The following is a 57,671-nucleotide window of genomic DNA, read 5'->3' on the forward strand; positions in this document are numbered from 1 at the left end:
GTGCTGGCCGTCAACGACGCTCGCTCGAAGTACCTGTTCGACAACGTTCACGGGACCGGGCAGTCCTGCGTGATGGCCGCACTCGACCTCACCGGCCTCCGGCTCGCCGGAGAGGTCTGCGTGGTCGCGGGCTACGGGTACGTGGGTCAGGGAGTGGCCCGTTACGCCAGGGCGCTCGGCGCCCGGGTCGTCGTGACCGAGGTGGAGCCGTTCGCCGCGCTCCGCGCCCACCACGAGGGGTACGAGGTCCTGCCGCTCCTCGACGCCTGCCCGGAGGCCGCCCTGGTGTTCTCCGCGACCGGCGTCGCGCACACGATCACCGGAGAGCACCTGCGGGCCATGAGGCCCGGCGCCGTGGTGGCCGTCGCCGGAGGCGTGCCGGAGGAGGTCGAGAGCGGCGACGTGCCGCCGGGCGTCACGGTGCTGGCCGGCGGGGAGTGCGTGAACTGCGCCGCGGCCGAGGGCAACCCGATCGAGATCATGGATCTCTCGCTGGCCGTACAGGCGCTCGCGGTGGAACACCTCGTCGGGCACGGCCACGCGCTGGCGCCCGCGGTCCACCTCATGCCCGCCGAGCTGGACGAGAGGGTCGCCCGGCTCAAGCTGCGCGCGCTGGGGATCGGCCTCGACACACCAACCGCACGGCAGCGAGAGTTTCTGGGAAGTGGACTGTGACCATCAAGCTCCGGGGCGCCTCGGTCCGTTACCACTCCACCGGCAGGCAGGTGCTGGGCGAGGTGGACCTCGCCGTGGGTCCGGGGGACCTCGCGCTGGTCAGCGGGCCCTCCGGCGGCGGCAAGAGCACCCTGCTCCGGTTGCTCAACGGGCTCATCCCGCACGCCTACCGGGCGGAGGTGACCGGTGAGGTCATGGTCGGCGGGCGGCCGGTGGCCGGGCAGAGCGTCAGGGAGCTGTCCACCGTCGTCGGCACCCTGCTCCAGGATCCCGGCAAGCAGATCGTCGGCACCACCGTCGACACCGAGCTGGCCTTCGGCCCGGAGAACCTGGGGCTGAGCCGCGCGGAGATCCGCCGCCGGATCGGCGAGGTGGTCGAGCGGGTCGGCATCCGGCACCTGCTCGGCCGGGCCACCGCCGAGCTGAGCGGCGGGGAGCTGCAGATGGTCGCGTTCGCCGGGGTGCTGGTGATGCGGCCCCAGGTCGTCGTCGTGGACGAACCGCTGGCGAACCTCGACCTGGAGGCGAGCCTGCGTCTCATGGGGGAGCTGCGCCGGTTCGTCGACGACGGCGGGGCCGCCGTGGTCGTCGAGCACCGGGTCGAGGAGATCCTGGAGTTCGCCCCCTCGCAGGTCCTCTACCTGGAGGGCGGGCGGCCCCGTTACGCGGGGGACGTGGACGGCTTCCTCGCGGCCGCGCCCGTGGCCCACGTGAAGCTGCCGTTCGAGACGCTCGTCGCCAGGGCCGCCGAGCTGCCCTCCGTTCCCGGTCTGTCCCGCGAGGAGATCCCGCCCGTCCCGGCCGATCGGCCCGGTGCGGCGCCGGATCCCACCCCGCGGGCCCCCGCGGATCCTTCGCGCACGGGACCCGCCTCCGCGGCACCGGACCCGAGGCTGGACTACCGGCGGGTCACGCTGGGGTACGGCGAGCGGAGCGTGCTGGCCGAGGTGGACCTGGCGCTCGGCGCCCACCAGCGGGTCGCGATCCTCGGAAGGAACGGGGCGGGGAAGTCCACCCTGCTGCGCGCGGCCGTACGGCTCCTCGAACCGCTGAGCGGCACGGTCCACGTGGACGGCGCGCCCGTCGTCGAGCGCTCGACCCGGGATCTGGCCACCACCTTCGGATACGTCTTCCAGAACCCCGGCCAGGCGCTGTTCTGCGCGACGGTCGCCGACGAGCTGGCCTTCGGCCCCCGCAACCTCGGCTGGTCCGCCGACGAGATCGAGCGCGTGTCGGGGGAGGTGCTGCGCGCGATGCTCCTCGACGGCGAGGACGACATCATGAACCGCACGCCGCGCACGCTCTCCCACGGCCAGCAGCGCCGGCTCACCGTCGCCCTGGCCCTGGCCATGCGGCCCCGCACGCTCATCCTCGACGAGCCCACCGCGGGTCAGGACCTGCACACCACGACCCTGTTCATGCGGCAGGTCCTGGCCGCCGCAGAGAGCGTCTACTTCATCACCCACGACGTCGATCTGGCGCTGACCTGCGCCGACCGGATCGTCGTCGTCGACGGAGGCCGCGTCGTCGCCGACATGTCGCCCGCCGGGCTCGCCGGCGACGCGGACGTGTGGACGCGCGCCGGACTCCGTCAGACCAGCCTGGTCCGGGCCATCCGCGACCACCTGCACGGCCGTCACGGCCTTCACGGCGCGGGAGGGGTCATCCACCCGTTCGACCTCGCGCGCTTCGTCTCCCATCGATCCCCCCAGGAAGGAACCTCCCCCTCATGAGCACCGGGGCCTTATCGCAGCGTCACTCCCCATGGTCGATCAACTCCAGGACGGTCGTGTTCGGCGCCGTCGGCGCGGCGCTCTACGCCGTGCTCGGCCTGTTCAGCTTCCTCATCCCGGGCACCCAGAGCGTCACCGTCCGTCCCGCGTTCGCGATCGTGCCGTTCTTCGGCAAGCGCTTCGGTGTCATCGCGGGCTTCTTCGTCGGCTTCGTCGGCAACGTCATCATCGACCTCCTCCAGGGCTCCGGCCTGCAGTACTGGAACTGGAGCGTGGCCAACGGACTGGTCGGCGCCGTGGCCGCACTGATCTTCGCCGCGATCCCGCCCATCGCCAACGAGGCCGTCCGCCACATCGTCACCGCGCTCGGCGCCCTCGCCGCGACCGCGATCGGGCTCCTCTTCGTCATCACCGACATCTGGTTCCAGGAGGGGGTCGACTTCAACGTCTTCCTGACCCTGAACTACCTCCCGGCGCTGCTGGCCAACGGCATCGCGGTCGTCATCCTGGTGCCGGTGCTGGACGCGGCCTGGGAGCCTCTCTCCAAGCGGGCGGGCCTGTAACCGATGGACATCACGCCACGTTATCTGGGTTCGGGGTCCTTTCTCGGGCGCCGTGACCCACGGCTGCTCCTGCTGGTCCCGGTGCTCTATCTCGTGGCGGTGGCGAACGTGGCCGACGTGCGCGGCATGCTGTTCTGCACCGCGATCGCCTGGCTGTACTACCGCGCCGCGGGCATCCCGTGGCGCGCGGTCAGGGCGAACTGGGCACTGCTGCTCACCTTCACCCTGATCCTGGTCGTGGTGAACAGCGTCGTCACCGGAGCGGACACCCGCGCGGGAACCGGTCCGGCGCTGTTCACCATCCCGATCACCGGCACCGAGATGACCTGGACCACGCTGTCGTACGCGGTGACCACGCTGCTCCGCTACATCTCGCTCAGCATGGTCAGCTTCCCCGTGGCCTTCAACGTCGCGCCCAGCGACCTCGGCACCGCCCTCGCCCGCCTGCGCCTGTCGCAGCGCCTCGCCTACGGAGTGGACCTGACCTTCCGATTCCTGCCGTCCACCGCCGCCGCGCTGCGCGAGACCATCGACGCCCAGCGGGTCCGCGGTTACGAGCACAGCCGCAGCCGTAACCCGTTCAGGAAGCTCCTGTCGCTGAAACCCGTCGTGGTCCCGGTGACGGTGAACGCGCTGATCGACGCCGAGGACACCGTCAACGCCATGGACCTGCGCGGGTTCGGAGCCAGGCACCGCACCTGGATGCGCGAGCTCTCCTTCGGCCGTACGGACTACCTGGTCCTGGCCGGGTTCGCGATGCTCGCGGGGGCGATGACCATGACCAAGATCCTCGGGCCGTTCGGCGAGGTGTGGACGCCGTGATCCACTCCGCACCGCTGATCCTTCCGGTCAGCGCGCCCTTCCTCCACGACGGAGCCCTGGTCGTACGGCACGGCCGGATCGTCGCGACCGGCCCGCGCAGGGAGATCCTGGCCGAGTGGCAGGGGGAGGAGGAGACCCGCTGGGACGGGATGATCGTCGCCGGTCTGGTCAACGCCCACACGCACCTGCAGTACACGTCCATGGACAAGGTGGGCCGGCAGCGCTACGCCTCCCTGGAGGAGTGGTCCACGGCCTTCGACGAGGTCTACTTCGGCGCCCCGGTCGACTGGGCGGCCAGTGCCCGGGAGGGGGCCCGGCAGGCGGTGCGGTACGGAACCACCTCGGCCGCCGACGTCGTCACCGACCTTGAGGCCCTGGGCGCGCTGCGGGAGGCGGGTCTCGGCGGCCTGCCGTACCTGGAGGTGCTCGGCGACACCGACGAGAGCTGGGCCGCGTCGGGGCGGGAGCGGTTCGTCGCCCTGCTGGAGGCCGCCGGGCAGCCGGTGGGAATCTCCCCGCACGCGCCGTACACCCTGGACACCGGGGTGCTCGGGGACGTCACGAGGCTCGCCCACGATCGGGGCCTGCGCCTGCACATCCATCTCGCGGAGGGTGAGCACGAGCGGGAGTACACGGTCTCGGGCACCGGGCCGCTGGCCCGGATGGTCAGGGGGCTGGAGTTCGACTTCGCCGTCCTGCGCGAGGGGGGCACCGGGCTCGGCCCGGCCGCGCTTCTCGGCGAGCTGGGCATGCTGGGGCCCGGCTGCCACATCGCGCACGGCGTGTATCTCGACGCCGACGACCGGGCGCTGCTCCGCGCGCGCGGCACCGCCGTCGCGCTCTGCCCCCGCTCCAACCGGACGCTCGGACTGGAGGGCCCGGACGTGGCCGCGCTGCTCACCGAGGGCAACCTCGTCGCGGTCGGCACGGACTCGCTCGCCTCCTCGCCGTCACTGGACGTGCTGGCGGACGTGGCGGCGCTGCGCGACCTCGCGGTGCGGCAGGGCTACCGGGCGGCGGACCTGGACCGCAGGCTCATCGAGGCCGCGACGCTGGGCGGGGCCCACGCGATGGGGATCGAGGGGGGTCTCGCCCCCGGCGGACCTGCCGATTTCGCGGTCTTCGACATCGAGGCGGGGACGGAGCCGTATCGCGCTCTGATCGAGGAGGGACCGGGACGATGCCTCGCGACGATCATCGGCGGCAAAATGATCTGGGATTCCCGGACGTCGGCCGCTACTGACTGTTACTCTGCAGGCTTTCGCGATATTTACTGATATTGCAGGCATGGAGACATGGCATCCCGGACCATTCGCTTCAAGCTCTACGCGTTGCTCAGCCTGCCGATCGTGGCGCTCGTCGCGCTGTGGGCGTTCGTCACCGGCTACGTCGTCGGAGACTTCTTCGAGTTGCGCCAGGCCGGCACCCTGTACGACCAGGTGTCGGCGCCCGCCACCGCGCTGGCCACCGAGGTGCAGCACGAACGCAGGGTCTCCGCCATCCAGCTCAGCACCGCCTCCGGGCGTGCCGACGGACTGCCCGAGGCGCGCGGGCAGACGGACCGGGCGATCGATGACTTCCTGCGGCGCGCCACCGCGCTGGAGACCACGTCGGTGCTCAGCCCGAAGCTGGGCGACGCGCTCGCGGAGGTCACCGCACAGGTGCAGAAGCTGCGCACGATCCGAGGGGACATCGACGGGGGCATCGTCAACCGCCTCCAGGCGGTCCAGGCGTTCAGCACCATCACCGACGCGATCTACCGGCTCCAGGACCAGGTCGTCACCGTCTCGGAGATCGATCTCTACCAGCAGGCCGTCGGGCTCCAGCGGATCTCCCACGCGCACGACCTGCTGTCCAGGGAGGACGCGCTGATCTCCGGCGCGATCCTGGCGGGCGAGCTGACCCACGACGAGTACGAGGCGATGGAGGTGCTCGCCCCGAACCGGCGGCTGCTGCTCTCCGAGGGGGTCGCGGCGCTGGACGACGAGCTCAGCGCTCCCTTCAACGCGCTCCTCGTCTCCCCCACCTACCGGGGGCTGGTCGCCCTGGAGCTGGAGATCGCCGATGCGTCGACGCTTCCCCGCGACCGGAACGCCTGGCAGCCCCTCGCCGGAGCCTTCAGCGCGACCGTGGACCGGTTCCTGGTCAGCCGGGCCTCGCTGCTGAACGATCGCGCCGACGCCGCGGCGGGCGGCATCATCGCGCAGATCATCATCGCGGGTGGCCTCGGTCTCGCCGCGATCCTGGGTGCGGTGATCCTGTCGGCCAAGCTCGGCAGGAGGCTCGCCGAGGAGCTGGGTCACCTGCGGATGACGGCCCTGGAGCTGGCCGAGGTGCGGCTGCCCCAGGTCGTCGAGCGGCTCAGGCGAGGGGAGACGGTGGACGTGAAGGCCGACGCGCCGCCCATCCCCACGACCGGCACCACGTTGGAGATCACCGACGTCGCCCGGGCCTTCTCCACCGTGCAGAGCACGGCGGTCGAGGCCGCCGTGGGGGAGGCCAGACTTCGCCACGGCTTCAACCGGGTCTTCCGCAACCTGGCCCGGCGCAACCAGTCACTGGTCCACCGCCAGCTCACCCAGCTCGACTCCATGCAGCGCAAGACCTCCGAGCCCGAGGTCCTGGAGGACCTCTACCGGCTGGACCACCTCACCACCCGCATGCGGCGGCAGTCGGAAGGTCTGATCATCCTTTCCGGCGCCACGGCGGGCCGTACCTGGCGCAACCCCGTGCCCATCCTGGACATGGTCCGCGCGGCCGTGGCCGAGGTCGAGGACTACAAGCGGATCACCGTGCTTCCCATGCCGGACGCCAAGCTGACCGGCACCGCCACCGCCGACGTCACCCACCTGCTGGCCGAGCTGCTGGAGAACGCGACGGTCTTCTCGCCGCCCACCACCATGGTGAGCGTCCGAGGGGGAGTCGCCGGGCGGGGCTTCGTGGTGGAGGTGGAGGACCGGGGGCTCGGCCTGCAGGCCAGGGAGTGCGAGGCGATCAACGAACGGCTCGCCAGCCCGCCCGAGTTCGACGTGGCCGACAGCGAGCAGCTCGGGCTGTTCGTGGTGAGCCAGCTGGCGGCCCGGCACGGCATCAAGGTCACCCTGAACCGTTCCCCCTACGGGGGCACCACGGCGGTGGTGTTCATCCCGCAGACGGTGCTCACGGGCGCCGAGGGCGTGCCGGCAGGGGTGATGGCCGGAGAATAGCCGTCACGGCCAGCGCGGCGGCGAGGCAGGCGACCGGGATCACCGGCAGGACGTAGCGGTGGTCGAAGTCGAGGACCGCCACCGGTCCCACCAGCAGCGCCACCGCGACCCCCCAGGGCAGCAGCGCCACCCGCCGCCGCAGTGCCGCGCCCAGCCCGCCGACCGCCAGGATCACGCCGAGCAGCGGGCCGCGCAGGTAGGCGGGGTACTGGTAGGCCACGAGGAAGCCCGCGTACGGCTCGACCGAGGACAGGCCGCGAATGTCCGGGTCGTACTGCTCGCGCACCTTGTCGATCAGCGGGAAGTCGGGCAGCGGCCAGTTTCCCTGCCCGAAGCCGAAGGCCGGAGTCGTCCGCTTGGGGTGGGCTATCGGGGTCCAGGCGAAGGCGATCGAGGTGTCCTTCACCACCTCGCGGAGATAGTCGAACGGCTGGGCCGCGATGGCGCGCAGGGCGAAGGAGCGGGCCAGGTCGTTGTGGGAGAACCTGTCGCCGGGGAGCCGGTTGAGCGAGGAGCCGGGGGCCCACACGTATTCCGACGCCGCGTCCACGACCGTGCCGTTCGGGCACAGCCTCGCCTCCTCCGGCGGTGGCTTGACCGCCGCGCAGTCGGCGAAGGTCATCGTGCGCGCCCACAGCGCGACCCCGTCGGCTCCGCTGAGGGCGAACCTGCCGTAGTGGTGGTCGTACCAGCCCGCGTAGGCGGCGAGCGGGAGGGTTCCGGCGAGCGCCAGGGCCGCCAGAGGCCGCCACCCCACGCGCTGTACGGCCAGCAGGACCAGGACCACGACCAGCAGGGGCAGCGCGATCGTCCTGGTCAGCGCGGCCGTCGCGAACAGCAGGCCCGCCCCCGTGGCGGCCCGTGCCGACAGCTCCGGCGACCACATCAGGGTGGTGAGCCCGGCGACGACGAGGAAGATGAACTGCGTGTCCGACAGGACGGCGTGTTCGAGCCGCAGGAAGGAGGCGTCGAACAGGACGGGAACGGTGGCCAGGGTCGCTCCCCAGGCGGGCAACGACCTGCGGCGGAGCAGAGCGTAGATCATCAGCCCGATCCCGAGGCCCATGGCGTGCTGGACGGCCGCGATCACCTCCACGCTGTGGAGGGGCCACAGGGCCCTCAGCAGGAGCGGGTAGCCGATCGGGTGGAAGGCGGCCGACGGTCTGAGATGGACGGCGGTGTCCAGGTAGGAGAAGGAGTCGTACCAGTAGAGCTGGGCGGGCCGGTAGCCGAGCATCGTGACCGCGCGCAGGGCCGCGGCCAGCGCGAGGACCGCGGCGAAGAGGCGGTGGGTCGCGAGCGCGCGGCGGGCCTGGGGAGTCGCCACCGGGCGGAGGTCTGTGAGCACGCCGAATCCGATCGTCGTCGTGGGGGAGCCGGCGCATGCGAAAGAGAGCGCACGGCGGAAGGAGAACGTGAATGAGCCGGGGCGGCCGGGAGCGGCGGTCAGCCGGCCGCGGTCAGGGGCTCTCCGCGAGAGAGAGGTTCGACTCGCACATCAGAGAGACGCCGGGCAGGGCGTTTCTGCTGCTTCACCCGGCGCACGATTTTTGTCCGTACCCGGCCCCGTCCCGCCGCCCGGTCGTGACCCGCCTCGGTGAAGGACCTCTCTCCGCGATCCGCGATCCGGAGATGTCACAGCCCCCGACCGCGAACGCGCCGCCGGGCAGGGGAGTGCGCGCTCGCGATTTTCTCGTGGGAGGTCTAGTCCGAGACCATGACTCCCCCCGGGATGTCCCCGGCTTCCTCCGGGACGTTCTCGGCGGCCGTGTCCGAGGTGAGGCCGGGCTTCGCGCACCGGTTCTCCGGAGCGAAGGGGGCGGATTCGGGCGAGGTGAGCCTCTTCTTGGTGGGTGAGACCAGCACGATCGCCGAGGTCGAGGATTCCAGTACGGCGTCATGGACGTACCACGATCCGGGCGCCGAGTCGCGCGTTCCCTCCCGGTCGTAGGAGGCGAGCTTCAGCGTGATGCCGCGTCCCTCCAGCATCGGCCGCACCTCGTCGAGGGTCTTGTTGACGAAGTCGACGCAGTGGAGCGGCTCGCCGGGCGCCGCGAGACTGATCCGCCAGTTGTACTTCTCACCCGGGCGGCCCTTACGCGCGAGGGAGACGAAGGCCCGTCCCGTGAAGGTGATGGGGACCTTGAGCCCGATCGGGCAGCCCGCTTCGAAGCGGCAGGCTCCTGGACGGTCGATCGTCGAGATGAGGTCCTTCCTGCTCTTCCGTTCCGCGTCGGACAGGCCGTCGGCCTGCCAGTCCATCACCATGATCCGGCCGTCGAGGCTCGGCGGCGCCGATGCGACGTTGAGTGTGATCTTGAGGCCGCGGGCCCGGAGCTCGGACTCGTACATCTTCGGACTGGCGTAGAGATCCTTGACCGTGATGACGTAGTAGCCGCCCTCCGGCTTGATGTCGAGGGCGGCCGAGGCCGGGGTCGCGCCGAAGCCGGTGGGAAGCACCCAGCTCAGCACCATGGTCGCGGCGACGAGTCCGGCGACGATCGGCACCGAGAACCGCCAGGGCCGCCGGGCGGGCGCGAGGACCGGGGCCGTGGTGATCTCGTCGAACAGCTCCCTGGCGCCGGGGGTCATCCCGGGCCCCGGGTCGGGCGCGATTCCCGCGACGAGGCGGTCGATGTCGTTCATCACAGCTGTCCTTTCGCCAGTGCGATCGCGCGTGAGCCGTACCTGGCCATGTCGAGTCCCGCGGCGTCCAGCTCCCTGGCGAGCCGTTTCCTGGCCCGATGCAGCCGCAGGCGCACCGCGCCGTGGGAGCAGCCCAGAACCTTCGCGACCTCCTCGCCGCTCAGCCCTTCCCAGCTGATCAGGGAGAGCAGCTCCCGGTCGTCGGGGCGCAGGCGCATGAAGGCCCGGCGAATCCCGTGGGGATCCTCCTCGACGACGTTCTCGGACCAGACGGCCAGTTCGGCGCGGAGCCGTACGGCCAGCGCGGTCCGCCGGGTCTCGTCCCTGCGTTTGTTGGCCAGGGTCCGGCGGGCCACGCCGTACAGCCAGAGCCGGGCCTCGTTCCCCTCGGGGATGTCGTCCACCCTGCGCCAGGCCGTGGTGAACGTCTCGGCGAGCGCGTCGGCGGCGTCGTCGGGGGAATCGGTGCGCCGCCGCACATAGGCGAGGAGGTCCGGATAGTGCGCGTCGTAGATCTCCTCGAAGCGCTGCTTGGGTTCAGGGGGGCCCACGCTGCTTCCTTTCGATGGGGACTCTTCGACTCCACATGTCCGGATATGGATGCGTGTTTCATCTCCGACGGGACCTTTTCCAGCCACTTCTGCGACCGGGTCGGGTGATCGAGGCGTTCACGGCGGCGGTCCGGGCCGGTGAATGAGGCGAACCGTACTAAAACGACTCCACCGGTCCGTGCCGGGAGCCTTGGACACCCGTGATCGCGCACCGTTATGGCTCCGCTGCGATAAGCGATACGTCGGCTGCCAAGTCGTTTGCAAATCGCCTCGTTCACGGTGTGACCACCAGCCGTACGCGAGACGGGAGCCGCGCGGATCGGGCGCGTCGCACGACCTGAGCGGAGCCCCCCATGCGCAAGGTTTTCCTGGTCTTCGCCGGTCTACTGCTCGTCGCGGCCCGTGCTGCTCTCGGTGGACGGCCGGGACGACCTGGGCCTGCTGGTGACCGGCGGTGAGGGCGCCGCGCCGCCGCCGGCCCGGGGGCCGGTGCTCGTCACCACCCCGTTCGACGCGGGCCGCGCCTCGGGCAACCATCCCGAGTGAGTCACGGCCGGGGGACTCGGATCGTCCCCGACGGTGAGGCCGTTCTCGGTCAGGCGGCCTGCCCGAAGGACTCCTCGGACAGGACAAGGTCGAGGAGACCGGGAAAACGGGCGTCGAGGTCGCCCCGGCGGAGGGTGATGTAGAACTTGCGTCCGGACGGACGCTGCCAGATGACGCCGCTCTCACGGAGCACCCGCCAGTGGTGGGTGAGGGTCGACTTCGGGACGCCGGGCGCGATCACACCGCAGAACATCTCCTCGCCAGGGGCGAGCGTCCGGACGATCGCAGCCCGGACCGGGTGACCGAGCGCGGTGAGAACCTCTTCCAGCCTGAACTGCTCGGGCGACGGGTGAAGCAGTGTCATGGAGCGATTGTACGGAAAAAGCGAACTTGACGGCATGGCCTCAATTGTACGATGATCCCGAACAATCAAACTGTTCGTGTTTCCCGAACAATCTGAAGGAAGTCATGTCGTCCCTCTCCCCGCCACGGAGCCGTCACCTCGGCTGGACCCTGGCCCTGCTGGCCTTCGCCCAGCTGATCACCTCGCTCGACTTCAACATCGTCTTCGTCGCCCTTCCCCGGATCGGCGAGGACCTGGGCTTCTCCGACCACACCTTGCAGTGGGTGACCAGCGCCTATGCCGTCACCTACGGAGGCTTTCTGCTGCTCGGCGGGCGCGCGGCCGACCTGCTCGGGCGCCGTCGCCTGTTCGTCCTGGCGCTGCTGGTGTACGCGCTGTCCTCGCTGGTCGGCGGGCTCGCCGAGAGCTCGGGCCTGCTGGTCGCCGCCCGAGCGGTGCAGGGGCTCGGTGGGGCATTGCTCTTCCCGGCCACCCTGTCGCTGGTCAACACCCTCTTCGCCGAGGGACCCGAGCGAAACCGGGCACTGGCGATCTGGAGCGGCGCCGGAGCCAGCGGCCTGTGCCTGGGATCACTGCTGGGCGGGCTGCTCACGGAGGCCTTCGGGTGGGAGTCGGTGTTCTACGTCAACGTCCCGCTCGCCGGCGGCGCGGCACTGCTCGCCTTCACCCTCATCCCCGCGGACGGCATGCGACAGCGGGGCCGCAGCTTCGACCTGCCCGGCGCGGTGACCGTCACCGCCGGGGTCACCCTGCTCGCCTTCGCGCTCATCCAGGGCCCCGAGTCCGGCTGGACCTCACCGATCATCCTGGCGAGCTTCGCCCTCGCCGCCGTGCTGCTCGCCGGCTTCCTCACCATCGAGGCTCGCAGCCGCGACCCCCTCATGCCGCTGCGCCTCATGGCCAACCGCAGCCTGAGCGGATCGATGGCCGTCACCCTGATCTTCGGGGCCACGTTCAACGCCCTGCCATACTTCCTGACGCTCTACTTTCAGACCGTCCATGGCTACAGCGCTCTGATGACCGGCGCGGCCTTCCTGGTGCCATCCCTCATGATCGCCGCCGGAACCCAGGTCGGCGAGCGGATGGCGACCCGGGCCGGGATGCGCCTCACCCTGCTCACCGGCATCGTCACCGGCGCCGCCGGCACCGCGCTACTCGCGGCTGGCATGACCACCGGCGGTTCGTACTGGAGCGTGCTTCCCGGAATCGTTGTCTTGGGGCTGGGCCAGGGCCTGACCTGGACCGGCATGTGGATCGCCGCCGCCTCCGGGGTCGCCCCGGAAGAGCAGGGAGTCGCCTCCGGCATGGCGTCCACCGCCCTGCAGGTCGGGACCGCGCTCGGCCTGGCCGTGCTCATCGCGATCGCCACCGGGGACGTCGCCGGGCTGACCGGCGAGGCCCTGCGCGGCGAGGTCGCGGGCGGCCTCCGGGCCGCGGTCTTCGTCGCCGCCGCGGGCATCCTGCTGAGCGCCCTCATCGCCCTGACCTTCAAGCGACGCCGGGCCGAGGCCGAGCGGGTTCACGCCGATGCCTGAGGAGACCTTTCACGCCGTGCAGGCCGACGCCTCCGTGGCCGGTGCTTCCGTGACCGGTGCCTCCGAGGCCGGCGCTTCCGCGATCAACGCCTCTGTGGCCGGCGTCTCCGTGCCCGATGCGTCCGTCGACGTCGTCGTGGTCGGCGGGGGCCCGGTGGGCATGTTGCTCGCCGTCGAACTCGCCCTTCGGGGCATTCGTCCCGTGGTTCTCGAACGGCTTTCCACACCATCCGGGGAGTCCAAGGCCGGAACCCTGCACGCCAGGACCGCCCAGACCCTGAACCGCCGCGGCCTGCTCGACGCGGTGGGAAGATCCTCATACGGGAGCGTACGGTTCCACTTCTCCGGCATGTTCGAGCTGGACCTCGGTACGGTGGCCGGGGAGGGTCCCACCCTCGTCGGCAGCCCGCAGGCCCGGGCGGAGCAGGTTTTCACCGACCGCGCCACGGAACTGGGCGCGGAGATCCGGCGCGGGCACGAGGTCGCGGGCCTCGCCCAGGACGCCGGCCGCGTCACGCTGACCGTGGACGGCCCGGCGGGGCCGTACGAGCTGACCGCCCGTTACGTGGTCGGCGCGGACGGAGCCCGCAGCGCGGTCCGCAGGCTGGCGGGCATTCCGTTCACCGGCACGGGGCCCGCGTCGCGGCCCTGATGGGCGAGGTCCGGCTGCTCGACCCCTTGCCGGGAGGGTGGCACCGCACCTCGCGTGGCTGGCTCATGGTCTGGGGCGGGTACGGTCACAGCCGGATCGGCACCTATGACTTCCGCGGTCCACATCCCGACAGGGAGGCGCCGGTGACCCTGGAGGAGTTGCGTTCGACGGCCGAGCACATCGCCGGGCACCCGATCCGGATGGCCGAGCCCCGCATGCTGACCCGGTACGGCGACGCGGCACTCCAGGCCGGGACATATCGCCGGGGGCGCGTGCTCGTCGCCGGGGACGCCGCCCACGTGCACTTCCCCTGGGGAGGGCAGGGCCTCAACACCGGCCTGGAGGACGCGGTGAACCTGGGCTGGAAGCTCGCCGCCCAGGTGCGCGGGTGGGCTCCGGACGGGTTGCTCGACAGCTACCACGACGAGCGGCATCCGGTGGCGGCGCGGGTCCTGTGGAACGTCCGCGCGCAGACCGCCCTGGCCGACCCCGATCCTCGGATCGACCCCCTGCGGGAACTGTTCGCCGACCTCATGGGACTCGACCAGGTCAACGACTATCTCGGCAGCATGATCAGCGGCACCGGTACGGTCTACGACGTCGGCCACCCCGGCGCCGGCCGGCTCGTCCCGGACATGGAGCTCAAAACCACGGGCGGGGTCGTCACCCTGGTGGAGCTGCTCCGCTCGGGCAGGCCTGTCTTCCTCGGTGACCGTGACGACCTGGTGGACGTCGCGGCGCGATGGGCCCAGCGGGTGGACACCGTACGGGTCTCGTGCGATCCGGTCCTGGTCCGCCCCGACGGCTACGCGGCCTGGAGCGCCCCGGGTGACGCGTCCACGCTCGGGACCGCGCTGCATCGCTGGTTCGGCGAGCCGGATCAGGCGACTGCGAGCTGACGGACGCCGGGATCCATGACGGTCGTGAGATCCTCAGCCGCGCCTCAGGGGAGTTTCGTCCAGGGGCCCGGGGCGTGCTCGTCCTTCGGGATCCACAGCGCGGGCTGGAGCTCCCGGAGCCGCGGCGCGCAGCCCTCGTTCCAGGGGAAACGGCCGCCGGAGTCGGGCCAGACGACCTCCATGAAGGGCAGGGGAGGCTGCTGGTAGAAATGCAGCGCCATGCCGAACAGCGACCGGTACCAGCTCGTGTCCACGGTCTTGATCGCGACGGAGTAGCTCCTGATGACGTCGTCCCGCTCCTGGTCGGCGACGAGATGCCGACCGGCCGCGATCTCGTTGGCCAGGGTCTTCAGGCAGTTGTTCATCACGTCGACGCGGAGCCCGAACATGGCCACCTCGGGCGAGCGGAACGTGTGCCACAACCCGACGGTGAACGCCCATCCCGGACCGTCCGTGTCCTCCGGGATCATGATGACCGCCCAGCCCTGCCCCTGAACGGTCCGCATCACGTCGCGGTCGGTCTCGTCGAGCTCCACCTCACGTTCGACACACAGGAGACAGTGGCATACAGGCTGGTCGGACATAGTGTCGAGCGTAGTGGCCCTCTGGGATCAGTCCGTCAAGTCCACACACGGGCTTGCTCTGTGGGCCGGGTGCCGAACGGGCCGACTCCCTTGTGGGCGGTATCGCGATCTATCTGGACTTTCTCCCCAGGGTTCGAACCGAGGGCGAGGAAGCCGGATCCGGCGGGCCTCGTCAATCCGTCATCGACATAACCGACAGACGACTGCAAGCTGAGATCAAGTGCTCCGCCATACCGTCGAAGAGTGTCAGACAACGGCGACGTCGCCCTCATCTGCGGACTGATCGGTGTGATCCTGACCCTCCTCGGGATCGCGGCGACCCTCAGCACCCGCGACTTCCGCGGGCGAGCCCGGCGCGGACCGGGACGGGTGGTCCGGCCGCGGATGAACCAGCCCGGCGGATCCCGGGGAGCGCGGCGCAACGGCGTCGCCTACCACCCGGTTCTGCGCCTCACGACGGTGGAGGGCCAGGCGGTCGAGGCCGAGTCTTCCGCCGTGGGCGGCCCGCCGCCCGCCCGGCCCGGCGAGCGGGTCGCGATCATGTACGGCCCGGCCGTCCCGGCCCGGGGGCGCGTCGACGGACCACTGGAGGGCGGGACACTCGTCGGGGCCGTCTTCCTGGGCGTCGGGCTGCTTCTTATCGTGATCGGGGTGCGTCTGGGCGTCCCGTTCCTGATGGACGGCCTGTTCTCGCCCCTGAGCCGGTTCGGTCCGCCGGCCGGTTCGATCTCGCGCTGAGCGGCCCCGGCCCCGGTGTCGAAAGGACTCTCCGCGAACCGGAAAAGCCGACCGGCTCACAGCGCTTTGAGCTCACAGCGTTTTGATGAGACCCCCGTCGATGACGAAGTCGGCGCCGGTGACGTTCGCGGCCCGGTCGCCGGAGAGCAGCAACACGAGATCGGCGATCTCCCGAGGATGGGTGAACCTGCCGGTTTCCGCCTGGGCGGCGGCCTGCTCGGCCACGGCGGCGGGATCACCGCCGCCGGCGCGGGAGACGGTCGCGGCGACGCCGTTCTCACCGAGCCACAGGTCCGTGGTGACCGGACCCGGGCTGACCGTGTTGACGCGTATGCCGTGCGGGGCGACCTCTTTCGACAGCGACTTGGAGAAGTTCGTCAGAGCCGCCTTGGCGGCGCTGTAGTCGATCACCGTCGGGTCCGGCAGGAAGGCGTTGACCGAGCTGACGGTCACGATGTTCCCGTGCCCCGCCGCGAGCATCGTGGGCAGCACGGCTCGGGTGGTGCGTACGGCAGCCATCAGGTTGAGGGTCAGGGAGCCGAGCCACTGCTCGTCGGTGACGTCGAGGAATCCGGTCACCCTCGGCGAGACGGCGCCCACGTTGTTGACCAGGATGTCGAGCCGGCCGCGCTCCACGGCGACCTCGACGAGCCGGGCGGGCCCGGTCGGGACGGACAGGTCGACCTCGACCACCTCCACCTGTCCCGCCTCGGCCAGTGCCGTCAGCTCAGCCGTCGCCCCGCGCGCTCCGGCGACGACGTGCACCCCCTCCTCGACCAGTGCCTGAGTGATCGCCAGGCCGATTCCCCTGCTGGCGCCGGTCACCACCGCGACCTTGCCGCGCAGTCCCAGATCCATGACATTCCCTTCGTGGTGACGAAACGCAGTTCAATCAGGTTTCCACAGGTCAGTGAGTTGCTACGGCCTGGGGACGCGGATCGCCGCGGCGGCGGCACGGATGTCCCCGGCGACGGCGGACGGTCGCGGCAGCGCGATCGCGTGCGACAACGCGCCGTGCACCGGAAGGACGGCCGGTGTGCCGCCGTTCCTGAAGGACGCCCGTACGTTCATGGCCCGACCGTAGGGAGAGTCCCGTACGCCTCGCGAGCGTCATGTGACTGTCCTGTCAGGCGGTGACCGGCCGCGCGACGGAGCGTCCGTCTTCGTGCGTCACGCGTCGCCGGTAGCTCAGTCATGTGACGCTCGCGAGGCGTACGGGCCGCTTCGTACGGTCGGGGCCATGACCGAGAATCTCCCAGCCACGATCGCATCCGACGACGGACAGGACCCCTTCTGGTTCCTCGGCGGCCGTGTCCGGCTCCTGGTGCCGGGCACGTCGACCGGCGGGGCCCTGAGCGTCATGGAGTTCAACGACACCAAGGGCCACGCGACACCGCTCCACATCCACGACGGGGAGGACGAGGTCTGGATCGTGCTCGACGGTGAGATCAGCTTCTTCGTCGGGGACAAGCGCTACGACCTGGGCGCCGGTGCGGTCGCGCACGGCCCTCGCGGTGTCCCGCACGGCTACCTGGTCCGCTCTCCGCGGTCACGCATGGCCGTCGCCTTCGGGCCGTCGGGAATCGAGAACTGGTTCACCGCCAACGGCTCCCCCGTCTCCCACGTGGACGACGCGCCCGCCGCCTTCGACATCGGGACCGTCGTCGCGTCGGCCGAGGCATACCGCCTGCGAGTGGCGGGTCCCCCGCCGACGGAGTAGGGGCGTCCCCGCGCATCGCGCTGACGCACGGGTGGGGAAGCCTCCGCGCACCTCGCCGGACGATGCAGTCATCTGACGCTCGCGAGGCGCCCCGGCCGCTCCGTACGGTCGGCTCGTGAACGTACAGCCGTTGTCCGGGAACGGTCACGAACGACAGCCCGGACGGCATCGAAAGAACCTCGTCGACGACACTCCGGCTGACCCGGTCGAGCCGTCGGAAAAGGTCGACGGCCCGGTGCCGCGGCCGGACGGAGGGCATCCGTGAAAGGTGGCCGGTGCCCGGATTCACCATCGACGCCGGGCTTTTCCAGCACTCTTCAGCTTGTGATCAATTGAGAAGGAAACATATATGGAAGGCATTCGTTTCGTGCCCGGTCTGAAAGCGCGTGGCCGGTTTCTCCTGTCGCTCGCGGCGGTCGGTGTCATCGGGCTCGCCGGCACGGTCGCCTCTCCGCAGGCCGACGCCCAGGCGAGCCCGGTGACGGCCCGGACGGCCGCCGCCCCGGCCGTCCTGCCGGCAGCCGACGACGGACGGCGAGTGCCTGCGGGCTTCACCGAGCAGAAGACGAAGGTCGGCGACGTCGCCATCAACTACGTGCGCGGGGGGCACGGCAAGACCCTGGTCCTGCTGCACGGATACCCGCAGACCTGGTACACGTGGCGTGAGGTCCTGCCGGAACTCGCCAAGCACTACACGGTCATCGCGCCCGACCTCCGCGGGGCGGGGAAGAGCGACGCCCCGGCCGGCGGCTACGACAAGAAGACCCTCGCCGCGGATGTGTACGGGCTTCTGAGCAAGCTCGGCCTGCAGCATGACATCAGGCTCGTCGGGCACGACATCGGCACGATGGTCTCCTACGCCTACGCCGCCGCCCACCCCGGCGATGTCACCAAGCTGGTGCTGAGCGAGGCGCCGATTCCCGACAAGAGCCTCTACACGTTCTCCTCCCTCACCCCGAAGGGGCCGGGTTTCTGGAACTTCGGCTTCTTCAGCGTCACCAACGGCCTTCCCGAGCGGATGGTGAACGGCAAGGAAGAGCTCTGGGTGGAGCGATTCACCGACATGCTCGAAGTCCAGAAGGACGGCGTCGACAACAAGCAGGTCCGTGAGTACGCCCGCTTCCTACGGGACGACGCTCACCTGCGCGCCAGTTTCGAATGGTTCCGCGCGTTCCCGAAGGACGTCGCGGACAACGCCGAATACGTCAAGAAGAAGCTTCGGATGCCCGTGCTCGCGATCGGCGCCGCCGGCAGCCTCGGGGACTTCGTCCCCACCCAGGTCCGCAAGTACGCGACCAACGTGACGGGCGTCGTCATCGCGAACTCCGGCCACTGGATCTTCGAGGAGCAGCCCGCGGAGCTCACCCGGCGGGTCCTCACGTTCCTCAAGTAGAGCCGATCCGAACCGTCATCGCGCTCCCCGGCCACGACGGTGGCCGCCGGCGTCCCTCGGGGATGCCGGCGCAGGCGATCGGCGCGTCACGCCGGACGAGACCCGGCGGCTTCCCCCACCCCGAGCCCCGGTGCCGTCTCTGAGACGGCACCGCCGGCCCCGCACTTCAGCGCCCTAGGGCGCCGAGAAGCTCACCTTCACCCCAAGGAGACCCACCATGTCCGAGAACTCGTTTTTGCAGGTCACCGGTCGTCGTCGGCCGAAGGGGCGGATGCTCCTGACCGGGATGCTGGCCGCCGTCGCGCTGACGGCCGTGGCCGTCGCCCCGTCCGCCGCGTCCGCCGCCGTCATTCCGGCCAAGCAGACGGCCAAGCCGACCGTGGTGCTGGTGCACGGCGCGTTCGCCGACGCCTCAAGCTGGAACAAGGTCATCCCCAGGCTCCAGCGGGCCGGCTACCCGGTGATCGCCCCCGCCAACCCGCTGCGGGACCTGAACGGCGATTCGGCCTACGTGTCCAGCGTCCTGTCCACCATCCCCGGACCCGTCATCCTGGTGGGCCACTCCTACGGCGGCGAGGTCATCAGCAACGCCGCCGTCGGCCACCCCAATGTCAAGGCGCTGGTCTACATCGCCGCGTTCGTGCCCGACGAGGGTGAGTCGGGACTCGACCTCACCGGCAAGTACCCCGGCAGCCTGCTGCCCACCAGCCTGATCACCCGCGAGTTCCCGCTGCCCGGCGGCGGGACCGGCACCGACGCGTACGTGGACGCCGCGAAGTTCCGCGCCGCCTTCGCCGCCGATCTTCCCGCCGGCGACGCCGCCCTGATGGCGGCCACCCAGCGGCCCGCGAGTCTGGCCGCACTCGGCACGCCGAGCGGGGCGCCCGCCTGGAAGACCCTCCCCTCCTGGTATCTCGTCGCCGGGTCCGACAAGGCCATCCCCGCCGCGGCGGAGCGCTTCATGGCCAAGCGCGCCAAGGCGCACACCACCGAGATCAAGGGCGCCTCACACGTGGTCATGATCTCCCACCCCGACGCCACCGCCGACCTCATCACGGCCGCGGCCCGCGCCACCTCCTGACCGCACAGCGCTGACCCGGCCCGGCCGGAGAGCCACGCCGGGTCCCCACGAAGTGGCGGCCCGAAGGCAGGGGTCCGCGTCGCCGTCTCGGGGGACGGCGCGGACCCACGCCGCGCCGGACCCGCCGCGGAATTCCGGTGGCGAGATCAGAGATACGTGCGAAGAACGGTGCCCAGCTCGGAGCGTGAGGCGATCCCCAGCTTCGGGAAGATCCGGTAAAGGTGGGAGCTGACGGTCCGGTGCGAGAGGTAGAGCTTCTGGCCGATCTCCTTGTTGGTCAGCCCCTCGGCGGCCATCTGGACGATCTGGAGCTCCTGCGGGGTGAGCTTGTCCCGTGCCTCGCTGTCACGGCGGCGGCTCGTCTCTCCAGAGGCTCGCAGCTCCCGGCGCGCCCGCTCACCCCAGGGAATGACCCCGAGGGCGTCGAATGTCTCGCGGGCGGCGCGCAAGGGCGCCTGTGAATCGGCCGGGCGTCGCTGTCGCCGGAGCCACTCCCCATAGGCGAGCTGAGCCCGTGCGCGAACGAAGGGCCATCGCCTCATGTTCACCTGGAGCGCGGCCTGGAACAGGGGCTCGGCTTCGGCGTCGGGGGCCAGCACCGCGCGGGCGTGGCGCAGACCGGCGTGCAGCGACGGCGACGGTGTCCTGAGCGCGACGGCCTCCAGCTCCTCCACGATGTCCGCGATCTCGCCGCCCCGCCCGCTGTGCACGGCGGCATCCGCCAGCTCCGTGACGGCGTAGCAGCGCAGCCCGATGTGGTACGCGGGATCGGCGGGGTCGTGCATCCGCCTCAGGTGCTCGTAGGCGGCGGAATGGCGTCCGCGCCCGAGCTCGGCGAGCCCACGTGCGAGCTGTACGGTGGCCAGCACCGGGCGGGCGCCGACGGACATGCTCGCCCGCTCGGCTTCGGCCGCGAAGATCTCCACGCTGTCATGCTCGCCGCGCAGCGCGGCGAGCATGGCCCCCGTGGCCTGGACGATGGCGTACATGAGCGGCTGAGCCGTCTCACGTGCCAGCCGGCCGGCCTCCTCGACGGCCGGGATGGCCACGCTCAGATCGGCCAGGTGGACCGCGCTCCACGCCTGCGCGCCGAGTGCCCGCGCCAGGAGCCCGAGCCGGCCCTGCGCCCGCAGGTCGGTGAGCGAGGCGGAGGAGAGTGCCTCCGCGAGATCAAAATCTCCCACCAGGATCGCGGTACTGCCCAGCAGCCGGACCGCCTGTGAGTCTCCGGCCGGACCCGCGGCCGAACGGCGGAGGCGTTCGATGACCGCCGCACCCCGATCGAGCGGGGCCGCATACGCGAAAATCGTCAGCAGTTGCGCGTTGTGCTCGTCGACCGGCAGGCTTTCGGCCGTGGTGACGACACGTTGCCGCACCTCGGGACCGGGCTGCGCCCAGAAGCACCTCAGGGCCGCGATGCCGAGGAGCTTCAGGGCGAGACCGGGGTCTCCGTCCGCCGCGGCGCGTTCGGCGACCTCGGTCAGCGACGGAACCCCCGCGCTGTCGTCGCGGATGCCGTCGTCGAAGGTCGCCCGGATCCACACCATCCGTGCCCGCTGCCGTGGCGACAGTTCGAGCGGCTCGGTTTCACGCAGGAGCCGGACGACGACGTCGGGCCGTCCCAGCTCGACCCCGTGCTCGGCGGCCCGCAGCAGCCGTTCGGCTCGGCGGGCGGGATCGTCGCTGAGTCTGGCCGCGTGTTCCAGCGCCGCGGCGGCCGTCGTGATCGCGCCCCGGCGGTACTCGTGCGTCGCCGCGGCCTCCAGCTTGGACGCGATGCCCTCGTCAGGCCCGGGGCTGGAGGCCGCTCGATGCCAGATGCACCGCTCCGGCCGGTCCGCGAGCACGTGCGCCAGCGCGGCGTGTGCCGTGTGACGCTGGGAGAGACTGGAGCTCTGGCGGATCGCCGAGCGCATGAGCGGGTGCCGGAACAGCAGTCCCGCCTCATCCACGGTGACCAGCCGTACGGTGGTCGCGGGTGTCACGTCCGCCACGGTGACCGGTGCCCCGACGAGCACCGACGTGGCGTTCAGTGTCTCGGCGAGCGAGGTTCCGTCGTTGAGCGCGGCGACCAGCAACAGCGTGCGGGTGACGGGAGGCAGGCCCGACACGCGGGCGGTGAACGCCCGTTCCAGGCGGTTCGTCAGCGGGAGCCACGCCAGCAGGGTGCCCTCGTCTCGCTGTCCCTGCGAGGCGAGCGGCAGCTCGACCAGGGCGAGGGGGTTGCCCGCCGATTCCTTCAGCAGCCGCCGGCGCACCGCCGGCGGCAGGCCCGGGGTGCGGGCGTCCAGCAGCGAGGCCGCGGCATCGTCGTCGAGCCGTTCGAGCCGCAGCTCCCGCAGTCCCGCCTCGTCGAAGGAACCGCGAAAGCCGTCCCGGATCGCGGCCAGCATCACCACCGGCTCCGCGTCCAGCCGTCGCGCGACGAACGCGAGGACATCGGCGCTGGAGCGATCGAGCCAGTGGGCGTCCTCGATGATGAGCAGGACGGGCGAGCGAGCGGCGGCCTCACCGAGAAGGTTCAGCACCGCCAGGGCGATCAGGAAGATATCCGGCACCGCCGCGTCCGTCAGGCCGAAGGCCGCCCCCAGCGCATCACGCTGAGGGGCGGGCAGCTCAGCCATCTCGGCGCGGATCGGGAGCAGCAGTTGGTGCAGGCCGGCGAAGGGCAGGTGCGTCTCCGACTCCACCCCGGTCGTCCTGAGGACGCGCAGACCGCGAGCGGCCGCCACCTCCGCGCTCTCCGACAGCAAGGCGGACTTGCCGATCCCGGCCTCGCCCCGCACCGTCATCGCCGCGCCGCCCTTGCGGACCTGCCTCAACAAATCTCCGATAAGTCGCCTTTCGGGCTCCCGTCCGTACAGCGGAGGCATCGGCCGATTCGCCGACCCGCGGCGGGCCCTCGGATCCGGCTCCGGGCAGGGCGCGCCCACGGTCGGACGCGGCCGGCCCGGAAGGGCATCGGGGAACAGCCCGGTAACCCCGCTGTCCGGGCCGGACGGGTGTGGATCCATCATGAACTCCTCTGGCCGTTCGTAGGCGGTCACGGGCAACGGGCCGTTCTTGGGATACTGCGCGGCCTGCCGGGCCGGATGGGGCGCCGGCCGCGATGCTCGCGTTCGATGCAACCTGGTCATCGAACGCGAGGTGTTCGCTCACCTCGGACAGGGCTTCGCCCTGACTAGAGCGCCTGCGCCCTCAGCCAGGACAGGGTCGCGTCCGCGACCTCGCGCCAGCCGCCGTCGATGACCAGGGAGTGCGCCCGGTCGGGGAAGTCCTTGATGTCGGTGACCGCGTGGGAATGGCGATACTGCTTGAGGGTGGCCCTGGTGACGGCCTCGGGCACGGTGTGGTCCTTACCGCCGGTGATCAGCAGCAGCGGGCCGCGCATCTCGTTGGCGGTGTCGACCTTGGCCGGCGAGTGCGGGTCGAAGTTGGCGGCGGCGGCCTCGAACAGCGGCTTGCCCGGCGCCGGGATCGCCCAGCGCTCGAACAGGGCGTCGGACTCCTCCGCGGAGATCGCGTTGCCGAAGGCGTAGCGGAACTGCTCGGCGGTCAGCGAGACCGCCCTGTGCCTGTTGCCTGGATTCTTGAACACCGGGAAGGCGGAGCGCAGCGCGGACAGCGGCAGCGGCAGCACGCCCTTGATCTGGGCGGCGTCGATCGCCACGGCGGCGGCGGCGAGATCCCGGCCGAGGAGCTTCTGGGCGATCATGCCGCCGAAGGAGTGCCCGATCAGGATGGGCTTGACCGCGAGACCTTCGATGATCTTCGTGTAGTGCTCGACGACGTCGTCGATGCCGTGGTCGGCGATGCTCTCGGGGTTGGCGCGGGATTCCTCGACGGTGTCGGAGTCGCCGGGCCAGCCGGGGGCGAGGGGCTCGTAGCCGGCCTCCCGGAAGAGCTCGGCCCAGGGGTTCCAGGAGGTGGCGTGCAGCCACAGTCCATGGATGAAGATGACAGGGGTGGGGGTCGTCATGGTCGCCTCTCGGGTGGGACCCGGAGCGCCGTCTGCGGCGCTTCCGGTCATGGTCCAGGGCACCACGACCGGGTGTCCGTTCGCCCCGGGGAAAGCCCCCAGTCCTTGAACCGTCCTGACGCCTGGGGTGCCCGGAGAAGGATCAGGCGTCTCCCGGGGCGGGTTCGTCGTGCAGCGTCCGGGCGAGTTGGCGCCGGGAGGTGATGCCGAGCTTCCGGAAGACCTTGTTGAGGTGATACTCGACGGTCGAGGCGGTGATGAAGAGCCTGGTGGCGATCTCCGCGTTCGTCGCGCCTCCGGCGGCGAGGCCGGCGACCTGGGTCTCCTGGGGCGTCAGGTGGTGGTCGGTCTGCTCCGTCCGTTTACGGGCGCGTTCGCCGGTCGCGAGAAGCTCGACGCGCGCCCGCTCCGCGAAGGCGGAGGCGCCCATGGCGGCGAACATGTCGTACGCGATCCTCAGCCGGTCGCGGGCGTCGGAGCGGCGCCCCCTCCGGCGCAGCCACTCGCCGTAGAGCAGGTGGGCCCGGGCGAGCTCGGTGGCGACCAGCGTACGGCCGAGGTGCTCGACGGACTCGCCGTAGAGGACCTCGGCGTGGTCGTCGTCGGCCATCAACGCGCGGGACCTGGCGAGCATGCCCAAGGCCCACGACGTGCCGCTGGCCGTCGCCCGCTCGGACAGACGCGCGAGGGCGGCGGACGCGGCGGCCCGATCCCCCGCGCGCACGCCCGCCTCGACGACGTCGGGCAGGATCAGGCTGCCCACCCCGGGCTCGTCGTCGTCGTAGACGCGAAGGGCGCAGGCCAGCGCCTCGTGGTAGCGGCCGAGGCTGAGTTCGAGCACGGTGAGCGAGAGGAGCACGTGGTTGGCCGTCGACGCGCTCCCTCGCTGCTCGGCCCATCCGCCGATCACGGTGTCCACCACCGCGCGCGTCTCCGCCTCGCGCCCCTGCCATGCCAGCAACTCCACCTGGTAGATCGGCTTGTCGGCCGACAAGCCGACCGCGACGGCGATTTCGGTCGCCTCGGCGTGGTGCGCCTCCGCGTTTCCGAACCGCCCGGCCCACAGCTCGCAGCTCGCCAGGTTCAGAAGAGTGAGCCGAAGCGCGTGCAGCGCACCCTGGTCCCGGTCGAAGGTGTCAAGGCGCTCGACCACCGCCAGGAGCCCCCGGTCGTCCCAGAGGTCGGCCGTCGCCATCCACCCCAGGACGGCCAGGGGCATACCCGCCTCGACGAGATCGGAGTCGGTGCGCAAAGCCGCGATCGCCGCGCGCAGCAGCGGCACCGCCGGCAGGTAGCCGACGGCGATGCGCGTCGCGAACGCGTCCAGCAGCAGGTCGGGGATGGTCGCGCGTGCGCGGGGAGCCAGGGGCGTGCCGAGCGCGGTGCGCGCCACCTCGGCGAGCGTCGTGCCGGTGGTGTACCGGCGGGCCACCATCGCGGCTTCGAGCGCCTGGAACAGCATTCCCCTGACCGTTCGCCCGTCGAGGGGGCCGATCGTCGAGGCCGCCTCCAGCAGGATCGACGGCACCGCCGTCACCCGGGCGAAGAACATCTCGATCGCCGCCCGCAACTGTTGCGCCCCGGCACGCATCTCGGGGGCGTTGAGCCCGGGCACGGCCCGCTCCAGCAAGGACTGCGCGACGAGGGGGTCGCCGGCGACGAGATGCGCCCGGGCGGAGGCGAACAGCCGGTCGGCACGACGCTCCGGGTCGGGGGTCAGCTCCGCCGCCCGGAGAAGGAAGGCCCCCTGCGCCGAGTAGCCGCCGTGGCTCCGGGCCCGCTCGGACGCGCGTTCGAGTTCCATCGCGACGTCCTCGTCGATGCCGACGGTCGCCGAGGCGAGGTGCCACGCCCGGCGGTCCGGATCACGGTCGCGATCGATCACGGCGGCGAGTGTCTTGTGTACGAGCCGCCGGTCCGCCGGCCGTGCCCCCGCGTAGACCGCCGAACGGATGAGGGGATGGCGGAAGACGAGGTCGGGCCGGAGCGAGAGGATGCCCTCCGACACCGCGATGTCCGCCGCCTCGGGCGACAGACCGAGCAGCGCGGTGGCCCGCCACAGCACAGCGGGGTCGTCCGGTGGCGCGACCGAGGCGACAAGCAGCAACGACTGCGTTTCCGCGGGCATGGCGCGGACCTGACGCAGGAAGTGCGCCTCCATGCGCCGGCCCACCGGCAGCGGCCCGGGAAGCAGGGGCTGATCGCCGGACAGCTCGTCCGCCAGCTCGACCAGCGCGAGGGGGTTGCCGCGGGCCTCGGCGACGATCCGCTCGGCCACCTGGGGGCCGAGCCGTCCGGCAACGGCGGTCAGCAACCGGCGGGCGTCCGGCTCGGCCAGACCGGCGACGTGGAAGGTGGGCAGCCCGCCGAGCGCCGAGGTACCGGTCGGCTCGTCCCTGACGGTGAGCAGCAGGCCGACGCCGTCCGCGTGCAGTCGTCGCCCGACGAAGGCGAGTACCTCCAGCGACTCCCTGTCCAGCCACTGCGCGTCGTCGACCAGGCACATCAGCGGCCGCACGCTCGCGACGTCCGCGAGCAGGGTAAGGGTGGCCAGACCGATGAGGAAGCGGTCGGCGGGCGGGCCCGGGACGAGGCCGAACGCGGAACCCAGGGCGTCGCGCTGCGGGCCGGGCAACCGGTCCGCCCGGTCGAGGAAGGGCAGCAGCAGGCGGTGCAGAGCCGCGAAGGCGAGCCGCGTCTCCGGCTCCACCCCGGAGACCCGCGCGATCTGGAGTTCGGCGGCGGCGGCGTCGGCCGCGTACTCCAGGAGCCGTGTCTTTCCGATCCCGGCCTCGCCGACCAGTACCAGGGCTCCGCTCAGGCCCTCACCGACGGTCTCGACGAGCCGGTCAAGCGCCAGGCGCTCGTCTTCCCGCCCGAGCAGCGGTGCCGGTTCTGATGCGTCGGGACGCCCCGGCATGTATGCGGCCACAACAGGCTCCCACTGGTGGTAGCAGGTGAGAGGCCTTCAGCATCACGCTGATCGATCTCTGATGGAGGCCGTTGACAGGATAAGTGAAGTTTGCACCCTTATGTGGTGAATTGCAAAGCTGGGGCGGCTCCCCTGAGTCAGGCGGTGAGCGAGCGGCTCACCTGTGGGCGGGCGGGTCGCGAGGTGGGGCCGGACGGCGTCAGCCCGCTCGTTCGGCGGCGCTGCGCTCGACGCAGAACTCGTTGCCCTCGATGTCGGCGAGGGTCACCCAGCCGGTGCCGTCGGCGCGCCGGTGGTCGCCCACGAGGGTGGCGCCCAGGGCCAGGAGCCGCACGACCTCCTCGTCCCGGGTCCGGTCCTGCGGCTGCAGGTCCAGGTGCACCCGGTTCTTGACCGTCTTGGGATCCGCGACGGTGACGAACAGCAGCGTGGCACCCGGGGACTCGACCGTGGCCTCAGGGTCTCCGGGCTCGTCGTCGTCGTTGAGGGACGCGTCGAGCGCCTCGGCCCAGAACGCGCCGAGGCGGTACGCGTCGGCGCAGTCGATCGTCACATGCCGTACCAGAGAAGCCATGGCCGTCATTATGGCCTCTCGGAGAGCGCCAGAGGTCAGCGAGCCGCCTGGAAGGCGCGGCCCGTCAGGGTCGCCTCCCCGTCGCCGTGGAACAGCCCGCTGCTCGGCTCGGTGTCGGAGGCGGGCAGGCCGAACCACGCGTAGCGCTGCACGTACGGGAGCGAGGCCAGCATCTTGGTGGAGGCGGTGAGGAAGGCGGCCTGCTGCGCGTCGCTGGGATAGCGGACGCCGTTCGAGAAGTCGGTCAGCGCGTACTCGGTGAGCCAGATCGGCTTGCCGTAGCGCTTGTGGACGGCCTGCAGGTAGGACTTGAGCTGGCCGACCGCGTTCGTGGTGGTGAAGTCGGCGCCGTACCAGTGCAGCACGATGAAGTCGACGCGGTAGTTCCGTTCGGCCGCACCGGACATGAAGCGGCCCAGCCAGCCGTCGGGTTTGTCCGCGTCGAAGGCGACGGCGGGGGCGCCGAGCTTCTGGCCGGTCGCCATCAGCTTCGGCCACAGGGACAATGCCTTGTCCACGGTCATGTTGGCCTGCGCGGGCATGTCCGGCTCGTTGAAGCTGAGCAGGTACGGACCGGCGCTCTTCGCCTGGGCGAGGGTCTCGGCCTTGACGCTGTCGGCTCCCCACACCATGGGGACGAACTCAATCGAATCGGGCACGGTGATGCCGTCATGGTGCGAGGTCCACGTGTAGTACCAGCTCGCGCCGGACTTGGCGAGCGCCGAGCTGAGGCCGTTCATCTTCCACACGCTCACCCCCTTCTTCGCGGAGGTCGCCACGACGGGGGCCGCCTGGGACGGCCTGGGGGTGCCGGCGGTTTTCTGCCGGCCGGGTTTCACACTGAGGCTGGGGGCGGGGGCGGGAACGGGGCTGGAAACGGGGGAGGGGACGGCGGGCGGGGAGGGCCGGGGTACGACGCGCGCCAGCGGTGACCGTGACGGCGGCGCCGCCGAGACCGTCCGGGGCGTCGCGCGGGGTTCCGCCACCGAGACCGGGGGCGGGGCGATGAGATGCCCGGTCACCAGGACACCGGCGACGATGACCGCCACCCCGACGGCCGCCGATCCGGCGACGGCGCCGTGGGGCAGGGAGGACAGCAGGCCGCGCGGCGCCGGAGGAGGGACGGGCGTCCCCATGGAGGCGCCGCCCTGCCCGGGAAGGACGTGCGAGGCGAGGTGCCAGGTCGCGTCGGTGGCGGCGGGGACGGCCTGGAAGTGGTTCAGGACGAAGCCGATGGGCAGGGGCAGCAGGGGCAGCCCGCTGAGCAGCCGGTCGATGGGCAGCAGACCGGCGGTGCGCCGTTCGCAGACGTCGCAGTCGCGGACGTGCCGGGCGAAGCGCTTGCGCCACAGCGGGCTGGGCACGCCGTTCCAGTTTCCGGTGAGCGCGCGCAGCTCGGTGCACCCGGAGTCGGCGTGCAGCGCCCGCACGACGGTGCGGGCGGTGTGGACCTGGTCCTTCATGCGCTGGACGCGTACGGCGGCGTGCCGGCCGGACAGGCCGAGGGAGCCCGCGAGGTCGGCACGGCCGAGTTCGCCGGTCTCCTCCAGCCACCACAGGGCGAGAAGCGCCTGGTCGTCGCCGTCCAGCCAGCGGGTGGCCTCGGCGACCTCGCGGCGCTGGTCGGTGAGCCCGAGCCGGAGGATGGTCACGGCGGCGAAGTCGGAGGCGGGGTCCGGCATCTCGGTGGCGGTGTCGAGGTCCGCCCTGCGGTTCTGCGTGGTCCTGCGGTCCTGCTCGTGGTCGCGCACCTGGCGGACGGCGATGGCCACCAGCCAGGAGCGGTACGACTCCGGGGCCCGCAGGCCGGGCAGGGATCGGACGACTTTGAGCAGCGTCTCCTGGACCACGTCGTCGACGTCGGTGTGCCCGTTCAGAGCCCGGCCGACGATGTTGTAGACGAGCGGGAGGGAGTCGGCCACCAGGGTGTCGAGCGCCCGTTGGTCCCCGTCGCGCGCGGCGACCACCAGCGCTGTGTCAGGTCCGCCCCTACCGGTCCCGTGCATCCAACTCCGCTTCCTGTCGGTCGTCCCTGGGTGTCCACGTGCCTCGGATCGGGACGATTCTCTCCATAACGGGCGTGATAATTCTCGCCAAAACGGAAGTCCGATGGATCTCTCCCCCGGGAGGGGACTCGGCGAGCCGCTGATGGCCAGCGAAGATCCGCGGTCATCTTCACCTGAATTTTCAGAATTTTTCTGAGTTGTCCCGAGTTTCTGTTATCTCCAGCCCGCCCATCGGTCTCCTGTAGCAGGAGCACATGCGTCCGGCGCCGGACGTGACGATAGGAGAGGCACGCGACGATGGCAACAAGGAGGCGGACGGCCGACCCCTCACGGGAGCCGTATGCCCTGGTCATGGCGGTGCCGCCGATCACGGCGGAGACGTTTCGCGCCTGCCTTCCCTCGTCCGTCCACGTGATGCCGTCGCGCCGTCGCCTTCCGCGCGGCCCTCGGCACCACCATCCGCTCCCGCCGGTGACGCATGTCCGCTGACAGACGGGCCGCGATACGGCCTGCCCGGGACACCGTCGATGTCCAACCCCCGAATCCCTCGTACGAAGGACCTCATCCATCATGAGTGAGACCGTTCCGCGTACCATCGCACCAGGTCGCAGAGGTGGCAGGCAGGTCCGCCGCGTCGCGCTCGCCGGTGTTCTCGCAGCCGTCCTGGGCGCCTCCGTGCTGAACGGGGCCCTCCCGGCCGCCGCGGCCGAGATCCCCCTCTCGCAGGGCCGTCCGGCCGTCGCCTCCTCGGCGGAGCGGGGCGACCTGTCGGCCTCGGCCGCGGTCGACGGCAAGAGCAACACCCGCTGGTCCAGCGCCTTCAAGGACCCGCAGTCACTCCAGGTCGACCTGGGCAGGCCCACCGCGATCAAGAAGATCGTGCTGAACTGGGAGCGCGCCTACGCCACCGCGTTCCAGATCCAGACGTCCGACGGCGGCGGCCAGTGGAAGACGATCCACACCACGACCGCGGGCAAGGGCGGCGTGCAGACCGTCAACGTGTCGGCCACCGGCCGTTACGTGCGGCTCTACGCCACCAAGCGCTCCGGCCAGTACGGCGTCTCGCTGTGGGAGTTCCAGGTCTTCGGCAACGGCTTGGCCAACCCCCAGCCGAGTGTGACCCCGACCAAGCCGACCCCGAGCTCCAGCCCGAGCAGCACGCCCACCAAGCCCGCGCCCAGCACGACCCCGACCAAGCCCGTGCCCAGCGACACGCCGACCACTCCGGCTCCCGGGACGTCCTCCTCCAAGAAGGGGGTGGGCGTGTGGCAGATGAACGGCGTCAGCTCGGCGCTCGCCAGCTCCGGAGCGAGCTGGTACTACACCTGGGCGACGAACCACAACGGCATCACCACCCCCAAGTCGGCTGAGTTCGTCCCGATGATCTGGGGAGCGGCCAGCGTCACCGACGCGAACCTCGCCCAGGCGAAGAGCGCCGGCCCGTACCTGCTCGGCTTCAACGAGCCGGACATGGCCGAGCAGTCCAACATGACCGTGGACAAGGCGCTGTCCCTGTGGCCGAAGCTGATGGCGACCGGCCAGAAGCTCGGCGCTCCCGCCGTCGCCTACGGCGGGGACAGAGCCGGCGGCTGGCTGGACCGGTTCATGTCCGGTGCGGCCGAGCGGAACTACCGCGTCGACTTCATCCCCCTGCACTGGTACGGCGGCGACTTCACCACCACGAACGCGGTCGGCCAGCTCAAGTCCTACCTGCAGGCCGTGTACGACCGTTACCACAAGCCGATCTGGCTCACCGAGTACGCGCTGATCGACTTCTCGAAGGGCGTCCGCTTCCCCACCGACGCGCAGCAGGCCGCCTTCGTCACCGCCTCCACCAAGATGCTGGCCTCCCTGCCCTACGTGCAGCGCTACGCGTGGTTCGGCCTGCCCTCCTCCGACACCGAGCCGAACAGCGGGCTGTTCCGCAGCAACGGGGTCGCGACCCCGGCGGGCCGTGCCTTCCAGGCGGCCGGCTGACCGTCGGAGATCACGTGCGGCGCCGGCGGAAAGCCCTGAGGCGACACCCCCTGAGAGCGCCGGCGGCACTCGCTGAGGTGACACCACCCTGAGAGCGCCGCCGGCAGCCGCCGAGGTGACACCCCCGAGACACCGGGGGCCGCTCCCGGCGGCGCCGCACCACCGTTTCACCCAAGGCGAGGCCCGGCACTCACGGGCCTCGTCTTCACCCTCCGGAACGACCCCGGCGAGAGGAGAGACATGAGGGCGGCCACCATCGGCGTACCCCTGCTCGTGGTGCTCACCGGGTTGCTGGTCGCGCGATGCGTCGCCGCCGGGCCCGCGGAGCATTCGGCGGGAAGTCACCTGTCCTCGCCGGGAGGGCGGGTCACCGTCTCCGCGCCGGCGGGCACCGCACCGGCCGGCACCGCACCGAGCTCCTTCAACGCCACCGACATCGCGTGGCTGCAGTTGATGATCCCGATGACCGAACAGGCTCAGCGCCTCCTGGAACTGGCGCCGGCGAAAACCTCGGATCCGCAGCTCACGCGATTCGCCGCGGATCTCGTCGCCGACCGCCGTACGACACTCCAGCGGCTGCGCGACCTGCTGCGGCGATCCGGCATTCCGGAGAGCAACGAACACGAGGGGCACGACATACCCGGCATGGTGATTCCCTCCGACTTCGCACTCCTGAACCAGGCCGAGGGCGCCGCGTTCGACCGGCTCTTCAGGAAGGACGCGCGGGAATACCTCACGCAGTCCGTCCTGGTGGCGCAAGGCGAACAGAGATCGGGCACCGACCAGGAGACCAAGGCCTTCGCCGCGACGATGGAGAAGGCCCACGCCGCCCAGCTCGCCCAGCTGGGATCGTGAGCGGCGCCGCGCCCTCTTCCGGCACGCGTCCGCGCACGCGCGCCCGCACCCGTACGCGCACCCGCACCCCTACGCGAACCCGTCCGAGGCGCGGAGCCCCCGAGCGCCCGTCCGTCCGGCGGGCGAACCCGGACCTGGTCCTCGTCCTGCTCTACGCCGGAGCCGCCGTGGCGACCGCGACGTGCTGGGCCGACGTGACCTCCGTCTCCGGGCTCGCCGGGTGGCTGGCCTGGGTGGGCAGGCTCACCGGGCTGCTCGCGGGCTACGCCTGTGCCGTCCTGCTCGGGCTGGTGTCCCGGATCCCGGCGCTGGACCGCGGGGTCGGAACCGACCGGCTGGCCCGCTGGCACGCGACGGTCGGCCGCTTCACCATCGTCCTGTCGGTGACGCACATGCTGTTCGCCACGGCGGCCCACGTCGCGCGCTCCGGCACCGGCGCGCTGGAGGCGACGGTGGGGCTGATCCTGGACGGGCCCGCGATCCTGGAGGCGACCGTCGGCCTCCTGCTGCTGGTCGGCGTCGCGATCGTCTCGGTGCGCCAGGTACGGCGCCGGATGCGCTACGAGACCTGGCACTACCTGCACTTCGTCACCTACGGCGCGGTCTTCCTCGCGTTCGCCCACCAGCTCACCGGGCCTGACTTCGTCGACAGTCTCGTCATGAGCGCGCTCTGGCAGGCGCTGTACGTGTCCGTTCCCGCCCTGCTGATCTGGTACCGCTTCCTCACCCCTCTTCGCCGCGCCCTGCGCCATCGGCTGCGGGTCGCCGAGATCCGCCGGGAGTCGCCCGCCGTGGTGTCGGTCTACCTGACCGGTGACCACCTCGACGAGCTGGGCGCCGAACCCGGCCAGTTCTTCCGCTGGCGGTTCCTGGCCCCCGGCATGTGGTGGACGGCCAATCCCTACTCGCTGTCGGCTCCCGCCACCTCGCGTTTTCTGCGGATCACCGTCAAGGGGGTCGGCGATCACAGCCGGGCGCTGGCCCGGCTGCGGCCCGGCACCCGCGTATGGGCCGAGGGTCCCTACGGAGCCCTCACCGCCGCGCGCAGCCGCAGGCCCCAGGCGCTGCTGGTCGGCGGCGGCGTGGGCATCACCCCGCTGCGCGCTCTCTTCGAGACGCTTCCCGGTCAGGTGACCCTGGTCTACATGGCACGCCGCGACGAGGAGCTGATCCTGCGCGGCGAGCTGGACGACATCGCCGTCATGCGGAACGCCAAGATCCATTACACCGTCGACGAGCTGTCCGGATCGTCAGGCGGGCGGAGCGTGCCCCTGACCGGACGCGCCCTGCGGACGCTGATTCCCGGGCTGGCCGTACACGACGTCTACCTGTGCGGCCCCACCGGCATGACGACCGCGGCCCGTCACGCCCTGCGCCGCGCGGGCGTCCCCAACCGCCGCATCCACGTGGAGTCCTTCGACTTCTGAGACGCCTCACGCGGCTGCGGGGTCATGCGGTCGCATCGGCAGGCCAGGGCCCCGGCACATCGAGAATTCGTCCGGGTTTGATTTCTTTGGCATAGCCGGGCGTGAGGCGCGGGCCAGGAACGGCGGTACGGGCTGGGTAATGGCTGGCTCAGTTCGCGCATGAGGAAGGGCACGGTCCCTGAAGATCAGCGGTGTCTTACGCCGTGCGATCCTCGGAGGAAACCGTGCCCGTCGCCCCATCATCACTGATCCATACGCCCGGAGAGGGCGAGATTGCCAAGGACACGCGATCGCGGGTCAGGCATCGGCCTGGACTTCTGGCCAGATTCTCCTCGATCGAGGACAACCGGTGCGCGAGCAAGGTCCGGCACACTCTGGAGGCGATCTTGGGGGTGATGGCCTTCGGCTCGGCCACGGTCGGCGGTAACTCGATCACCGCGATCAGTCACTGGGCCCATGAGGCACCCCAGGACGTGCTCGCCGCCTTGGGCTGCTGGCGTGATCCGCTCACCGGCCGGTGTCTGCCGCCCAGCGAACGGACCCTGCGTCGGGTCCTGGCCGACGTCGACGGCAACGAGGTGGACCGGCACGCCGCCGCCTACCTGGCCGAATCGCCCGATGATCGGGAAGGACAACCTGCCGGCGACCCGCCCGGCTCACCAATGCCGCGCGAGCGCGAGGCCCGCCGTGCCGCCCGGCGGCAACGGCGACAGCTCATGCCCGAGGGGCTGTTGCCGTCAGCGGCGTTCGATGGCAAGGTACTGCGCGGTGCGCGGCTGCCCGGCGGGGGGCAGGTCCGCCTGCTATCGCTGTTCGACACCACCGGCGGCACCGTCGTGGCGCAGCGGCAGATCGGGGCCAAGAGCACCGAAGTGCCTGAACTGGCGCCGCTGCTGACCGGACTCGACCTGGCCGGGATGGTCTTGACCGGCGACGCACTGCACACCGTCCGCGAAAGCGCCCGGCATCTGACCGGCGACCACCGCGCCCACTACGTCTTGCTTCTCAAGGACAATCAGCCCGCCCTGCTGGCCGCGGCGATCAGGGCACTGAGCGGGACCGACACCGATTTCGCCACGCGTACTCACACGATGACCGATCGCGGCCATGGCCGGACCGAGACCCGCACGATCCGGACCGCGCCCGCTGTCGCTGTCGATGTCGGCTTCCCCGGCGCCGCCCAACTCTTTCGGATCCTGCGTTATCGCGGTGGCCTGGATGGGGTCCGTATCAGCAAGGAGGTCGTGTTCGGGCTCACCAGCCTGCCCGCCGACCTGGCCGGACCCGAGCACCTCAATCATTACGTCCGATCGCATTGGGGCGTAGAAAATCGCGAGCATTACGTCCGTGATGTCACCTTTGGCGAAGACGCCGGCCAGGTCCGCACCGGACAGCTCCCGCACGTCATGGCCGCGATCCGCAACCTGGTCATCGGCGCATTCCGGCAACAAGGCCACAGCAATATCGCACACGCCCGCCGCCACTACGGCTACGCCCCACACCGCCTCTTGACCCTGTTCTCCCTATGAACAACCAACCCTCAACGCATCAAATCCTCGATACGCCGGGGCCCTGCCAAAACGTCAAGGCCCGGGTGGCGCGCCAGGCGGTCGCCGATGAGCATGAGCTGGCCGCGGCTATGCACCGCAGCATGCGCCGGCTGCAAAAGCGTCCCGACATTGTCCGGGCCTTCTTCGCCGATCCGCATCTGGCCTACATCAGCCCATAACACGGATAGTCCCAAAACTTACGATCGGCTCAGTATGACGTTGGGTACCGTCATGCGCGGAGACATCGACGACGTTCGGGTGTATCAAAAGGCGTTGTCAGCCGACGAGGTCGGCGCGCTTCGCGGCAGCACGACCACGGTCGCCGCCTCACCGCGGGAGTCGGAGAGGGGTGGCGAAGGCGAGCGTGACGAGCCGTCCGAGTCCTCTCCCGGGAAAACCGTACGGTCCAGCCAGCAGAGTGCCGTGCCCGACCCACCGTTCAAGTACCAACATTTCACACTCGACACGTGTAAGGCGAAAGGACCGAAGCAATACAAGAAGGGCGTCTGGACCGCCGCTTCCGTCTACAGCGGCTGCACCGTCAGATGGTATGGAATGAGTATTTGGGTCCCGGACCCGGAGGACATCTTCGGAGGAAAGAAGAGAAAGACGAAGAAGAGGCCGGACGGTACCGTCGAAGAGCAGACGGACCTGATATGGCGGTCGACGGTGGTCGTCAACACCTACCTGGGCATGCCTGACGGAGAGTCGATCCGCGATCCAGGAAGCGATGGAGCGACAGGCCCACTGAAGCCCGAGGACATCTCGGTATGGGTCAGCCTGGACAACATCACTCCGGATCACATAGCCGCAGGCCAGCAGGAAATGTCGCTGGAGATGACCGCCGCATCAAGTGGGCCTAATTCGACCTGCGCTAAAACGGTCGACGGAGATTGGGCAGGGAGGGTCGACGAGTGGGGAACACGCACTCGGTACTACCGATTCAGATCCACGTCTTCCAGCGATGATGTGCGTCGGTGCAGCGTCTTCCCGTGGCTGGTGTTCATCAACGCCAATTTCATGGACACGAACGAGGCCGTTCCTTTGTGGGACAGGCCGAAGGAGGAGCAAAACGGCAGCTGGAACCCGCCCACTGTCCGCTGCGAGGACGAGGTGATGGGAGGGATGCTCAACAACGTTCCCGACGATAAGCAGATCAGATACACAGGTGCGTGCACTTTCCCGGAAGTCAGCCGTATCTACAGGATAAAGACGGACGACCCCGATAGAGGTGCCGTCGCCCAGCACCTTTGGAAGGCGTTCAACCAGCCGGATTCCACCGTTCCCTCGAAGGCTCCCATACCGAAGATCATTCCAGGAAACTGGAATGGGACAACGGCTGGCACCAAGGCTGCATTGACGCGCGTCAACGAAGGTCTGCTGCGCCCGGGGGACCCCAAGGGAAGAACATGGGGTGCGGTTCAGCTGAGTGCGAGGAAGAAAGCGTGCAGGCCGCTGAAGACCGCCGGTCATTGCGACGAGTACCCATTCAATACCGCCAAACAGGGGCCTGGGTGGGGAGACGGCAACTTCTCGGTCAAAAAAATAGTTGGCATAGAAAACACCAATGACGGGCGGAAGCTGCAAATCTTCTACTCCCGTTACCGCGTTCTTGTCCCCGACGGCACAACCCGTCTCGATGGGGACAAGTACTGGGTCAGCGTCACCGGGCCACCGCCCCAAAATCCATAGATAATAAGCTCGCCATAACATGAGGGTGTCGCCGTCCTGTCGAACCGACAGGACGGCGACACCCTCGGCGAACGAGGAGATATGACCACACCTTACAGTCTCTACGATCTTGTTTCTGCTCACGAAGGAGGCCATGGCTCCCTTGCCGATTTTTATGTGACGTGGTGTGAAGGTGTCAGTGTTGAGAACGTCGCTCGTGTCATGGGCGCCGATATCGATACGGTGACGCCATGCAAAATCGTAGGCTGGGGATCCGGATCGGACGGAAGCGGACGCGAGGACAGCAACATTCTCGTGGGGGCGGCCGAAACATGGACGTTCCTGCTGGGAGATTATCGCTGCGTTGGCATCGACTCGGTGGTCGGCCTGTCGAAAAACAACGGGCGGGCCCTGAGTATCGAATGGAGTGTCCATGGAGAAACCGTCCTCAGGTATGCGGCAAACGGCGAGATCACTACTGTTCTCGACATCACCTACACCGAAGACCGGTACGGAGGCGACCCCAACGCCCTGGATTCACATATGGAAGGTCTGCGCTTCGACATCATTGATGACGACGTCGAGGACGGGGTCACCGACTTGCGAGAGAGCTTCACCTCGGCGTTGATTCTCGTAGAGCGGATCACTGGACAGAAAATCAACAAAGAATGGCTGGACGCTGTTTATGCCTGTTACGTTCTCCCAGCGACCGTGAATGAGTAAGAAGATCCTGGTCTCTCGGCACCTTTACGGGTTCTTCGATCTTGAGGGGGAGCCAAGGCTGATGCGTTCTCGGTTGGTGAGATGGTCACGCCCCTGGGCCGGGTGGACAGGTGAGGACACCCCGATGGAGAGATGACAAACGCGACCCCTGATGATCGACGGTTGTCGAAGCCAGCCGATCAAGAACAGGGGTCGCGTTCGCGTGCCATCATCCCCTGTCGATGTGCTCACCCACCACCGGGAGCACGCCACCTTCACCGACCTCATCACCAGTCCCGACGACCTGCCCGCGCTGGCCGAGGTCCTGGATGCGCTGCCTGATCCGCGCAGCCGCCGGGGATGCCGCTATCGCCTGGGCTCGCTACTGGTGTTATCCCTGATCGCGGTCTTGGGTGGGGCCACCTCTCTGGCAGCGATCACCCGATGCATCGGCGGATACGACCCCGCCCTCCTAGCCAGGGCCGGGCCGATCGGCACCGTCCGCCTGGCCGCCACTACCCTCGGACGCCACTACCCTCGGACGCCTGTTGTCCCGCCTGGACGGCGACGCCTTCGACGCCGCGACCTGCGGCTATCTGGCCGCTCTCGCCGCCTGCTCCCCGCTCCACGCCGATGACAACCAACGCGCGCGCCAGGCGCCACTGGTCGGCCTGGCAGTGGACGGCAAGATACTGCGCGGCAGCCGAACCGGCACCGCCAGCGCTCTCTGCTTGCTGGCCGCCACCCGCCACGACACCCAGACCGTCGCCGCGCAGCGGCAGATCGCGGCCAAGAGCAATGAAATCCCCGCGTTCGCGCCGCTGCTGGCCCGCCTGATCGGCTGGACCAACATCGCCGCCGCCACCGATCACTACCGCAGCCATCCCGCCGACGGTCTTCAGCTACTCGGTCTCACAGCATGAGAACGCTCCGACCCTGCTCGGCGGAGACGGTCAGCGGTACGCCTCCAGCCGGTCGGCCAGTGCTCCAGGGCGGCTGAGGGCGACGGCGTGGCCCCCGTCGATCTCGTCGGGGACGATTCCCAGGCGTTCCCGTACGACGCGGCGCATGAACCCGGCCGGGAAGAAGCGGTCGTCGCGGCAGAGCAGGAACCTCGTCGGCACGGACGGCCAGGCGCCGAGCGGCCACGGCTCGGCGAACGGGGTGGCGGACTGATCGCGGCTCCTCCTCATCGCCTCCGCCGCCAGCTCGGGCGGGACATCGTGGAGGAACAGGGCGATGTCGTCGTCCGGTGCCCGGCCGTCGCGCTCGTCCTGCTCGCGCCTCGCCCGCTCCCAGCCGGTGTTGGCCCACCAGGCGCCGGGTGGCTCGCCCGGCGACGGGATCATGCCCGTCAGCAGCACCAGCAGCTCGACCGGTATTCGCTCGCACACCAGTGGTGCGGTGAACCCGCCGAAGGACTGCGCGACCACGACAAGCCCGGTACGGTCGCCGACGGCCTCGACCACCACGTCGGCGTACTCGGAGAGCCCGGCGGAGTCGTCGTCGCACGGCAGGTCGGGCGCGACCACGTCATGACCGCGCGCCCGCAGCTCGGCGGCCGTCAGATGCCAGTACCACGAGCCGGACGCGGCGCCGGGGATCAACACGTAGGTGGTCGGGGCGATCGCCATCAGGGGTGCTCCTCATCGTCGGCCGCGCCTGTCGAGGCCGTGCACCGTTGAGACGGCGCGACGCCAGAAAAGGGGTCGCCACCCGGACGTCGACCGGGCGCGGACCGGCCGCCGGTCAGGACAGCGTCGGCGGCAGTTCGAACGCGGGAAACAGCCGTGGCTCGAAGACCGTGATCTCAACGATGCTCCCGTCCTCGATCCGCAGCACGTTGAGCACCTGGGCCCGATAGGCGGAGTCTCCCGGCAGCCGGACGTACCCCGCCATCGCCGGCTGCCGGTTCGCCCGTACGGGCACGCTCCGCCACCGTCCTCGATGCAGCGGTGAGTCGGGGCCGAAGGCCTGTGCGGCGAAGGCCGCGACCGCCTCGCGACCGGAGAACCAGAACGGCAGCGGAGGCATCGTCATCCGTACGTCCTCGCTCAGCAGCTCCGCGAGGGCGGACGCGTCGGCTCGCTCGTGGGCGTCCATCAGGCGCCGCACCAGCTCCCGCTCCCGCGCGGTCGGAGCCGTCGACGGCGTCCACTCCAGCCGGCGTTCCGGAAGGTGTGTCCTCAGGGTCGAGCGCGCCCGTCGCAGGGCGCTCTTGACCGAGTCGACGCTCGTCTCCAGCAGGTCGGCGGTCTCCTTGGCCGGCCAGCCGAGCACGTCCCGCAGGACCAGCGCCGCTCGTTGCCCGGGAGGCAGGTGCTGGAGGGCGGCGAGGAACGCCAGCTCGATGGTCTCCCTGCCCACCACGGCGGCGTCCGGCTCGGCGTCGCCGGGCGCGACCGGCTCCAGCAGCCGGTCCGGGTACGGCTGCAGCCACCCGATCTCGGCCGGCGGCGACGCCCCGTGCGAATCACCTGCCTCACGCGGTTGGGGATGGCGTGGGCGCCGGTCGAGGAAGTCGAGGCACGCGTTCGTCGCGATCTTGTAGAGCCACGCCCGGAAGGTGGAGCGGCCCTGGAAGGTCTCGCGCCCGCGCCACGCCCGCAGGAACGTCTCCTGCACCAGGTCCTCCGACTCCTCGAACGAGCCGAGCATCCGGTAGCAGTGCACCCGCAGTTCTCGCCGGTGGCGTTCGGCGAGCTCGGTGAACGCCGGTTCGTCGCCCGCCCGGGCGGCGGCGACGAGCGCCTCGTCCCCGGTTCCCGCCTCGCCCAACGATCCGCCCCCCGGCTGCTTCTCCGACCCGTCCGCTCCGATAAGACGGCCGAGCGGTGAGAAAAGTGTCGCCCCGAACCCGGGCGGCGGTCCAGGGCGACAGGTCATGGGCGCGGGCCGTCACCGGATGCGGGCCGTCACCGGGCGCGGGCCGCTACCGGACGATCGAGAGGAGCGCGGTCGCGGCCTGGGTCAGGTCGAGGTCGCCTCGGGTCTCCGAACGCCGCCGGGCCTCCTGCGGGGTGATCCCCCGGGTGGCGAGACGCCAGAGAGTGTCCTGGTCCATCGTGACGTGCGCCGCGGGGTCCCTCTCTTCGTGACCGCCGATCAGGTGCCATCGGCCGGGCGTCCGCTCGGCGAGCCAGACACCGCCCGCGGGGCCGGTGACCTCGAATCGCACGATCGTGCCCTCGGGGCGGATCTCCGCGCGCAGGGTGTGGGGCAGCGCGCGCAGGAAGGTGTCGATCACGGGGCCGAGCAGCTCCGGATCGTCGGCCCCCGGGCGGGACACGGCGTCGCGGATCTGCCGCTGGTGAACCCAGAACTCGGTGTACTCGCGGGCGATGTCGAGCCAGGCCGGACTTTCGAGATCGGTGGAGGCCCAGGACACGTCGATGCCGGCGGGAGCGGTCAGGTTTCTCGTCGACCACATGGCGTCGAGCTGGGGCCCGAGGTGGGCCAGCAGATCGATCATCACCCGGGGGCTGCACTGGCGGATCACCCGGACGAACTCGTCGTTGACGCGGGTCAGGTAGGCGGGCAGCGTCTCGCCGTCGGCGAAGACGGCTCCGTCATGCCCGTCGCGGCTTCCCGAGAGCCGGCGCAGGTAGTCGTTGAGGACGTGCCCCACGATGTCGCGGACGTCCCAGCCCGGACAGACCGTCGGTCTCGCCCAGTCCTTCTCGTCCAGCGATCCGAGCAGGTCGAGCAGGGCGCGTCGCTCGCGGGGGAACAGGGGCCGGGTGTCGATCACAGGTCCGAAAGGCGTCATGCGGTGACATTAAATCGCTCTCGAACGGCGCGGCGCCATCGGGTTTCACGTGGAACACGCGGTCACGCCGATCATTTGGGGGAGTACCGGAGGACGACCTTCTCGAACTCCGCGGCGGGACCGTCGGCGAGGACGCGCACGACCTCGCCGCGCAGGTCCAGCAGGACGACTTTCATGGTCTTGCCCTCGGTCACGGTGGCGAGGAGGTGCCGGTCGCCCACCAAGCCGCCGAACCTCATTCCCTCACGGATCGGGACGGTCGCCTTGCGCGCCGCCGTGGAGGCGTCCCACAGGCACACGTCGCGGGTCCTGTCCGGGCAGAAGGTCGTGAAGACCGTTCCCAGCGGGGTGGATCGGGCGTCGTTCGCCGTCATCTCGCCCACCCCGGGAACCGTCCGCAGCACCGAGCCGTCCAGACGGTGGAAGCGGACCGATCCGTCGAGCCCGGCGTGCATGACCGAGTCCGGGTCCGGGCCCCAGGCGTACGGGGAGGGCGGGCCCTCGTCCGGCACCGGGGAGACGCGCGCCGTACGCGAGGCCACGTCCACGATCACGAAGCCCTTGCTGCGCTGTTCCTCCCGCAGGCCCTCGTAGACGGTCAGCAGGATCCTCGTCCCGTTCCTGTCCCAGTGGGGGTCGAAGGTGTTCAGCGGGGCGTCGACGGTTCTGATCTGGACCTCCGCCCCTCCCGCCGGGTCCACCACCCGGATCAGGTCGAACTCCCCGACGAGGAACTTGTTGTTCGGGTTGACGACGGCTCGCTCTCCTCCCGGGGCCGTGACGACGGTCATGATCCCTCCCACGAACCGGAACTCCGCGGAGCCGCTCCGTCGCAGGTAGGTGGGGCTGCCGTCGCTCTCGTCCCGCCGGTCCTCGTAGCTCGTCACCCACTCCGGGTCCGAGGGGTTCTCCCGCAGGGTGATCCTCGTGCCGGGGATCCGCAGATCGGTCGTCGAGGTGGCGGCCATCGGCCCGAGCGCCGCGAGCTCCGGGCCGCTCCCGGTCGAGGGGTCGCCCGTCGTCGAGGGACCGCCCGCCGTCGTGGGGACGCCCGTCGTCGAGGAGCCACCCGCCGTCGTGGGGACGCCCGTCGTCGCCACGCGCCCCGCGGGCACCGCGTCACGCTCGGCGCCCCTCGTCACGTAGATCGCAAGACCGGAGGCCAGCGCGAGCGCCAGCGCGGTGAGACCGGCGATCGTCAGGCGTCCCGGGTTCCGCCTCGCCGGAGGCGGGGTGACGGCCTGCTCGCGGCCCTCGTCCAGCAGCCGCTGCGGCGCCACCGGGTGGCCCAGCAGCCGCAGCAGCGCCGCCGTGGCCGTCGGCCGCGCCCGTGGATCCTTGGACAGGCACTCGCCGACCAGCTCGCGCAGCTCGTCGTCCAGCTCACCGAGCCGGGGCTCGGTGTTCATGATCCGGTGGATCACCACCGGCAACGCGCCGTTCCCGAAGGGCGGTTGCCCCGTCGCCGCGCACACCACCGTCGACGCCCACGCGAACAGGTCGGCCGCCGGCCCTGCCTCCTGCCGGTCGAACTGCTCGGGCGCCATGTACGGCGGGGTGCCGGCGAGGTCGTCGGAGACCGTCGCCACGGCGTCCAGCGCCCGGGAGATGCCGAAGTCGATCACCCGGGGGCCTTCGCGGGCGAGCAGCACGTTGGCGGGCTTGAAGTCGCGGTGCACGACGCCCGCCTGGTGGATGGCGGCCAGCGCGGTGAGGGTCCCGATCGCCAGCCTGCGCAGCTCGGCGCCGTGCAGCGGGCCGCGCTCGTCGATGGCCTTGGCGAGGCTGGGCCCGTCGACGTACTCGCTGACGATGTACGGCCTGCCGTCGATCTCACCGTGCTCCAGCACCTGCGCGGTGCAGAAGGCCTTCACCCGGCGGGCCAGCTCGATCTCCCGGTTGAATCCCGCCAGGGTCTGGTCCCCGGCACGGCCCTGGTCGAGCACCTTCAGCGCGACCCGCTTCCCGGGCGGGGACTCGGCCAGGTAGACCGTTCCCTGCCCGCCGCGGCCGAGCATGCCGAGGATCCTGTACGGCCCGATCCGAGCGGGATCGCCCGGAGCCGGCGGGGTGACTCCGATCATCGAGCCGCCGCGGTGAAGCTCAGGAAGGCGGTGGTGCCTTTCTTGAGGTCGGCGAGCACCCGGACGGACGCGCCGAAGAAGTCGATCACCTCGATCCGGGCGCCCTTTCCCTTGGGCCTCTGAACGAGCAGGTGCTGGTTGTTGAACCAGCCCATGAACAGGTCTTTGTCACCGACGGGGATGGTGTGACGCCGGTTTCCGGTCGTCGTGTCCCACGCGCACAGGGCGTCTCTCTTGGGACATGTCGTGATGAAGAGCGCGCCCGAGGGCGAGAACCAGCCGGTGTTGAGCGGCGGCTGACCGACCCAGTGCATCGTCCGGAAGATCTGCCCGTCCGGGCCGTAGAAGTCGACCCCGTAGCGCGTGCCGTCGTAGAACCCCCGCGCGACGGAGCCGTCCGGCGCGAACGTGAAGGGCATCGTGTGGTCGCCGATGGATTCGGCGCGCACGTAGGTGGCCCTGCGCGCCGCCACGTCCACCACCACGAACCCCTCGATCTGCTCCTTGTCGGGCTGCGCCGCCGACAGCAGGACCTTGGAGCCGTCCTTGGACCACACGGGGGAGGTGCCCTGCAACGGCCGCTTGACGGTCGGCACGGTGAACGCCGTACCGGTCGCCAGTTCGTGGATCTTCAGATGGTCGACGTCCGAGTCGGTGAACTTCGCGAACGGGTTCAGGGCCACCCTGTCGCCCTGGGGCGACAGGATCGCCTGCAGGGTGCTGTCCACCTGCTTGAAGGCGTCCGTGCCCTTCTCCCTGGCGAACGAGCCGAAGGGCACCTTCGCGTTCAGGTAGGCGCCCAGCTTGACCGGGTCCCCGGGATTCTCGTGCAGGGTGATGTCCGTTTCGGCGAGATCGATGTCCGTGGTGGCCTTCTCCACCTTCTCCCAGGGGGCCTCGGTGACGTTCGGGCTGAGCTGGGGCTGCGGGGTGAAGGCCGGGGCGAGCGCGCCCTGAGCGGTGACCGGAGGGGAGACCGGTGTCGCCAGGGCGGCCGTGCCCTTCGGCACGGTGAGGTAGACCGCGCTCCCGGAGACCAGGGCGACGGCCATCGCGCCCGCGGCCAGCAGCAGCGGGCGGAGGCGCCGGGACGGGTGGGTGACCGGTCCGCCGGGCGAGAGATGGGCGACGGACGCCAGGTCGGAGGTCAGGAGCTCCCCGACCAGGCGGAGCAGGGCGTCGCTCGCGCTCGGACGCCGCGCGGGATCCTTGGCGAGGCAGACGGAGATCAGCCCGCGCAGGTCCTCGGGCAGCGCGTCGAGGTCGGGTTCGGCGTTGACGATCCGGTTGACCGTGCCCGACATCGACCCGGCGTCGAAGGGGGAGCGGCCGGAGGCGGCGAAGGCCATGGTCGCCCCCCAGGAGAACAGGTCTCCGGCGGGTTCGGGGGAGGCGCCCCTCAGTTTCTCGGGCGAGGTGTAGGCGGGGACGTCGACCCTGCGGGTCGCGGTGGACGCGGTCGCCTCCAGTGCCCGCGCCATGCCGAGGTCGATCACCCTCGGTCCGTCGGGGCCGAGCAGCACGCTACCGGGGCGCAGGTCGCCGTGGACCGTACCCGCCTGGTGGAGGGCGACCAGCGCGGTCATCGTCCCGACGGCCAGCCGGTGCAGCGCCGCCGCCTCCAGGACGCCCCCGGAGGCCACCGTCTCCTCCAGCGTCGGGCCGTCGATGTACTCGCTGACGATGTACGGCCTGTCGCCGTCCACCCCGCTGTCCAGGACCTGGGCGGTGCAGAAGGCGGGTATCTCCCGCAGTGGTTCCATCGCCTCCCGGAACCGGTCGAGATCCACGTCCGCGGGCAGCAGCCGCACGACCACCCGGTCTCCCGAGGGGGCGTCGGCGAGGTAGACGTCCTCGCCCAGCCGTCCTGTGACCTCGTATTCGTTCACCCGCTCAGGGTCGCCCGCCCGCACGGGATCGATGTCCGGCATAGAGAGGCTTCCTCTCAGAGGAGTCCATTCGAGATCACTAATTATGGTGATTCAGTCCTGCAAAGTGGAGAACCCAGCGGAAAAGATCCGTGTAAGAAGGTGGATTTCAGAGGGGCCGGTCGCGCTCCGGGCGCCGATCACGGAGCCCCGCGGAACGCGGTCACCAGGTGTTTCGCGGGGGCCGCTCGGGAGAACGTCCACGCGAATCGGCGGAACCGCGAGCGGCGTGTGCCTTTTGTGATCCACGATGTTTATCGTGCCTATGGTGAGCGAGGCGGGTGGCGAACTCATCGGCGGGCGATACCGGTTGGTCGAGCCGGTCGGGGGCGGCGGTATGGGCCGGGTCTGGCGGGGTCGCGACGAACTGCTGGATCGCGAGGTGGCGGTCAAGGAGATCGTGTTCCCGGCCGGTATGGACGCCGCCGAGCGGGAGGTGTCGGGCAGACGGGCGATGCGTGAGGCGCGCTCGGCGGCCCGGCTGAATCATCCGGGCATCGTCACGGTCTATGACGTGATCACTCGTGAGGGTGTCCCGATGATCGTGATGGAGTTCGTGCGGGGCCGGTCGTTGCAACAGGAGATCGCCGGCCGGGGGCGGCTGGCGCCGGGTGAGGTGGCGCGGATCGGCGCGTTGATGGTGGAGGCGCTGGGGGAGGCGCACGCGGCCGGGATCGTGCATCGTGATCTGAAGCCGGCCAATGTGCTGCTGGCCGGTGGCCGGGTGGTGATCACCGATTTCGGGATCGCCAGCCTGGCGGGGGACGCGGCGTTGACGGCGTCGGGGATGTTGCTGGGGACGCCGGCGTTCATGGCGCCGGAGCAGGCGCACGGGGTGCCGGTGAGCGCGGCGTGTGATCTGTGGTCGCTGGGGGCGACGTTGTACGCCGCGGTGGAGGGGCGTCCGCCGTACACGGGGACGAATGTGATGGCGGTCTTGTCGGCGTTGCTGAGTCAGGAGCCGGCGCCGCCGGTGCATGCGGGGCCCTTGGCCTCGGTGCTGGCAGGGTTGTTGCGCAAGGATCCCGCCGAGTGGCTCACCGGTGCTCAGACCGCCCAGGCCCTCGCGGCCCTCACCCACCTGTCGTATCCGGTGCCCCCGCCGCAGCCCCCGGGTGGCCCCGGGGCGTCCGGCCCGGCCGGGCGACCTGGGAACGGCGAGATCGAGGCGCCCGGCCGCGGCCACATGACCGCTCCCGTCGTCGCCGCGGCGACGCCGGCCCTCGTGGACCGGTCACCGACCCGGCGCCGGGTCCTGCTCCTGGCCGGGCTCGGCGCACTCACCGCCGTCGGGGTGCCGACCGCGATCGTCCTCACCCGCGACGCCGACTCCACCCGGGGCGCCGCCCGCACCCCCGGCCCCACACCGAGTGCCCCTCTCAGCCCCACGCCGCTCGCCACCGCCACTCCCGCGCCGCTCGCCACCATGACCCGTCACACCGCCGACGTCTGGTCGGTGGCCTTCAGCCCGGACGGCAGGCTCCTCGCCACCGGGAGCGACGACAACACGGTCCGGTTGTGGGACGTGGCCGGCCGCGAAAGCCTCGCCACCCTCACCGGTCACGACGACGCCGTCTACTCGGTGGCCTTCAGCCCCGACGGGACCCTCCTCGTCACCGGAGGCCGCGAGGCCGGCACGGTGCGGTTGTGGGACGTGGCCGCTCGCAAACGCGTCGCCACCCTCACCGGCGACGCCGGCTCGATCTTCTCGTTGGCCTTCAGCCCCGACGGGGCGACCCTCGCCACCGCCAACTCCGACGAAACGGTGGAGTTGTGGGACGTGGCCGGCCGCAAAAGTCTCGCCACCCTCACCGGCCACACCGAGAACGTCTTCTCGGTGGCCTTCAGTCCCGACGGCAAGACCCTCGCGACCAGTGGCGAGGACAAGACGGTGCGGTTGTGGGACGTGGCCGCACGCAAACGCGTCGCCACCCTCACCGGCCACACCGACAACGTCTACTCGGTGGCCTTCAGCCCCGACGGCAAGACCCTCGCCACCGGCAGCTGGGACGACACGGTGCGGTTGTGGGACGTGGCCGGCCGGAAGACCGTCGCCACCCTCACCGGCCACGACGACGCCGTCTACATGGTGGCCTTCAGCTCGGACGGCAAGCTCCTCGCCACCGGCAGCGGCGACAACACGGCGCGGTTATGGGACGTGGCCGGTCGCAAGACCGTCGCCGTCCTCACCGGCCACACGGAAGACGTCCTCTCGGTGGCCCTCAACCCGGACGGCGGGATCCTCGCCACCGGCGGCGAGGACAAGTCGGTGAGGTTCTGGCCGACCGGCTGAGCCGGCCGTTCGGGGACAAGATGAGCGCCGAGCGGGTCCGGGGTTAAAGCGGAACCAATGATATGACCGCGGAGAATCACCGAGTCCGGGCCGGTGCCGGGTCTGTCGTGACATCGGCGGTTAACGCTGCTTACCATCGCGATTCGGCACCAGATGCTGTCACCGTCCGGGTGAGGCGCACGAGGTGCCCGTGAGATGGCCGTGGAGGCATTCCACCGTGTCAGTCGAACTGAACCACACCATCGTCAGGGCCCGTGACAGGCAGGTCTCCGCCGAGTTCACGGCCTCCATCCTGGGTCTGGAGGTCGGAGCGCCCTTCGGCCCGTTCCTTCCCGTGGTGACCGCCAACGGCGTCACCCTGGACTTCGCGAACAGCGATCCGGACGAGATCGTCCCGCAGCACTACGCGTTCCTGGTGTCCGAGGAGGACTTCGACGCGATCTTCCAGCGGATCCAGGAGGCCCAGCTCACCTACTACGCCGATCCGGCCCGCAGCCGCCCAGGACAGATCAACCGGCGCGACGGCGGCCGCGGCGCCTACTTCGAGGATCCGGACGGCCACTTCCTGGAGATCCTCACCCGCCCCTACGGCAGCGGCGGACCGGAGTCGTCCGAGTAAGGCGGGCCGTCTCCGGCGAACGAGCGCCGTATCCCGAATCGAGCGCGGTACGGCGTGCCGGGCTGTCCGTCTTCATGATCCACCGATTATCGATGTTCCATTTCGCCCCAATCGCCCCTCCCGTTATGATCAAGAAACCCCCGTTCTCACAGAGGCCCGCAGCCGCCGTGAGGACGTAATGATCAGCGGAAGGAAACGCATGCGCTCTCGCGGCACACTCGCAATCCTGGCCGGCACGATGATGTTCTCCACCTGGCTCGTCGGCGGTGCGGCCCCGGCCGGCGCGGCCGGTCCATGTGGAAGCGGCTACAACCTCGTCGGCTCCTACCCCATCCCCGCGAGCGGTGCGAAGACCGGCACCATCAACGTCTACTACAACTCCGGCTCGGGAAAGAACTGCGCCATCGCCAAGGGCACCGGCTCCAACTACGGCAAGAAGAACTACAAGGTGGTGGGCATCTCCGTCTCCGGCGCCGGTAGGTGGACCGGCTACGACAGCGGCCTGTTCTCGTACTACGCGGGCCCGGTGTACGTCTCGGCCCGGAACAAGTGCATCGACGTCCTCGGAGGAGTCGGCTCTCCCCAGCGCGTGGTGCGCAAGGTTCACTGCGGCTGAGGAATCTCACAGGTGAGGCCGTTTCCGTCCGCGCGTGAAGGCGGGCGGGAACGGCCCGGCCACCGAGACGTTCTCCGGCCCGGTGGATCCCCGTGACTCTCGCCGCCTATGTTTCCCGGGGGAGCCCCAGCAGGTCGGCGGTGATCTGCCTGATGACGACGCGCTGGATCTTGCCGGTGGCCGTCTTGGGCAACTCGTCGAGCACCAGCACCTCGCGCGGGCGTTTGAAGGGGGCCAGTCCCGCGCGGCAGAACGCGATCAGCTCGCCGGTGTCCACCCGCCGTCCGGCGGCGGGGACGACGCAGGCGACGGGTTTCTCCAGGCCGTCCCCGTCGATGTAGGCGACCACCGCGCACTCGGCGACCGACTCGTGCTGGAGGAGCCGGGCCTCGACCTCCATCGGCGACACCCAGATGCCGCCCGCTTTGATCATGTCGTTGGAACGGCCGAGGCAGGTGTAGAAGCCGTCGCCGGAGCGGGTGTAGGTATCGCCGGTGCGCAGCCACTCACCCTGGAAGACCTGCCGGGTGGTCGCGGTGCGGCACCAGTAGCCGGTGGCGATGGAGTCGCCCCGGACGTACAGGTTGCCCGGCTCGTCGTCCTTGACCGGGGAGCCCTCCTCGTCCAGCAACCTGGCCTCGTAGCCCGGCACGACCGTGCCCGAGGTGCCCGGCCGTACCTCTCCCGGCCGGTTGGAGATGAAGATGTGCAGGGCCTCGGTGGAACCGAGACCGTCGATGACGTCCACGCCGTGGCGGGCGGTGAACCTGCGGTGGATCTCCGCGGGGAGGGCCTCGCCCGCGGAGACGGCCAGCCGTACGGAGGCGAAGGACTCGGCGGGCACGTCGGCGGCGAGCAGCGCGGCGAAGAACGTCGGCCCGGCGAAGAACAGCGTCGGCCGGTCCTCGGCCAGCCGCGCCGCGACGCCGGCCGGGGTGGCGCGCGCCGGATCCAGGATCGTGGTCGCCCCCGCGGACAGGGGGAAGAACACCGAGTTGCCGATGCCGTAGGCGAAGAACAGCCGGGCCACGGAGAAACACCGGTCGTCGGCCGTGATGCCCAGGACCTGGCCGCCGTAGGTCTCGCAGACGCTCCGGATGCCACGGTGCCGGTGCATGGCCGCCTTCGGCGTTCCGGTCGTGCCCGAGGTGTACAGCCACAGCGCGGGCGAGTCCGCCCAGGTCCCGTACGGCTCCGCCGGACCGGCCAGGCGGCCCTCGGCCAGGACGTCGGCCCAGGCCCGCACGTCGGTGCCGTCCTCGGTCTCGGCCGACAGGGCTCGCAGGGCGGTGCCGTCCTCCGCCTTGGTCAGCAGGACGTCGGCCACGAGGAGGGCCTCCTCCGCCGGCGGCAGGACGCGCCCGCCGGTGCCGTCCTCCGTCCTGGACGGCAGGTCACCGGTGATGATGAGGGTTTCGGCCTCGGGAGCGAGGGCGATCGCCTCTTTGACGGCCGTCTCGAACTCCGGCGTCGCCACCACCACGCGGGCCCGGGCGTCGCGCAGGAGGGCGTCGAGTTCGGCGCCGTTGTACATGGTGGACACCGGCACGGCCACCGCGCCCATCCGCATGACGGCGAGGATGGTGACGAGGGTCTCCGGCCGGTCGGACATGACGAGGAAGACGCGCTCCTCGGGTCTGACCCCGGCGGCGCCCAGACCGGACGCGAACTCCGCGACCTGTGCGGCGAGCTCGGCGTAGGTGAGTGTTCCCGCGGGGCCCGTGACGGCGATCCGCTCGCCACGGCCGGCCTCGACCTGGCGATCCACGAGATAGACGCTGGCGTTGAACGACTCGGGTGCACCGGACATGGTCGTCCCCATCTGTCGACGGAACCTCGTAGGCAAATCTTCTACATAGAAATAATGTGCCGTCAATAACTTGTAGCATTGGTGTGCTGGAATATCGTCCGGTGGTTTTTCGAGAGGGGAGACCCGCCGTCCATGCCCGGCGCATCGCACGAACCGGCGGGGGCCAGACCGTCCTACTCCCGCCGTCACCAGGCCGGCTCCGGGAGCGCCCGGTCGCTGCTGCTCACCGTTCTGGGTGAGTACGTCCTGCCGCGCGCGGAGCCCGCCTGGACCTCGACGCTGCTGCACGTGCTGGGAGGGCTGGGCGTGGAGGAGAAGTCCACCCGGCAGTCGCTGGCCCGGATGGCCGCCGACGGGTGGATCGTCGCCGAGCGGTCCGGGCGGAGGGTCCGCTGGGCGCTGACCCCGCACGGCCGCGAGCTCCTGACCGAGGGGGCCGAGCGCATCTACTCCTTCGGCCGCGACCGCGACTCCTGGGACGGCCGCTGGCTCGTGCTGATCGCCACCGTGCCGGAGAGCCGGAGAGAGCTGCGCCACCAGCTGCGCACGCGGTTGACCTGGGCGGGGTTCGGCAGTCCCGTCCCCGGCATGTGGGTCAGCCCGCACGTGTCGCGCGAGGCCGAGGCCAAGCAGGTCGTCGAGCGGCTCGGCCTGGACGTGGCCGCGTTCTCCTTCAGCGGCCCCTACTCGGGAATCGGCTCCGAGCGCACCCTCGTGGAGCAGGCCTGGCATCTGGGCGACCTGGCCGCCGCCTACGAGGACTTCATCCAGGAGTTCGCCGGGCTCCGTCCCGAGCCCGGCGACCCGCTGCTGTTCGCCCAGATCCGCCTGGTGCACGACTGGCGGCGCTTCCCGTCGCTGGATCCGCAACTGCCGTCGGATCTGCTGCCGCCCGACTGGATCGGCATCCGCGCGGCCAACGTCTTCAACGACCTGCACCAGGCCTGGCACCACGACTCCCAGCGGCACTGGGACACGCTGTGCGCGGCCGAGGAGTGACCACCTGATCCGCGTACGGAGCTCGAACGCGTGGGACATCCCGGGCCGAGCACGGACCACGGCGAGTGCCTCGAACGCGGAGGACATCCCGTAGGGGCACGGAACCGCTCGGCGTCCCCACGGCGGGTGCCCTCAGAAGTGGACGTACTCGTAGTCGAGGGGCCGGTTGTCGATGCCGTTGCGCGGCGGCGCGACCCAGGCGGCGATCCTGCCCGGTTCGTAGACGGGACGCATCAGGGACAGGACATGTGCCTTGTCGCCGGGAGTGGGCAGCCAGCGGTCACGGCCGGCCTCCCACGCGGCCCGGTCGAGGAGCCGCCCGCCGGGGGCGACGTGGTGCCCGGAGAAGGCGCCGACCTGCCGGTTGAAGCCGACGTGCGGAAGGTACAGCGGCGTGTCGACGCCGTAGCCGGTCAGGATGCGGTTCCAGCGGGTGACGCCGGTGGCGCAGTCGCCGATGTACTCGCCGCGCAGGTCGGCGTTGAGCGCGGTCAGCGCCGGGAGCCGGAGGTCGGCGATGCGGCCGTTCTCGACGTGCTGGACGGTGGCGACGGCCTCGGTCAGCAGGTGGTCGTCCCTGCGGCGCTCCTCCTGCCAGCGGCCCTTGAGCCCGGCGGTGAAGTAGTTGGCCACGTTGGTGGAGGTCTCGCCGCCGAACAGGTCGAGGCTGACGCTGTAGTGGAAGTTGATGTACTTCTGGATCACGTCGAGCGGGATGCCGCCGAACCGGCCGATGTCGTCGGTGTCGTGCTCGCGCATCAGCTGGGCGGTGCGCTCGACCACCCGGTCCACGCCGGTGGTGCCCACGAACATGTGGTGGGCCTCCTCCTTCAGCATGAACTCGCACGTCCTGCTCAGCGGGTCGAAGGCCGACTCCTTGAGCGTGCCGAGCTGATACTTGCCGTCGCGGTCGGTGAAGTACGTGAACATGTAGAACGACAGCCAGTCGGGGGTCTCCTCGTTGAACGCGCCCAGGATGCGCGGGGAGTCCTCGCTGCCGGAGTTGCGCAGCAGCATCGCGTCGGCCTCGTCACGGCCGTCGCGGCCGAAGTAGGCGTGCAGCAGGTAGACCATCGCCCATAGGTGACGCCCCTCCTCCACGTTGACCTGGAACAGGTTGCGCAGGTCGTACAGCGAGGGGGCGCTCAGCCCGAGCCGGCGCTGCTGTTCCACCGAGGCGGGTTCGGTGTCGCCCTGCACCACGATGAGCCGTTGCAGCTCGGCCCGGTACTCTCCCGGCACCTGCTGCCAGACCGGCCGGCCCCTGTGCTGGCCGAAGGCGATGCGCCGGTCGGGGTCGCGCTCGGCCAGGAAGATCCCCCAGCGGTACTCGGGCAGCGCGACGTGGCCGAAGTGGGCCCAGCCCTCCCGGCCCACGTCGACGGCCGTGCGCAGGTAGACGTCCTGGGTGGGCAGGGCGGGGCCCATCTCGCCCCACCACTGCAGGAACCTGGGCTGCCAGGACTCCAGCGCCCGCCGCAACCGCCGGTCGCCGGACAGGTCAACGTTGTTGGGGATGCGCTCGGTGTAGTCGATGGACATCTCAGACTCGTCTCCTGTCGAAGGCCGCCCGCCTGCCGGTGCCGTAGAGCCGCAGGGCGCCCTCCGGTCCAGCGGCGTTCGGACGGTTGAAGACCCAGTTCTGCCAGGCGGTCAGCCGGGCGAAGATCTTGGTTTCCAGGGTCTCGGGGCCGGCGAACCGGAGATTGGCCTCCATGGCGGTCAGGGCGTCCGGGCTGAGCGAGGCGCGTTCCTCCAGCGCGATGCGGACCTCGTCCTCCCAGTCGATGTCGTCGGGGGCGAAGGTCACCAGGCCCAGCTCCAGCGCCTCGGCGGCGTCGATCCGCCTGCCGGTCTCGGGGTGGAGCGTGGCGACGTGGCCGGGGTCACCGTGGAAGCGGGAGGCCAGGCGGGACAGTCCGTTGCCCATCGGGAAGGAGCCGAAGTTGCTCGCGGTGAGCACGATCCGCGCGGGCTCACGCTCCCCGTCGCCCGCCGGGAGCGAGGTTCGGACGGATCCGCGTCCCCCGTCGCCCGCGGTGGGCGAGGGCCCGTCCTCCTCCGGCAGGCCGTCCAGCATGTACTGGCGGTCGCAGGCCAGGGCCAGTTCCAGCAGCGGTCCCGCGAAGCAGCTGCCCGGTTCGATCAGCGCGACCAGGCTGCGGCTCGTCACGTCCAGGCGCTTGAGGGTGCGCTTGAAGTAGTGGCGGATCTCGTTGACGAGCCAGTCGGTACGGCCGTGCTCGGTGAGCACCCGGTCGAAGGCGAGCACCCGGTCGATGTCCCCCGCCGTCCGTAGGACCCAGGTGCCCAGCTCCGGCTCGTTGGTGCGCAGCCGCAGGATCAGGTCGTCCAGCTCCCGGGTCATCGCCAGCGGCCAGAAGCCGGCGCCGAGCTCGTGGATCCGCTCCGGGCTCTCGGGGATGTCGTGACGCGGGCCGTACACCGTGATCTCCACCAGCCCGTTCGCGAGGTCCAGCTCGGCGCCGACGGTGGAGTAGGTGATCGTGTCGCCGGTCTGCGTCCGCCGGAGCGGGGTGAGGGCGATCCCCTCGGCGTCCGCCGGGCGGGTGGAGCGGGCCGCGGCCTCGGCGGCGCGCCGCCGTACGGTCTCCGCGAATCCGCTGCGCGGCACCGTCTCGTCCACGAGCCGCCACTCGACCGCGGTCCTGCCGCGGACGCCCTCGCTCCTGGTGGCGAACACGTCGGCCAGGTCCTTGCGCACTCCGCGCTTGTCCACCATCCGGGTGAGCCCGCCGGTGCCCGGCAGTACGGCCAGCAGCGGCACCTCGGGCAGCGAGACGGCCGACGAGCCGTCGTCGACGAGGATGATCCGGTCGCAGGCCAGCGCCAGCTCATACCCCCCGCCGGCCGCGGTGCCGTTGACCGCGGCGAGGTAGGTCTGCCCCGAGTGGGCGGTGGCGTCCTCGATGCCGTTGCGGGTCTCGTTGGTGAACTTGCAGAAGTTCACCTTCCAGGAGTGCTCCGACCCGGCCAGCATCCGGATGTTGGCCCCCGCGCAGAACACCTTCTCCAGGCCGCCCGTGATCACCACGGCCCTGACCTCCGGGTGCTCGAACCGCAACCGCTGCACCGCGTCGTACAGCTCGATGTCCACGCCCAGGTCGTAGGAGTTGAGCTTGAGCTCGTACCCCGGCACCAGGCCGCCCTCCTCGTCGACCCGCAGCACGATTTTGGCGATCTCACCGTCGAATTCGAGCGCGAGGTGCCGGTAGCGGCCGGGATCGACGTCGAAGGACACCTCGATCCGGGGCGTGGCCACGGCCTCCAGCGCGGTGCGGGTCTCTCCGGATACCTCGGTCTGGGACACGGTCACGACCTCCAGAGCGGCGCACGTCTCCCTATATCTTCAACATTTTTTCTCCGTTCCGTCAAGGGTGTGTAGTACTTAGTCGCGGGTAGACGCGCAGCGCGTTGCCACCGAGGACCAGGCCGAGGGTCTCGTCGTCCAGGCCGAGCGTGCCCAGGGCGCGAGCGTTGCGGGCGATCCCCGGCACCCCGGGCCAGTCGGTGGCGAAGACGAACTTGCGCGCCAGCCGGGCGAGATCGAACCTGGCGTAGTACTCCGGCAGCTTTCGCGGCGGCAGCCCCGACAGCTCGATCCAGACGTTCTCGTGCATCATCGCCAGGAAGGCCGCCTGGTCGTACCACCAGCCGCGCCCGCCGTGGGCACGTCCGGCCTCGACGTGCCGTGGGTCTACTTCGTCGACGCCTGCCTGCGGTGATGGGTGACCGTCGCGGTGGACCTGCCGGGGAACACCTCCACCAGATGCTCCTCGACGGGCCGGTCGGAGGTGTCCAGTTCGGCCCGCTCCTGGTTGCGGACGGAGACGCGGATCCGGTAGCGGCCCGGCCCCGCGACGGCCAGGTCCGGCAGAGGCTCGATCTCCTCCCACGACCACAGGTCCAGTCCACCGCCGGGGCTGCGCACGCCGGTCTCGACGACCTTGTCCCAGCCCCTGGTCACGATCGGCGGAGCCTTGGCGAAGGCCTTGACGGTGACGCAGACGAAAGTGTTCTCCACCTCCGTGAGGATGGTCGCGCTGTCGCCGTCGGCGCCTGCCACGCCGTTGTCGAAGGCGGCGTCCAGGCCGGCACCCACCCCGTCGCCGGCGTCGACGCCGACGTCGCTGATGCCGTAGCCGCCGCCTTCACCGACGAACAGGGCGGTGGTGGCCTGCCGGTGGGCTCGCGGCCTCGCACGCGGGTCGGAGCAGTAGGAGGTCTGCTCGACCTGGTAGTCCTTCTCCCGCTGTATCATTTCGGCCTCCGACAGCACCAGTTCGGGCCAGGTACGGCCCACGGCATCGGGACAGAGGAAGACCAGGGCGTTCATCAACGAGTAGCCCCAGTCGTAGGCGCCCGCCTGGTCCAGCAGCTCTCTGGCCGTGGGGTCGGTCGAGGGCAGGTGAGCGACCCCGCACAGTTCCCTGCCGCGAATCAGGAGTTCGCGATCGGGCAACTGAGCCAGTCGGGTGGCATAACCACCGCCGTCGCGGGCCAGGCAGAGGAAGGCGCGCTCGCGATCCCGCGGCGCGGTGTCGCCGTAGGCCCGGTGGACGATCGTCCAGTCGTGGCACTCCTCGGAGCCGATACCGCCGTCGGTGGCCTGGATGCCCTGATCCCGGTCCGCGCCGGCCGTCCCGATCAGCAGGGTGATCCCCGTCGACGCGACCAGTACGGCGATTCCCGTCACGACGGTCAGCGCTCTTGTCGCCGTGAGAGCCCGCGCCGAGCGAGGCCCGTCGCCTCTGACGGCGATCGCGATCAGCAGCGCCACGAACAGGTAATGCAGATTGAGACCGACGTTCCACGGCGTGAGGGGGCTCCACATCTGCCGGCAGTCTTCGCTGAACGGGAGGTCGGGAGCGATGAACGCCGTGTCGATCGCCACTCGAACGGTGCTGTAGGCGATGGCGAGCCGACCGGCCAGCCACCCGGCAGGCCGTCCCCGCGCCAGCAGCCACATCGCGAACGCGACAGGAACCATCAGGATGTTCAAGACCCAGAGCACCAAGACGATCGAGTTTCCCCCGATGACGTATTTCGCCTCGAAGCCCGGGCATCGCGGGAGTTCTCCGACGGTTAATTGGTTGAGGGTCAGCAGGTCACGGGGAAACCACAGGTTGAATGTCAGCGGCAGCAGGCAGAGCACGGTCGCGGCGGTCCACAACCAGAACCGATGTGTCCGCCACACTTTGACTCGCCTTCGCCTTTTTTCGCCGTAAGAACGACCCGCACCTTATCGCCGTAGACACAGAAGAAGATCATGTTCATGGAAATCCGGCTGATTCCTGCCGTTTTCGGGAGGTGGAGCCGTGGGCTCGCCGCGGACGCGGTGACCGTTCACCCCGAGCCGCTGGGGAAACGGCGACGGCTCACGTGGTCGGCGGGGCTCAGGAGTGGTCGGCGTCGCGTTCGGCGGCGTCCATGTTCCTGTCGGTCACCGTCACCATGCCGGCGACCACGGAGAGCGTCAGCAGCGCCATGACGACGAACACCGTACGGAGTCCGAAGAACTGGGCCAGCAGACCGCCGGCGGCGGCGCCCAGTGGCATGGTGCCCCAGGCGACGAGCCGGTAGGTGCTGTTGACGCGTCCGAGGAGCCGGTCGGGGATGACCCGTTGCCGCAGTGACACCGTGATGACGTTCCAGACGGCCATGGTGACGCCCCCGACGAAGAACGCGGCGCCGATCAGGATCGGATCGGTGGTCAGGGCCGGGGCGCCGACGAGGAGCGCGCTGCCGAGGACGGTCAGGACGAGTGCGCGGGCGCGCCCGAGCGCGTGCTCGATCCGCTCGGCGGCGATGGAGCCGAGCACGCTGCCCGCCGCGACGGTGGTGAGCAGCGCCCCGTAGGCGAGGTCGGACAGTCCCAGGGGGGACTCGGGCCCCACCGCGTAGAGCACGAGGATCGCCCACGTGGCGTTCGAGGCGAAATTGAAGACGCCCACCATGACGGCCAGGTTCCGCAGGAGCCGGTGACGCAGGAGGAAACGCAGCCCTTCGGCGATGTCGCCGCGGATGGTGGTGTGCCGGTCGCGCTCGATTTGGAACGGGCCGCGAACGAGCAGCAGCGCCGCCACGGCGACCACCCACAGCGCGGCGGGCGCGGCGAACGCCGTCGCCGCGCCCGCCGCCACGAGAAAGC

General features: G+C 70.3%; 49 protein-coding genes and 1 pseudogene (2 of these 50 only partly in view). 27 read left to right on the plus strand and 23 right to left on the minus strand.

All coding sequences use genetic code 11. From position 1 onward, the window contains the following. The 6 genes in view from J2853_RS38220 to J2853_RS38245 are tightly spaced (at most 18 nt apart) and all read left to right on the plus strand, a layout consistent with a single transcriptional unit that may run on beyond the window. Positions 1-675 carry the 3' portion of an adenosylhomocysteinase gene (locus tag J2853_RS38220; protein WP_307565974.1) on the plus strand. Its footprint begins 486 nt before the window's first position, so 675 of the gene's 1,161 nt are visible here — the last part of the coding sequence; the start codon falls outside the window, past its left edge; it ends in the stop codon at positions 673-675. Continuing rightward, positions 672-2,408 (plus strand): ABC transporter ATP-binding protein, encoded by a 1,737-nt coding sequence (locus J2853_RS38225; protein WP_307565976.1) that lies wholly within the window; start codon positions 672-674, stop codon positions 2,406-2,408. The genes J2853_RS38220 and J2853_RS38225 overlap by 4 nt, the downstream gene beginning before the upstream one ends. Beyond that, complete coding sequence (locus tag J2853_RS38230) at positions 2,405-2,971, plus strand: ECF transporter S component (protein WP_307565978.1); 567 nt, start codon at positions 2,405-2,407, stop codon at positions 2,969-2,971. Before J2853_RS38225 ends, J2853_RS38230 begins: the two co-directional genes overlap by 4 nt. A 3-nt stretch (positions 2,972-2,974) precedes the next feature. Continuing rightward, positions 2,975-3,793: an energy-coupling factor transporter transmembrane component T family protein gene (locus J2853_RS38235; RefSeq protein WP_307565979.1), complete on the plus strand. Its 819-nt coding sequence runs from the start codon at positions 2,975-2,977 to the stop codon at positions 3,791-3,793. Continuing rightward, positions 3,790-5,070: an amidohydrolase family protein gene (locus tag J2853_RS38240; RefSeq protein WP_307565981.1), complete on the plus strand. Its 1,281-nt coding sequence runs from the start codon at positions 3,790-3,792 to the stop codon at positions 5,068-5,070. Before J2853_RS38235 ends, J2853_RS38240 begins: the two co-directional genes overlap by 4 nt. An 18-nt stretch (positions 5,071-5,088) precedes the next feature. Further along, a complete protein-coding gene (locus tag J2853_RS38245) occupies positions 5,089-6,999 on the plus strand; it encodes a sensor histidine kinase (RefSeq protein ID WP_307565982.1) in 1,911 nt (636 codons plus the stop codon). Here the strand turns inward: J2853_RS38245 and J2853_RS38250 are convergent. From J2853_RS38250 to J2853_RS38260, 3 genes are all read right to left on the minus strand, one after another. Further along, the gene (locus J2853_RS38250) at positions 6,953-8,347 is read right to left on the minus strand and encodes a hypothetical protein (protein ID WP_307565983.1); all 1,395 of its coding nucleotides are present in this window, start codon (positions 8,345-8,347) and stop codon (positions 6,953-6,955) included. The genes J2853_RS38245 and J2853_RS38250 overlap by 47 nt on opposite strands. 356 nt (positions 8,348-8,703) lie before the next feature. Next, positions 8,704-9,645 carry a hypothetical protein gene (locus tag J2853_RS38255; RefSeq protein WP_307565984.1) on the minus strand — a complete coding sequence of 314 codons (942 nt, stop codon included), beginning with the start codon at positions 9,643-9,645 and terminating at the stop codon, positions 8,704-8,706. Further along, positions 9,645-10,196, minus strand: coding sequence for an RNA polymerase sigma factor (locus J2853_RS38260; RefSeq protein ID WP_307565986.1), 552 nt, complete (start codon positions 10,194-10,196; stop codon positions 9,645-9,647). Before J2853_RS38260 ends, J2853_RS38255 begins: the two co-directional genes overlap by 1 nt. A gap of 402 nt (positions 10,197-10,598) precedes the next feature. Between J2853_RS38260 and J2853_RS38265 the strand changes: the two genes are divergently transcribed. Next, positions 10,599-10,742 carry a hypothetical protein gene (locus J2853_RS38265; RefSeq protein ID WP_307565988.1) on the plus strand — a complete coding sequence of 48 codons (144 nt, stop codon included), beginning with the start codon at positions 10,599-10,601 and terminating at the stop codon, positions 10,740-10,742. A 49-nt stretch (positions 10,743-10,791) separates the two neighbouring features. On the opposite strand, the gene J2853_RS38270 is transcribed toward J2853_RS38265, so the two are convergent. Continuing rightward, positions 10,792-11,106, minus strand: a complete 315-nt coding sequence (locus J2853_RS38270; RefSeq protein ID WP_307565990.1) for an ArsR/SmtB family transcription factor — start codon at positions 11,104-11,106, stop codon at positions 10,792-10,794. Between the two features lie 104 nt (positions 11,107-11,210). Between J2853_RS38270 and J2853_RS38275 the strand changes: the two genes are divergently transcribed. From J2853_RS38275 to J2853_RS38285, 3 genes are read left to right on the plus strand one after another with little or no spacing between them, the layout of a single operon-like run. Next, positions 11,211-12,641, plus strand: a complete 1,431-nt coding sequence (locus J2853_RS38275; protein ID WP_307565992.1) for an MFS transporter — start codon at positions 11,211-11,213, stop codon at positions 12,639-12,641. Then, complete coding sequence (locus tag J2853_RS38280; protein WP_307565993.1) at positions 12,634-13,293, plus strand: FAD-dependent oxidoreductase; 660 nt, start codon at positions 12,634-12,636, stop codon at positions 13,291-13,293. Before J2853_RS38275 ends, J2853_RS38280 begins: the two co-directional genes overlap by 8 nt. Next, positions 13,293-14,192, plus strand: coding sequence for an FAD-dependent monooxygenase (locus J2853_RS38285; RefSeq protein ID WP_307565995.1), 900 nt, complete (start codon positions 13,293-13,295; stop codon positions 14,190-14,192). Before J2853_RS38280 ends, J2853_RS38285 begins: the two co-directional genes overlap by 1 nt. Positions 14,193-14,236: 44 nt before the next feature. On the opposite strand, the gene J2853_RS38290 is transcribed toward J2853_RS38285, so the two are convergent. After that, the gene (locus J2853_RS38290; protein ID WP_307565997.1) at positions 14,237-14,776 is read right to left on the minus strand and encodes a DUF4262 domain-containing protein; all 540 of its coding nucleotides are present in this window, start codon (positions 14,774-14,776) and stop codon (positions 14,237-14,239) included. Positions 14,777-15,019: 243 nt separating this feature from the next. Here J2853_RS38290 and J2853_RS38295 point away from each other — a divergent pair, with 243 nt between their 5' ends. Beyond that, positions 15,020-15,514: a DUF3592 domain-containing protein gene (locus J2853_RS38295; RefSeq protein WP_307565998.1), complete on the plus strand. Its 495-nt coding sequence runs from the start codon at positions 15,020-15,022 to the stop codon at positions 15,512-15,514. 72 nt (positions 15,515-15,586) lie between these two features. On the opposite strand, the gene J2853_RS38300 is transcribed toward J2853_RS38295, so the two are convergent. After that, positions 15,587-16,372, minus strand: a complete 786-nt coding sequence (locus tag J2853_RS38300) for an oxidoreductase (protein WP_307566000.1) — start codon at positions 16,370-16,372, stop codon at positions 15,587-15,589. A gap of 60 nt (positions 16,373-16,432) precedes the next feature. Continuing rightward, positions 16,433-16,585, minus strand: coding sequence for a hypothetical protein (locus J2853_RS38305; RefSeq protein ID WP_307566002.1), 153 nt, complete (start codon positions 16,583-16,585; stop codon positions 16,433-16,435). 169 nt (positions 16,586-16,754) lie between these two features. Here J2853_RS38305 and J2853_RS38310 point away from each other — a divergent pair, with 169 nt between their 5' ends. From J2853_RS38310 to J2853_RS38320, 3 genes are all read left to right on the plus strand, one after another. Continuing rightward, positions 16,755-17,234 carry a cupin domain-containing protein gene (locus tag J2853_RS38310; RefSeq protein ID WP_307566004.1) on the plus strand — a complete coding sequence of 160 codons (480 nt, stop codon included), beginning with the start codon at positions 16,755-16,757 and terminating at the stop codon, positions 17,232-17,234. 349 nt (positions 17,235-17,583) lie between these two features. Beyond that, positions 17,584-18,627 (plus strand): alpha/beta fold hydrolase, encoded by a 1,044-nt coding sequence (locus tag J2853_RS38315; protein WP_307566006.1) that lies wholly within the window; start codon positions 17,584-17,586, stop codon positions 18,625-18,627. A gap of 217 nt (positions 18,628-18,844) precedes the next feature. Continuing rightward, on the plus strand, positions 18,845-19,708 hold the full coding sequence (locus tag J2853_RS38320) for an alpha/beta fold hydrolase (protein ID WP_307566007.1): 864 nt from the start codon (positions 18,845-18,847) through the stop codon (positions 19,706-19,708). Positions 19,709-19,854: 146 nt separating this feature from the next. On the opposite strand, the gene J2853_RS38325 is transcribed toward J2853_RS38320, so the two are convergent. From J2853_RS38325 to J2853_RS38345, 5 genes are all read right to left on the minus strand, one after another. Beyond that, positions 19,855-22,845, minus strand: coding sequence for a helix-turn-helix transcriptional regulator (locus J2853_RS38325; RefSeq protein ID WP_307566009.1), 2,991 nt, complete (start codon positions 22,843-22,845; stop codon positions 19,855-19,857). A gap of 44 nt (positions 22,846-22,889) precedes the next feature. Next, the gene (locus J2853_RS38330) at positions 22,890-23,687 is read right to left on the minus strand and encodes an alpha/beta hydrolase (RefSeq protein WP_307566011.1); all 798 of its coding nucleotides are present in this window, start codon (positions 23,685-23,687) and stop codon (positions 22,890-22,892) included. A gap of 142 nt (positions 23,688-23,829) precedes the next feature. Next, complete coding sequence (locus J2853_RS38335) at positions 23,830-26,619, minus strand: ATP-binding protein (protein ID WP_307566013.1); 2,790 nt, start codon at positions 26,617-26,619, stop codon at positions 23,830-23,832. Between the two features lie 199 nt (positions 26,620-26,818). Then, complete coding sequence (locus tag J2853_RS38340) at positions 26,819-27,193, minus strand: VOC family protein (RefSeq protein ID WP_307566014.1); 375 nt, start codon at positions 27,191-27,193, stop codon at positions 26,819-26,821. Positions 27,194-27,228: 35 nt separating this feature from the next. Then, positions 27,229-29,199: a sigma-70 family RNA polymerase sigma factor gene (locus tag J2853_RS38345; RefSeq protein WP_307566017.1), complete on the minus strand. Its 1,971-nt coding sequence runs from the start codon at positions 29,197-29,199 to the stop codon at positions 27,229-27,231. 570 nt (positions 29,200-29,769) lie between these two features. On the opposite strand from J2853_RS38345, the gene J2853_RS38350 reads away from it, so the two are divergent. From J2853_RS38350 to J2853_RS38390, 9 genes are all read left to right on the plus strand, one after another. Then, entirely contained in the window at positions 29,770-31,176 is a 1,407-nt protein-coding gene (locus J2853_RS38350) for a glycosyl hydrolase (RefSeq protein ID WP_307566019.1), read from the plus strand. 240 nt (positions 31,177-31,416) lie between these two features. After that, a complete protein-coding gene (locus tag J2853_RS38355) occupies positions 31,417-32,031 on the plus strand; it encodes a DUF305 domain-containing protein (protein WP_307566020.1) in 615 nt (204 codons plus the stop codon). After that, on the plus strand, positions 32,028-33,458 hold the full coding sequence (locus J2853_RS38360) for a ferredoxin reductase family protein (protein ID WP_307566022.1): 1,431 nt from the start codon (positions 32,028-32,030) through the stop codon (positions 33,456-33,458). Before J2853_RS38355 ends, J2853_RS38360 begins: the two co-directional genes overlap by 4 nt. Before the next feature lie 224 nt (positions 33,459-33,682). Continuing rightward, positions 33,683-34,987, plus strand: a complete 1,305-nt coding sequence (locus J2853_RS38365) for an ISAs1 family transposase (RefSeq protein WP_307566023.1) — start codon at positions 33,683-33,685, stop codon at positions 34,985-34,987. Then, a complete protein-coding gene (locus J2853_RS38370; RefSeq protein ID WP_307566024.1) occupies positions 34,984-35,187 on the plus strand; it encodes a hypothetical protein in 204 nt (67 codons plus the stop codon). The genes J2853_RS38365 and J2853_RS38370 overlap by 4 nt, the downstream gene beginning before the upstream one ends. A gap of 52 nt (positions 35,188-35,239) precedes the next feature. Continuing rightward, positions 35,240-36,700: a NucA/NucB deoxyribonuclease domain-containing protein gene (locus tag J2853_RS38375; RefSeq protein ID WP_307566026.1), complete on the plus strand. Its 1,461-nt coding sequence runs from the start codon at positions 35,240-35,242 to the stop codon at positions 36,698-36,700. An 81-nt stretch (positions 36,701-36,781) separates the two neighbouring features. Next, entirely contained in the window at positions 36,782-37,402 is a 621-nt protein-coding gene (locus J2853_RS38380; RefSeq protein WP_307566028.1) for a DUF6461 domain-containing protein, read from the plus strand. Positions 37,403-37,553: 151 nt separating this feature from the next. Beyond that, positions 37,554-38,018: a transposase family protein gene (locus tag J2853_RS38385; RefSeq protein WP_307566030.1), complete on the plus strand. Its 465-nt coding sequence runs from the start codon at positions 37,554-37,556 to the stop codon at positions 38,016-38,018. Further along, positions 37,930-38,304, plus strand: coding sequence for a hypothetical protein (locus J2853_RS38390; RefSeq protein WP_307569055.1), 375 nt, complete (start codon positions 37,930-37,932; stop codon positions 38,302-38,304). Before J2853_RS38385 ends, J2853_RS38390 begins: the two co-directional genes overlap by 89 nt. Positions 38,305-38,334: 30 nt before the next feature. Here the strand turns inward: J2853_RS38390 and J2853_RS38395 are convergent, their stop codons facing one another. The 5 genes from J2853_RS38395 to J2853_RS38415 form a co-directional block, all read right to left on the minus strand. Further along, positions 38,335-39,015 (minus strand): alpha/beta hydrolase, encoded by a 681-nt coding sequence (locus tag J2853_RS38395; RefSeq protein ID WP_307566032.1) that lies wholly within the window; start codon positions 39,013-39,015, stop codon positions 38,335-38,337. 115 nt (positions 39,016-39,130) lie between these two features. Beyond that, entirely contained in the window at positions 39,131-40,159 is a 1,029-nt protein-coding gene (locus tag J2853_RS38400; protein ID WP_307566034.1) for an RNA polymerase subunit sigma-70, read from the minus strand. 154 nt (positions 40,160-40,313) lie between these two features. After that, positions 40,314-41,150: a maleylpyruvate isomerase family mycothiol-dependent enzyme gene (locus J2853_RS38405; RefSeq protein ID WP_307566036.1), complete on the minus strand. Its 837-nt coding sequence runs from the start codon at positions 41,148-41,150 to the stop codon at positions 40,314-40,316. A gap of 71 nt (positions 41,151-41,221) precedes the next feature. Next, on the minus strand, positions 41,222-43,234 hold the full coding sequence (locus J2853_RS38410) for a serine/threonine-protein kinase (RefSeq protein ID WP_307566038.1): 2,013 nt from the start codon (positions 43,232-43,234) through the stop codon (positions 41,222-41,224). After that, entirely contained in the window at positions 43,231-45,165 is a 1,935-nt protein-coding gene (locus J2853_RS38415) for a serine/threonine protein kinase (protein WP_307566040.1), read from the minus strand. The genes J2853_RS38410 and J2853_RS38415 overlap by 4 nt, the downstream gene beginning before the upstream one ends. A 262-nt stretch (positions 45,166-45,427) precedes the next feature. On the opposite strand from J2853_RS38415, the gene J2853_RS38420 reads away from it, so the two are divergent. The 3 genes from J2853_RS38420 to J2853_RS38430 all read left to right on the plus strand — a co-directional run bounded on the left by J2853_RS38420 (position 45,428) and on the right by J2853_RS38430 (position 48,690). Next, on the plus strand, positions 45,428-47,455 hold the full coding sequence (locus tag J2853_RS38420; RefSeq protein WP_307568957.1) for a WD40 repeat domain-containing serine/threonine protein kinase: 2,028 nt from the start codon (positions 45,428-45,430) through the stop codon (positions 47,453-47,455). Between the two features lie 217 nt (positions 47,456-47,672). Then, entirely contained in the window at positions 47,673-48,074 is a 402-nt protein-coding gene (locus J2853_RS38425) for a VOC family protein (protein ID WP_307566042.1), read from the plus strand. Between the two features lie 199 nt (positions 48,075-48,273). Continuing rightward, positions 48,274-48,690, plus strand: a complete 417-nt coding sequence (locus J2853_RS38430; protein ID WP_307566044.1) for a hypothetical protein — start codon at positions 48,274-48,276, stop codon at positions 48,688-48,690. 106 nt (positions 48,691-48,796) lie between these two features. Here the strand turns inward: J2853_RS38430 and J2853_RS38435 are convergent, their stop codons facing one another. Continuing rightward, positions 48,797-50,500: a benzoate-CoA ligase family protein gene (locus J2853_RS38435; protein ID WP_307566045.1), complete on the minus strand. Its 1,704-nt coding sequence runs from the start codon at positions 50,498-50,500 to the stop codon at positions 48,797-48,799. 132 nt (positions 50,501-50,632) lie between these two features. On the opposite strand from J2853_RS38435, the gene J2853_RS38440 reads away from it, so the two are divergent. Next, complete coding sequence (locus J2853_RS38440; protein WP_307566046.1) at positions 50,633-51,499, plus strand: PaaX family transcriptional regulator; 867 nt, start codon at positions 50,633-50,635, stop codon at positions 51,497-51,499. A gap of 132 nt (positions 51,500-51,631) precedes the next feature. On the opposite strand, the gene boxB is transcribed toward J2853_RS38440, so the two are convergent. From boxB to J2853_RS38465, 5 genes and pseudogenes are all read right to left on the minus strand, one after another. After that, positions 51,632-53,041, minus strand: a complete 1,410-nt coding sequence (gene boxB / locus J2853_RS38445) for a benzoyl-CoA 2,3-epoxidase subunit BoxB (RefSeq protein WP_307566048.1) — start codon at positions 53,039-53,041, stop codon at positions 51,632-51,634. Between the two features lies 1 nt (position 53,042). After that, positions 53,043-54,830 carry an enoyl-CoA hydratase-related protein gene (locus J2853_RS38450; RefSeq protein WP_307566050.1) on the minus strand — a complete coding sequence of 596 codons (1,788 nt, stop codon included), beginning with the start codon at positions 54,828-54,830 and terminating at the stop codon, positions 53,043-53,045. A gap of 61 nt (positions 54,831-54,891) precedes the next feature. Continuing rightward, positions 54,892-55,179 (minus strand): annotated as a pseudogene (locus tag J2853_RS38455) (amidohydrolase family protein); the annotation flags it as partial. 38 nt (positions 55,180-55,217) lie between these two features. Further along, on the minus strand, positions 55,218-56,717 hold the full coding sequence (locus J2853_RS38460; protein ID WP_307566052.1) for a hypothetical protein: 1,500 nt from the start codon (positions 56,715-56,717) through the stop codon (positions 55,218-55,220). Between the two features lie 199 nt (positions 56,718-56,916). Further along, on the minus strand, positions 56,917-57,671 hold the 3' portion of the coding sequence (locus J2853_RS38465; RefSeq protein ID WP_307566054.1) for an MFS transporter. The gene runs 523 nt beyond the window's last position; 755 of the gene's 1,278 nt are visible here — the last part of the coding sequence; the start codon falls outside the window, past its right edge; its stop codon occupies positions 56,917-56,919.

It is taken from the genome of Streptosporangium lutulentum (assembly GCF_030811455.1).
Taxonomy (GTDB): domain Bacteria; phylum Actinomycetota; class Actinomycetes; order Streptosporangiales; family Streptosporangiaceae; genus Streptosporangium; species Streptosporangium lutulentum.

What these genes read in the sequence shown, in the direction of transcription:
- J2853_RS38230 (WP_307565978.1), top strand. Translation starts at nt 2,405, where the DNA reads ATGAGCACCGGGGCCTTATCGCAGCGTCACTCCCCATGGTCGATCAAC.
- J2853_RS38290 (WP_307565997.1), bottom strand. Translation starts at nt 14,776, where the DNA reads ATGTCCGACCAGCCTGTATGCCACTGTCTCCTGTGTGTCGAACGTGAG.
- J2853_RS38305 (WP_307566002.1), bottom strand. Translation starts at nt 16,585, where the DNA reads ATGAACGTACGGGCGTCCTTCAGGAACGGCGGCACACCGGCCGTCCTT.
- J2853_RS38350 (WP_307566019.1), top strand. Translation starts at nt 29,770, where the DNA reads ATGAGTGAGACCGTTCCGCGTACCATCGCACCAGGTCGCAGAGGTGGC.
- J2853_RS38310 (WP_307566004.1), top strand. Translation starts at nt 16,755, where the DNA reads ATGACCGAGAATCTCCCAGCCACGATCGCATCCGACGACGGACAGGAC.
- J2853_RS38345 (WP_307566017.1), bottom strand. Translation starts at nt 29,199, where the DNA reads ATGCACGGGACCGGTAGGGGCGGACCTGACACAGCGCTGGTGGTCGCC.
- J2853_RS38340 (WP_307566014.1), bottom strand. Translation starts at nt 27,193, where the DNA reads ATGGCTTCTCTGGTACGGCATGTGACGATCGACTGCGCCGACGCGTAC.
- J2853_RS38380 (WP_307566028.1), top strand. Translation starts at nt 36,782, where the DNA reads ATGACCACACCTTACAGTCTCTACGATCTTGTTTCTGCTCACGAAGGA.
- J2853_RS38405 (WP_307566036.1), bottom strand. Translation starts at nt 41,150, where the DNA reads ATGACGCCTTTCGGACCTGTGATCGACACCCGGCCCCTGTTCCCCCGC.
- J2853_RS38315 (WP_307566006.1), top strand. Translation starts at nt 17,584, where the DNA reads ATGGAAGGCATTCGTTTCGTGCCCGGTCTGAAAGCGCGTGGCCGGTTT.
- J2853_RS38385 (WP_307566030.1), top strand. Translation starts at nt 37,554, where the DNA reads ATGATCGACGGTTGTCGAAGCCAGCCGATCAAGAACAGGGGTCGCGTT.
- J2853_RS38270 (WP_307565990.1), bottom strand. Translation starts at nt 11,106, where the DNA reads ATGACACTGCTTCACCCGTCGCCCGAGCAGTTCAGGCTGGAAGAGGTT.
- J2853_RS38330 (WP_307566011.1), bottom strand. Translation starts at nt 23,687, where the DNA reads ATGACGACCCCCACCCCTGTCATCTTCATCCATGGACTGTGGCTGCAC.
- J2853_RS38440 (WP_307566046.1), top strand. Translation starts at nt 50,633, where the DNA reads ATGCCCGGCGCATCGCACGAACCGGCGGGGGCCAGACCGTCCTACTCC.
- J2853_RS38435 (WP_307566045.1), bottom strand. Translation starts at nt 50,500, where the DNA reads ATGTCCGGTGCACCCGAGTCGTTCAACGCCAGCGTCTATCTCGTGGAT.
- J2853_RS38320 (WP_307566007.1), top strand. Translation starts at nt 18,845, where the DNA reads ATGTCCGAGAACTCGTTTTTGCAGGTCACCGGTCGTCGTCGGCCGAAG.
- J2853_RS38355 (WP_307566020.1), top strand. Translation starts at nt 31,417, where the DNA reads ATGAGGGCGGCCACCATCGGCGTACCCCTGCTCGTGGTGCTCACCGGG.
- J2853_RS38285 (WP_307565995.1), top strand. Translation starts at nt 13,293, where the DNA reads ATGGGCGAGGTCCGGCTGCTCGACCCCTTGCCGGGAGGGTGGCACCGC.
- J2853_RS38395 (WP_307566032.1), bottom strand. Translation starts at nt 39,015, where the DNA reads ATGGCGATCGCCCCGACCACCTACGTGTTGATCCCCGGCGCCGCGTCC.
- boxB (WP_307566048.1), bottom strand. Translation starts at nt 53,041, where the DNA reads ATGTCCATCGACTACACCGAGCGCATCCCCAACAACGTTGACCTGTCC.
- J2853_RS38325 (WP_307566009.1), bottom strand. Translation starts at nt 22,845, where the DNA reads ATGACCAGGTTGCATCGAACGCGAGCATCGCGGCCGGCGCCCCATCCG.
- J2853_RS38245 (WP_307565982.1), top strand. Translation starts at nt 5,089, where the DNA reads ATGGCATCCCGGACCATTCGCTTCAAGCTCTACGCGTTGCTCAGCCTG.
- J2853_RS38420 (WP_307568957.1), top strand. Translation starts at nt 45,428, where the DNA reads ATGGTGAGCGAGGCGGGTGGCGAACTCATCGGCGGGCGATACCGGTTG.
- J2853_RS38430 (WP_307566044.1), top strand. Translation starts at nt 48,274, where the DNA reads ATGCGCTCTCGCGGCACACTCGCAATCCTGGCCGGCACGATGATGTTC.
- J2853_RS38235 (WP_307565979.1), top strand. Translation starts at nt 2,975, where the DNA reads ATGGACATCACGCCACGTTATCTGGGTTCGGGGTCCTTTCTCGGGCGC.
- J2853_RS38300 (WP_307566000.1), bottom strand. Translation starts at nt 16,372, where the DNA reads ATGGATCTGGGACTGCGCGGCAAGGTCGCGGTGGTGACCGGCGCCAGC.
- J2853_RS38375 (WP_307566026.1), top strand. Translation starts at nt 35,240, where the DNA reads ATGCGCGGAGACATCGACGACGTTCGGGTGTATCAAAAGGCGTTGTCA.
- J2853_RS38255 (WP_307565984.1), bottom strand. Translation starts at nt 9,645, where the DNA reads ATGAACGACATCGACCGCCTCGTCGCGGGAATCGCGCCCGACCCGGGG.
- J2853_RS38280 (WP_307565993.1), top strand. Translation starts at nt 12,634, where the DNA reads ATGCCTGAGGAGACCTTTCACGCCGTGCAGGCCGACGCCTCCGTGGCC.
- J2853_RS38275 (WP_307565992.1), top strand. Translation starts at nt 11,211, where the DNA reads ATGTCGTCCCTCTCCCCGCCACGGAGCCGTCACCTCGGCTGGACCCTG.
- J2853_RS38370 (WP_307566024.1), top strand. Translation starts at nt 34,984, where the DNA reads ATGAACAACCAACCCTCAACGCATCAAATCCTCGATACGCCGGGGCCC.
- J2853_RS38415 (WP_307566040.1), bottom strand. Translation starts at nt 45,165, where the DNA reads ATGCCGGACATCGATCCCGTGCGGGCGGGCGACCCTGAGCGGGTGAAC.
- J2853_RS38410 (WP_307566038.1), bottom strand. Translation starts at nt 43,234, where the DNA reads ATGATCGGAGTCACCCCGCCGGCTCCGGGCGATCCCGCTCGGATCGGG.